The sequence below is a fragment of the Bradyrhizobium uaiense genome, from assembly GCF_010811875.1.
In the GTDB taxonomy this organism is placed as follows: domain Bacteria; phylum Pseudomonadota; class Alphaproteobacteria; order Rhizobiales; family Xanthobacteraceae; genus Bradyrhizobium; species Bradyrhizobium uaiense.
In genome coordinates this window covers 1-54,481 of sequence record NZ_VKHP01000003.1, presented here as the reverse complement: position 1 = coordinate 54,481, position 54,481 = coordinate 1, and the positions used below count along the sequence as shown (strand labels likewise).

Here is a 54,481-nt window from a genome sequence, read left to right as displayed (position 1 = left end):
CGAGTGTGGCGATGGTCCCCTTGAGATTGGCGTACCGCTCAATGAGCGACCTTGCCAAGATCGGATACCTTGCGTCCGACCGGTCGTGAACTCCCGTGCGCTCTTCCTCGGTCGCGATGTCGGCTTCGATCTGCTGGCAGGCCAGGACAAGATCAGACAGCATCTTGCTGATCGTCGACTCTCGTCCAGTGCCTCCGCGGGCTGTCTCAAAACGATGATGCATGTTCATTTGCGTGCTCCGAATGTCTGAGTTCGGCACACCGGGAACAGCTGGCGCCGAACTATTCGCGGATGCGTCGCAAGTTGCCTGCCAATAGCGGGTCCGTAAGAGTACGGTCGGGGCGGTGTGGCGCGGGTATGTCGCCGGGGGCGACAGTCTGATGGCCCCGCGGACTAGTCTCGCCGCCACGCCGGGATGCAGGGGCTTAGCGTGACGCGCTTGTAGTCGCGAGCGGCGTCCTGATCTCCAGCCTGTTCGGCAAACCTGACCGCGGCCTCTATGTCCAGAGCGGCGGACGCGCTCTCGCAGAACAGGCTGCGAATTTCAGCCCGGTATCGATATGCCCTGTAGTTCATCGGGTTGTATGAAAGCGCCAGATTGTAGTTGTTTCGCTCCTCGGTGGCGCCGCGGCGTGCTTCATCCGACTGATTGGCGAAGTTGGTGAGGCGGTTGAGCGACTGGAGTGTCCCGAGCTGCATGTAACGCAGGGACATCGCGCCAAGACTTGCAGGAAGTGCTTCGCTCGAACGAGAAGGTTGCTCCACCGCGGTGTTCGCGCGCTCGATTTCGATCTTCTTGTATTTTATGGCGTTGTCGTAGTCCCGCAAGCTTTGGAACGTGCTCGATATTTCGCCGTTGATCGGAGCAAGATAGGCGGTCGAGAGCCGTCGATCGCTCAGCAGGCTGAGGCACGCCCGTATCTTTGCCTGCACAGGCAAGACATCGCGACATTCCTTGTCGATCACACGCCGTTCGTCCCGCGAATGCGCCGTCGGCGGGGTCTGCGCAGCAGGCAGAACAATAGCCAGTGCGAGGCAGATCGCTATCTTGAGACCGCGGCTTGGGCCATTCATCTTATGTCGTCGCCTTTAGCCCGATCCCGACCAGCCGACGGATGGCCTCGGGGCGGCCTCTCGATCTCTTGGTGATGCCAAATAATCAAGCCGGGGGGAAGCTGACAACGCAGCTCATGGATAGGGCTCAAGAGTGAGGCCGTTCGTGACTGGGAAAGACCGAACGGCCCCAGCCGGCCCGTAGCACCAAAATGGAAGAAATAGGCCGGCGCTCCAGTTACGGTTCGGCGGGCAAACGGTTTCGCCAGCCAAATGACCCCGCTAGGAGCGCGCAGGTTCGGCTTGACGACAGGTCGTCAACACAAACGCCGCCTTGCTGCATTGCCACTCGCTGCCAAGGGCAGCGCTCGAGACCGGCCGTGGGGCAGCAACCATCGCCAGCACAACGACCATGCAAGCAAGTGAAGTTGCGATGACGAGCCTGCCTGCCTTGGATGCGAAGCGCTGCCCTAGCCAAGGTCTCAGGTCGGCGAAGCGACGAAGCTGGGCGTTACGCAAAACCTGGTCGAGATCCTGGAATTGAATGCCATTGTCGTGCTGCATGGCCTTGCTCCGGAAATGTTCAGGTGAAGAAGACAATGCAGCGAGGTTGGGCGCGGTTTGTTGCGCGCTCGCTTCGAGGCGCTGAAAATGATGTTTCATTCACGCGGAGGTGAATGCCGGTCCAGGCCGAGCTTGCTGCCAGCGATCGCCCTTATTAGACACGTCCACTGTGCCCCGAGCGGGCCCCAGGAGCGCTGGGGGCTTTTCTTTGGGGCCTCGCCGTGTCGGAAATTCGGGGCGCCCTTGGAAGTATTCCGTCTTTGGTGAGCGCTCACCCCGCGGTATGTTGCCGGGGCACCCATAGGGGAGCTTCGGGGAGTGTATACGTGCAAGTCATACGAAATGGGCTTCTGTCACTTATTGCCTTGGCCGCGTTCCCTCTGGAGGGGAGCGCGCAAACTCAGGTCCCAGCACTGGAGTGCGATTTTCCAACGGCTTCAACTGATGGTTGGAACATGGCCGCCTCGATCGTTCAATACTACATTGATACGGCGAGAGGCTGGAGATTGGACCAAGATTCGTTCTCCTTCGATGGCCCGGCAAACATTACGATCGATGGAAAAGAGCAGGCAGCTTCGCTTTCGATCATGATTTCCCGACAGTCGGGCAAAGCTACCAAGACCCTGTCGTCGGGAGGAAAATCCCTTACGGTCAGCGGGGAATGCAAGAAAATGGAATCTGACGGACGAAAGTTCTAAGCGCGCCAACGAGTGGTCAGCTCCCGTCTGGCGGCGCCTGACCTTCTCTATATTTTGAACGCTCTGTTCGGTTTGAGCACGATTGGCCTCCATTTTCAGAGGCCTCCCATTGATCGCGCGGCTCAAGGAGGGCGAAGCGCGAAATATGTCAGCTATATCAAGGCGATATGGCGGAGAGGGAGGGATTCGAACCCTCGATACAGCTTGAGACCGTATGACGCTTTAGCAAAGCGTTGCCTTCAGCCACTCGGCCACCTCTCCAATGGCGCCGATATGCCCGAGAGGACGCTGAGCCGCAAGCGGCAGATTCAGATTGCGACAAGGTGATTTGGTGGCAACTCGGCCGCCGGCCGCCCCGGAGCGGGCGCCGAGGCTCTATCTAGAGTGCCGATTTGGGTGTGGGGGATCGGGCGAATTCTGGAAATATAAGTTATAACAACGGGTTATGTTGAGTTCTCGTCAGGTCCGTCGCAAGGCTGTTGAAAACCGCCTTGCGCCGACTCATTCCGCGCTGGTGCCGCGGTGGAGGTCGGCCTCGATCTGCAAACGGGTGCCGCCGCCGAAGCGGGCGCGATAGACCTGCAGGTTCTCCATGATCCGCTGGACGTAATTCCGGGTCTCGGAGAACGGAATCAGTTCGACCCAGTCGACCGCATCGACCTTGGGATCGCGCGGATCGCCATAGCGCTCGATCCACTTCTTCACGCTGCCGCGACCGGCATTGTAGGCGGCGAAGGTCAGGATGTAGGAGCCGCGATAGTCCTCGAGCAGGCCGCCGAGCTCGGCCGCGCCGAGCGTCGCATTGTAGACCGGGTCGGTCTTCATCCGGTTGAGGTCGAAGCCGATGCCGGCACGCTTGCAGACATAGCGTCCGGCGTCCGGCGTCACCTGCATCAGGCCATAGGCCTGGGCCGGCGACACCACGGCCGGGTTGAACGCGCTCTCTTGGCGCGCAATCGCGTAGACGACGCTTTGCTCGACCTCGGGGCCGACCTGGCGGAAGGAGGGGATGCCGTTGACCGGATAGGCGTAGTGATCGAACGGCAGCCCGCGATTGAGCGCGGCCTTGCCCATCAGCAGCATGCCGCGGGCGTCGCCATGGCGCGCTGTAAGCTCGCCGAGGCCGGCCAGCGCTTCCGGATCGCCATTGTCGCCGAGGTCGCCGAAGATCGGAATCGCGAGCTCGCGCGCGTCGATTTCGTAGAGCAGGGCGACCGCACGGACGATCTCCAGCCGATCGGTGCCACGGCCGCGCGGAGCGCTGTTCAGCTCGATCTGCGGCAGGCCGAGTTTTGCGCGCGCGAGCTGGCCGTAATAACTGGTGGATTGTTCGGCTGCGCGTGCGTAGGCCGCGCGCGCCTCCTGGCTTCGGCCGGCGGCCTCCGCGGCGCGGCCCTGCCAATAGCCGGCACGCGCGAGCGCGGTCGGGTTGGCGCTGCCCACGCCGATCCGCGCGAAATGCTGGGAGGCGAGCGCGGGGTCATTGAGAAAGCGCAGCGCGATCCAGCCCGAGGTGAATTCCTGCTCGGTCTTGTAGATGTCGCGAGCGGGCAGCGCCGCGTCGCGCGCGATCAGATAGGCGGTGCGGAACTCGTTGACGTCGATCATCTTGCGCGCCAGCAGCCGGCGCTCGACCCACCATTCGTCGACGTTGAAGAGACGCGAAGCGTCCTTCGGCGCGCTCAGCATCAGCCGCGCGGCTTCGGCGAATTTCTCCTCGCGGCGGAGCAGCTGGATCTTGGCGAACAGATAGCCGGTGTCGCCGGAGAGTTCGCTCGGCACCGCCTCGATGAGTGCGCGCAGGTTCGAGCCCTTGCGGTTGGCCGCGATGCGCGCCTTGGCGAGCGCCAGATAGCCGGAGCCGAGACGCCTGGCCGCGCGGATGCCGGCGGCTTCGTTGTCGGTGCCGTAGAGCATAGTGTCCATGCGCGCCTTGTGGTCGCCGGCGGTCAGGAACGAGCCGAACAGATCGAGCGCGGTGGTTTCGGTGTCCTCGCTCATCGGATCGTTGCGCCAGGCCTCGCGCACCAGCCGCTCGGCATTGCCGCGGTCGCCGCGTCCGATCATCACCTTGGCGAGCGCGAGCCGGCCCTTGGCCGACACCGGCGATTCATTCTGGAACCAGGCCCAGACCGCGGAGTCGTCGCGATGGTCGTCCCACAGCGAGGCCTCGATGCGGCGACGCAGGAAGGTCTGTGAGGGCCAGCTCGGATTGGCGTCGAGGAAGGCGCGGTAGCGCTCGACCGAAGCACCATTGTCCTCGCTGCGCAGGATCAGCCATTCGGCAAGCTTGCGGGCGACCGGATCGGAGATCGAGGCCTCGGCCTCGGTGGCATCCGACGGCTTGCGCTTGCGCAGCAGCTCGACGACGCTTGCGAGCGCTTCCTTGTCCGACTGCGACGTCGACGATGTCGCGGCCACGGCTGCAGGCAGCACCGGCTTGCGCACGGCGGGTGCGGCGTGCTGGCGGGTCGCCGGAACCAGCGCGGGGGCGGGCACCGACCTGCTCGAGACCGTTCCCGTTGCAGCCGGAGAGGCAGGCCTGGACGCGGTGGTCTTGGACGCACTGGTCTTTGACGGGCTGGTCTTGGATGTGGTGCTCTTGGATTCGGTGGCTTTCGGAGCCGCGGCCTTGTGAGCTTCGGTCTTGGCAGTGCTGTGCTTGGTTTCGCCGCTCTTGGCTTCGCTGTTCTTGGTTGCGGCTGGCTTGGTAGCTGCCGGCTTCGAAGCTGAGGTCTTGGAAGCTGCAGTCTTGGAAGCCGCAGTCTTTGGCGCGGCAGGCTTCGCAGCACCGGATTTGGAAGCCGTGTCCTGGGTCGCCGGCTTGGCGGCCGGAGCATCCTCGGCGGCCCATGCATCGGCCGTGATGGCGGCAAGGCCGACAACGAGCGCGAGGCTCGTCGCCAGCGCCGTCGATCGCAATGTGCCTGCGCGGGAGGAACGGATCACAGAAGTCCTCTGCGGCCCCGAATCATCTGGTCGTTTGGGCCATGGGTTCTTATTTGATTGAAAACGTAGACAAAATACTAAGAAGTCGGCCGGTGCGGCTGTTTGCGCCAGCACAACGGCAAAATCGCGGCTGCAAGCGGTTTCGCGCGCCGCAGATTACCGTTGGGAATAGGTACGGTACGGCCCTTTCGCCTGTCGGTCAGACCCGATATGAATTGCCTCTCATGGCGTTTCGCATCAACCGGGTGCCGGTTGCACGGACGTGAAGCACGACAACAACAAGGGTCCGTCGACCTAGCCTTTAGCCTGAAGCGTTTGGAGGAAGTCCATGGCAGCCAAGACAAAATTCCGGGGATCATTCACTGCCTTGGTGACGCCCTTCAAAGACGGCTCGGTGGATGAGGCGGCGTTCCGCGGCCTCGTGAACTGGCAGATCGCCGAGGGCACGCACGGCCTGGTGCCGGTCGGCACGACGGGCGAGAGCCCGACGCTCAGCCACGACGAGCACAAGCGGGTGGTCGAGTGGTGCATCGAGGAGGCCAAGGGCCGGGTGCCGGTGATCGCCGGCGCCGGCTCGAATTCGACCAAGGAGGCGATCGAGCTCGCCGAGCACGCGGAGAAGGCAGGGGCCAATGCCGTGCTGGTGGTGACGCCGTACTACAACAAGCCGACCCAGGAAGGCATGTATCAGCACTTCAAGGCGATCAACGATGCGATCGGCATTCCGATCATCATCTACAACATCCCGCCGCGCTCGGTGATCGACATGTCGGTCGATACCATGAAGCGGCTGTTCGAGCTGAGGAACATCGCCGGCGTCAAGGACGCGACCGCGAGCATGGTGCGGGTCTCGCAGCAGCGCGCCGCGATGGGCGAGGACTTCAACCAGCTCTCCGGCGAGGACGCGACCATCATCGGCTACATGGCGCATGGCGGCCATGGCTGCATCTCGGTGACCTCGAACGTGGCGCCGCGGCTGTGCTCGGAATTCCAGACTGCCTGGCAGAAGGGTGATGTCACCACTGCGCTGAAGATCCACGACAAGCTGATGCCGCTGCACACCAACCTGTTCATCGAGAGCAATCCGGCGCCGGTGAAGTACGCGATGTCGCTGCTCGGCAAGCTGGACGAGAAGCTGCGTCTGCCGATGGTGCCGGTCGCTGAATCCACGCGCCAGGCCGTTCGCAGTGCCATGGTGCATGCCGGCCTGATCAACTGAGCCGGACCGGTCTCGCCGTGAACAATGCCGTGCGCAATGTCGAACAGAAGGGGATGGGCATGCTGAAGGAATTCCGCGAATTTGCCATGAAGGGCAATGTCGTCGACCTCGCCGTCGGCGTCATCATCGGTGCGGCCTTCGGCGCGATCGTCACCTCGCTGGTCGGCGACATCATCATGCCGATCATCGGCGCGATCACGGGCGGTCTCGACTTTTCCAATTATTTCAGCCCGCTATCTGCGAAGGTGACGGCGAGCAACCTGGCCGACGCCAAGAAGCAGGGCGCGGTGCTGGCCTGGGGCAACTTCCTGACGCTGACACTCAACTTCCTGATCATCGCCTTCGTTCTGTTCCTGGTCATTCGTGCCATGAACCAGTTCAAGCGCAAGGATGAGGCCAAGCCCGCCGAGCCGCCGAAGCCGTCTGACGAAGTCGTGCTGCTGACGGAAATCCGCGACCTTCTCAAGAAGAGCTAAAGTGGCCGAAAAGAACGAACGCCCGATCAAGGTTGTCGCCGAAAACCGAAAGGCCCGCTTCAACTACGCAATCGAGGACACGATCGAGGCCGGCATTTCGTTGACCGGCACCGAGGTGAAATCAATCCGCAGCGGCAAGAGCACGATCGCGGAATCCTATGCGGATTCCAAGGACGGCGAGATATGGCTGATCAACGCCAATATCCCCGAATATCTGCAGGCCAACCGCTTCAACCATGAGCCGAAGCGGCCGCGGAAGCTGCTGCTGCATCGCAAGCAGATCAACAAGCTGCTCGGCGCCGTCGACCGCGAGGGCATGACGCTCATTCCGCTGAAGCTGTACTTCAACGAGCGCGGCCGTGCCAAACTGCTGCTCGCAGTCGCCAAGGGCAAGAAGCTGCACGACAAGCGCGAGACCGAGAAGAAGCGCGACTGGAGTCGGGAGAAGGGCCGCCTGATGCGGTCGCGGGGATAGCCTGTTCGAGCCGCCGTCACCGCGCTGACGGTCGATGGAGATGGTCCGATGACCCAAAGCAGCCTCACCGAAGTCGACTGGAGCAAGATCCCGGCGCCCAAGGACGATGGCGGCGCGGCGCATCTGACCGGCATGACCATCCCGCCGGTCAGGCTGCGCGCCACCGACGACACCTCGGTGGCGCTGTCGGCGCTCGAGGGGCGCACCGTGGTGTTCGCCTATCCGCGAACCGGCGAGCCCGGCAAGATCGGGCTGGTCGACGATTGGGACATGATCCCGGGCGCCCGTGGCTGTACGCCGCAGACCTGCGCATTCCGCGATCTGTTCGCCGAGCTGAAGGCCGCCGGTGCTGCCCAGGTGTTCGGGCTGTCGACGCAAAGCAATGACTACCAAACCGAGATGGCGTCGCGGCTGCATCTGCCGTTCCCGGTGCTGTCCGATGAAGCGCTGGAACTGACCCACACGCTGAGATTGCCGACGATGTCGGTGGCGGGTCTGACGCTGATCAAGCGGCTTGCGCTCATCATCGACGATGCGCGCATCACGCACGTTTTTTATCCGGTGTTTCCGCCCGACCGGAACGCCGGCGATGTGCTGGAATGGCTGAAGCACAATCCGCGGAGGGACTAGCTGGAGCAATATGAAATTATGGCGCCGTCGCAGGGGGCGCTGCCAAATATCGAAAACAACCCCATGCAAAGTAGCCGGCGGCCGCCGGCGTACGACCGGGCAACTTGACACGTCGGGCAACTCAGGGATATTTTTCTACTATTCAGAATTTTTGCATTTGCGGGTTTCGGATAGCGATTCGCAAAGCGGATACCGGAAAGGGCGCTAGCCCAGCTCCTTGCGGACAGTCGCGAACACCTTGCGGAACATATCGGTCGTCAACACGCCCGTGTTCGTGTTGTAGCGCGAGCAGTGGTAGCTGTCGTAGAGCTTGAATTTACCCCCGCTATGCACTGCACCATGCACAAAAGGTGCTGCGGCCAATCGAATTTCCAACGCCCTCAAGGTCGATTCGTGGGCGATTCGCCCGAGCAGCACGATCGCGCGCAGCTTTGGCATCATGGCGATGGTGGCGCGGAGGAATTGCCGGCAGGTGTTGATTTCGGCCGGCAGCGGCTTGTTCTGCGGCGGCACGCAGCGCACCGCATTGCTGATCCGGGCGTCCACCAGCTTCAGGCCATCGTCCGGCCGCGCCTGATAGACACCGCTGGCGAAGCCATATTCGAGCAAGGTCGCGTAGAGCAGGTCACCGGCGTAGTCGCCGGTGAAGGGACGGCCGGTGCGGTTGGCGCCCTGCATGCCCGGCGCGAGCCCGACGATCAGCAGTCGCGCATTCGGATCGCCGAACGATTCCACGGGGGAGTTGAACCAGTCCGGGTTTTTCGCGCGGGCTTCCGAGCGGAAGTCGGCCAACCTTGGACAGAGCTGACAGTTGCTGTCGGGACGCGTGGGTGCGGCGACGAGATTACTCGTCGAAATCGTCATCGGCTCCCCGGGGGGCCATGGTGGTCGCGCGCTGCAGGAATTGCGGGGAATGGTGACGCGGTTCGCGGGGTTCGCGCGGGGCCGGACGTTCGGACGGATCGCGGCCGAGCTTGGATTGCAGCTCGACGAGGTCGGTGAATACGTCGGCCTGGCGGCGCAGCTCGTCGGCGATCATCGGCGGCTGGCTGGCAATGGTGGAGATCACCGTGACGCGAACGCCGCGGCGCTGCACGGCCTCGACCAGCGAGCGGAAGTCGCCGTCGCCGGAAAACAGAATCATCTGGTCGATGTGCTCGGCGAGTTCCATGGCATCGACCGCGAGCTCGATGTCCATGTTGCCCTTCACCTTGCGGCGGCCGCTGGCGTCGATGAATTCCTTGGTTGCCTTGGTGACCACGGTGTAGCCGTTGTAGTCGAGCCAGTCGATCAGCGGGCGGATCGACGAATACTCCTGATCCTCGATGATCGCCGTGTAGTAGAACGCACGAAGCAGTGTGCCGCGACTCTGGAATTCCTTGAGGAGGCGCTTGTAGTCGATGTCGAAGCCCAGCGTCTTTGCGGTTGCGTAAAGATTGGCTCCGTCGATGAAGAGCGCGATCTTGTTGGAAACAGGTGACGACATCAAAGTGTTCTCGCGTGGTTGTTAGTGTTCTTAGCGTCGCGGCAAACGACCGCGCGCAATTTCCTGCGTTGCTGCCTAAAGTTCAGTGAATCTTTCCCCACGACAGTCACCACCGCAATTATGGTGAGGCGAGGGCAAAAAGCCTAGACCTTTGACATTGCAATGAAGAGATTTACTTGTCTGGGACAGCAACCTAGCCATGTCGTCAGACGCTCCGGCCCTTCTGGCCCCGGCAGACCGGGTTATCAGAGCCTGTTCGGAAGGCAAATCACAAATTTTACCTTGCGAAACGGGGGCTAGCCCTATAACTAACCCTCATAACCTACATGTTCGGTCCCTTTTACCACGGAGCGCCTCGAGATGGCTCGCGTCACCGTCGAAGATTGCATTGATAAGGTCGACAATCGCTTCGACCTCGTCCTGTTGGCCGCGCACCGCGCCCGGATGATCTCGTCGGGATCGCAACTCACGGTTGATCGCGACAATGACAAGAATCCGGTCGTCTCGCTGCGCGAGATTGCCGATTCGACGATCTCGCCGGAAGACCTGAAAGAGGAACTCGTGCACTCCCTGCAGAAGTTCGTCGAGGTCGACGAGCCCGAGCCCGACACCGTGCCGCTGATCGGTTCCGCTGGTGCCAGCGTTGACGCCGACGACACCGAGGTCGCGGTCGAGCGGATGACCGAGGAAGAGCTGCTCAAGGGCCTCGAAGGTCTGGCGCCCCCGGAAGAGCAGCCCGAGGAAGACGAGTAAGCTCGTCGTTCGGCTCTTCATTTTCGAATAGATTTGCCAAAGGCCCGGACATTGCTCCGGGCCTTTGCTTTTGTTGACAATTTTGCTGTTACGGTGCGTCCTATGCTGGCGCGGGAAATTGAATGGTTCCAGGGCCTGCGCGGGGTGCAGCTTCGTTCGAAAGCACACTAGATTGAGGAAGGTGGGACGTTCCGGTCCCGCGCGAGAGGCAGCGAGTACATGGCGTATCGACGCCGCAGTTCCATCCAGATGCAGGCTGCGACCGAAACGGTCGCGGTGGCGCCGGCGTCGTCCGTGGCGGAGAGGCCGGCCAAGCCGCGGACGCGCATGATGCGACAATATGACCTGGTCGAGCGCGTCCGTTCTTATAACCCGGACACCAACGAGGACCTGCTCAACCGCGCCTACGTCTACGCCATGAAGGCGCACGGCACGCAGACGCGTGCCTCCGGCGATCCCTATTTCTCGCATCCGCTCGAAGTCGCCGCGATCCTCACCAACCTCAAGCTCGACGATGCCACGATCGTGGCGGCGTTGCTGCACGACACGATCGAGGACACCGAAGCGACGCGGGCCGAGATCGACCATGTGTTCGGCCACGAGATCGGCGCGCTGGTCGAGGGCCTGACCAAGCTGAAGCGGCTGGAGCTGGTGTCGCGCGAGGCCAAGCAGGCCGAGAATTTGCGCAAGCTGCTGCTTGCGATCGCCGACGACGTCCGCGTGCTGCTGATCAAGCTCGCCGATCGCCTCCACAACATGCGGACCATGGAGTTCATGCCGCCGGCCTCGCGGCGCCGCATCGCCGATGAGACGCTGGATATCTATGCGCCGCTGGCCGGCCGCATGGGTATGCAGGAGATGCGCGAGGAGCTGGAGGACCTGTCGTTCTTCGTGCTTGATCCAGAGGCCTACGCCGTGGTCAAGCAGCGGCTCGATTCACTGGCCGAGCGCAACCGCAACCTGATCGGCGAGATCGAAACTCAGCTCTCCAAGAACCTGCAGAAGAACGGCATCACCGCGCGGGTGTTCGGCCGCCGCAAGCAGCCGTTTTCGATCTGGACCAAGATGGAGCGCAAGTCGGTCGGCTTCGAGCAGCTGTCCGACATCTACGGCTTCCGCGTCATCCTCGACGATGTCGGGGCCTGCTACCGCGCGCTCGGCATCGTCCACACCACCTGGCCGGTCGTGCCGGGCCGCTTCAAGGACTATATCTCGACGCCGAAGCAGAACGACTACCGCTCGATCCACACCACCGTGATCGGGCCTGGCAAGCAGCGCGTCGAGCTGCAGATCCGTACCGAGGAGATGAACGAGATCGCCGAGTTCGGCATCGCCGCGCATGCCTTCTACAAGGAAGGGGCGGGCTCGCCGCACGAGCGGCTGAAGCACGAGTCCAACGCCTTCGCGTGGCTGCGCCATACCATCGGCATTCTCTCGGAGAGCTCCAATCCGGAAGAGTTCCTCGAGCACACCAAGCTCGAGCTGTTCCACGACCAGGTGTTCTGCTTCACGCCGAAGGGCAAGCTGATCGCGCTGCCGCGCAACGCCAACGTGATCGATTTCGCCTATGCCGTGCACACCGGAGTCGGCAACAGCGCTGTCGGCTGCAAGATCAACGGCAAGTTCGCGCCGCTGTCCTCAGAGTTGCAGAACGGCGACGAGGTCGAGGTGCTGACCTCGAAGGCGCAGTCGGCGCCGCCGTCGGCCTGGGAAGCGCTCGCCCGTACCGGCAAGGCGCGGGCCGCGATTCGCCGTGCCACCCGGGATGCCGTGCGCGACCAGTATGCCGGCCTCGGCCGCCGCATCGTCGACCGCCTGTTTGCCCGCGCCAAGATCGAATATGCCGACGACAAGCTGAAGGGCGCATTGCCGCGGCTCGCGCGGACCTCGATCGAGGACGTGATGGCCTCGGTCGGACGCGGCGAAATCAAGGCGTCCGACGTCGCGCGCGCGATGTATCCCGACTACAAGGAAGAGCGGCTGGTGCGCTATGGCGCCAAGAAGGGGCTCGCCGCCAAGCTGAAGACGCAGAACCCGCCGCATCCGGCGCGCGCCACCTCGGTGATCCCGGTGCGCGGCATCAACTCCGACCTGCCGGTGAAGTTCGCGCCGAATGGCGGCGCGGTGCCGGGCGACCGGATCGTCGGCATCGTCACGCCGGGCGAGGGGATCACGATCTATCCGATCCAGTCGCCGGCGCTGAAGGATTTCGAGGAGGAGCCGGAACGCTGGCTCGACGTGCGCTGGGATATCGACGAGACCATGCCGCAACGCTTCCCGGCGCGCATCCTGGTGCACAATGTCAACGAGCCCGGCAGCCTCGCCCAGATCGCGACCGTGATCGCCGAGCACGACGGCAACATCGACAACATCCACATGTCGCGCCAATCGCCTGATTTCACGGAGCTGACCATCGATCTTGAGGTCTATGACCTCAAGCATCTCAGCGCTATCATCGCGCAGTTGCGCGCCAAGGCCGTCGTTGCACGGGTCGAGCGCGTCAATGGCTGAAGGTGGATGCACGGCTCATAGGCGAGCGGAAGCGACGCCGTCCTCCGGACGGCTATGGCGAGCGGAAGCGACGCCGTCCTTCGGACGGCTACGCCCGTGCATGACGGGTTAGAATTACAGGTCAGAGAAATGTCAAAGGCTGCTCCGCTGCGTCTCGGTATCAACGTCGATCATGTCGCGACCCTGCGCAATGCGCGGGGCGGAGCACGGCCCGACCCGGTGCGGCTGGCACTTGCCGCGATCGCGGCCGGCGCCGACGGCATCACCGCGCATCTGCGCGAGGATCGCCGTCACATCCGCGACGAGGACATGGCACGGCTCAAGGCCGAGATATCCAAGCCGCTGAATTTCGAGATGGCGGCGACCGACGACATGCTGCGGATTTCGCTTGCCACCAAGCCGCACGCCGTATGCCTGGTGCCTGAGCGGCGCCAGGAACTCACCACCGAAGGCGGCCTCGACGTGGTCGGCCAGCACAATGCGCTGGCGCCGTTCATCGCCCGGCTCAACGACGCCGGCATCCGGGTCTCGCTGTTCATTGCAGCGGACCCGCGACAGATCGAGATGGCCGCGAAGCTGAAGGCGCCGGTGATCGAGATCCATACCGGCGGCTGGTGCGACGCCGTGGTCGACGGCCACAAGGACAAGGCGGACGCCGAATGGCAGCGCATTATCGCCGGCGCCAAGCTCGCCCTGGCAGCCGGGCTCGAGGTCCATGCCGGCCACGGGCTCGACTATGAGACCGCGGAGACGATTTCGGCGCTGCCCGAGATCCGCGAGCTGAACATCGGCTATTTCATGATGGGCGAGGCGCTGTTCGTCGGCATCGCCGAGACGGTGCGCGAGATGCGTGCGGCCATGGATCGCGGCCGCGCCAGGGCACAAGGTGCCGTCAGCGCATGATCATCGGCATCGGCTCCGACCTGATCGACATCACCCGGATTGCGAAGGTGATCGAGCGCCACGGCGAGCGATTCCTCGATCGCATCTTCACCGACGCCGAGCGCGCCAAGGCGATGCGCCGTGCCAACAACGAGAAGATGGTGGTCGCAACCTACGCCAAGCGCTTCGCCGCCAAGGAAGCCTGCTCCAAGGCGCTCGGCACCGGTATCCGGCGCGGGGTGTGGTGGAAGGACATGGGCGTGGTGAACCTGCCGGGGGGGCGGCCGTCGATGCGGCTGACCGGTGGGGCGCTGGCCCGGCTCCAGGAACTGACGCCCGAGGGCATGCAGGCGCAGATCGACCTCTCGATCACGGACGATTGGCCGCTGGCGCAGGCCTTCGTCATAATTTCGGCGGTTGCCCCCGCCAGATGAGCGGCCGGCGCCGGAATTTGCCAGAAAACTTCAGCAAACTAAAAAATCACTGAGATTTCAATGAATTGCGAAGTTTTGAGGAGGCGATTGATTGCGCCCCTGCGAACAACCGTCTAAAACGCCGCAGGGTATATCGAGCGAGACGTGGATTCCGGGTTTAGACTGGAATTTGCCCTCAAGATCAGAATCAAGGCCATTTTCCTCACGCGAGGGTCGAACGCTTCGCGCGAAGAGAACGTTCTGCCACCGCGTGGACTTCAAGGGCCCACGGGAATTGGGAAAGCAATGAGCGTGACCACCGGGACCAAATCTGAGAGCGGCTTGGGCGAGACCATCCGCGTCGTCATCCATGCCCTTCTGATCGCGCTCGTTATCCGCACCTTCCTGTTCCAGCCGTTCAACATCCCCTCGGGGTCGATGAAGGCGACACTGCTGGTCGGCGACTATTTGTTCGTCTCGAAATATTCCTACGGCTACAGCCACTATTCGATCCCGTTCTCGCCGAACATCTTCTCGGGCCGCATCTTCGGCTCGGAGCCGAACCGCGGCGACATCGTGGTGTTTCGCCTGCCGCGGGACGACTCTACCGACTACATCAAGCGTGTCATCGGGCTGCCGGGCGACCGCATCGAGGTCAGGAACGGGCTGCTCTACATCAACGATGAGCCGATCAAGCGGGAGCGGCTGAGCGATTTCGTCGGCGAGGATCCCTGCGGCTCGGCGGATGCCACCGCCCGCGTCAAGCGCTGGAAGGAGACGCTGCCGAACGGCGTCAGCTATGAGTCGCTGGACTGCACCGACAACAGCTATATGGACAACACCATCGTCTACACCGTTCCGCCCGGCAACTATTTCATGATGGGCGACAACCGCGACAACTCCACCGACAGCCGCTTCCTGTCGCAGGTCGGCTACGTGCCGTTCGAGAACATCATCGGGCGAGCCCAGATGATCTTCTTCTCGATCGCCGAGGGCGAGCAGGCCTGGATGATCTGGCGCTGGCCGTTCGCCGTGCGGTGGAACCGCCTATTCTCCATCGTGCGATGAACGACGACACCGCAGCCATCAACGATCAAGCGCCCACCGGCGAGCCGAGCCAGACGCCAGCCGCCGATAGCGCAGCCGCGCCGAAGAAACGTCGCAGCAAGGCGGCCAAGGCCGCCGAAGAGAAGGCCGCGATCGCGGGTACCGAGGCGCGCATCGGGTACACGTTCTCCGATGCCGCACTGCTGACCACCGCGTTCACCCACGTGTCCGCGCTGAAGCCCGCCACCCGCAACCGCGCCGACAGCTACCAGCGGCTGGAATTCCTCGGCGACCACGTGCTCGGGCTGATCGTGTCCGACATGCTGTTCCGGGCGTTCCCGAAGGCCGACGAGGGCGAATTGTCGAAGCGGCTCGCCGACCTCGTGCGCAAGGAGAGCTGCGCCGACGTCGCCAAGGCGCTCGGATTGCTCGAGGACATCAAGCTCGGCATGGTCAAGGCGGTCGAGGGCGCGCGGCTGCGCAAGTCCGTGCTCGGCGATATCTGCGAAGCGGTGATCGGGGCGATCTTCCTCGACGGCGGCTACGAGGCCGCGCGCCAGTTCGTCGAGCGCAACTGGACCGAGCGGATGCACAAGCTGCGCCGGCCGCTGCGCGATCCCAAGACCGTGTTGCAGGAATGGGCGCAGGGCAAGGGATTGCCGACGCCCGTCTATCGCGAGGTCGAACGCACTGGCCCGCACCACGATCCGCAATTCCGCGTTGCGGTCGACCTGCCGGGCCTCGTCTCCGCCGAGGGCGTCGGTGGCAACAAGCGTGCGGCAGAGAAGGCAGCAGCATCCGCGATGATCGAGCGCGAAGGCGTCGGTACCCATGACTGACGAAACCAAAGAGCAGGGAGACGCGACGCGCTGTGGCTTCGTCGCGCTGATCGGTGCGCCCAATGTCGGCAAGTCGACGCTGGTCAACGCGCTGGTAGGCTCCAAGGTCACCATCGTTTCGCGCAAGGTGCAGACCACGCGCGCGCTGATCCGCGGCATCGTGATCGAGGGCAACGCGCAGATCATCCTGGTCGACACGCCCGGCATCTTCGCGCCACGGCGCCGGCTCGACCGCGCCATGGTGTCGACCGCCTGGAGCGGCGCCCATGATGCCGATCTCGTCTGCGTGCTGCTCGATGCGAAATCGGGTATCGACGAGGAGGCCAACGCGATCCTGGCCAAGCTGGAAACCGTCGCGCATCCCAAGATTCTGGTGCTGAACAAGGTCGACCTCGTGCAGCGCGAGAAGCTGCTGGCGCTGGCGCAGGCCGCCAACGAGCGGATGCGCTTCGAGCACACGTTCATGATTTCGGCGCTGTCCGGCAACGGCGTCGACGATCTGCGCAAGGCGCTGGCGAAAATGGTGCCCGCGGGCCCGTTCCTCTATCCCGAGGACCAGATGTCGGATGCGCCGATGCGGCATCTGGCGGCCGAGATCACCCGCGAGAAGATCTACAGCCATCTGCATCAGGAATTGCCGTACCAGTCGACGGTCGAGACCGACAGCTGGACCGACCGCAAGGACAAGTCGATCCGCATCGAGCAGACGATCTTTGTCGAACGCGAGAGCCAGCGCAAGATCGTGCTCGGCAAGGGCGGCGCCACCATCAAGTCGATCGGTGCGCAGGCGCGCGCCGAGATCGCCGAGATCATGGGCGTGCCGGTGCATCTGTTCCTGTTCGTCAAGGTGCGCGAGAACTGGGGCGACGATCCCGACCGCTACAAGGAAATGGGACTGGATTTCCCGAAGGAATAGAGCCGGCGTTTGTGATGAGCGTGCCCAGAGCGATGAACGTGCCCAGAAACGTGCTGTGGTTTGAAGTGCTGCTCTATCTGTCGCTGACGCTCGACGCGCTGTCGGTGGCGTTCCAGGACCGCACGCCGACCTTCGAGAGGACCGAGCAGATCATCACCGGCGAGACCCTGACCGCCGGCTGCATGATCCTGCTGCTGGTGTATTTCGTCCGGCTCGCCGCGCAGCACCGCAAGAACTGGCCGCGCTGGGCGCTGGCCGCGATGCTGGTGCTGTCGGTGATCTCGCTGGTGCAGGTGATCGGCGACAAGGGCCTGGAGATCGACAGCGCCATCGAGATCGTGTCCTGCATCCTGACCGCGGCCGGGCTGTATTATTCCTTCACCGGCGACGCGCAGGGCTGGTTCAACGCGTAAGAGCTAGACCTCACGATTGGTAGGCGTGGAAGATGATGGCCGCGCTCACGACGATAACCCAGAAGACGAAGCCGATGATGACGCCGAGCGAAGCCGACAGGACCATCCGGCCCTGAGGCGAACGAGTGATTCTGGGGACTCCTGTCCAGCCGATCCTGCCGCCTCGGCGTTCGATCGTCACCTTGCCGAGCGTTGCGGCAAACACCACTGCAAGTGCGGTGAAGAAGCAGAGCGCCGGAAGTATTTCCCAGGCTGCCCAGAACGCAAATTCGAGCACGGCGGCGATCAAGTCGCCAATGAGGCTAGCCATTACGATCATCTCGCATATGTAGGCAACTTCAGTATCGGACCGGTTGGCGGTATAGTTAGCACATGGAATGGACCGACGAAGGCATCGTGCTGGGCGTGCGGCGGCATGGCGAATCCTCCGCCATCGTCGAGCTCCTGACGCGCGAGCACGGCCGCCATCTCGGTTTGGTGCGTGGCGGCGCCGGCTCGCGGATGCGGCCGCTGCTGCAGCCCGGCAACAGCGTCACCGCGGTGTGGCGGGCGCGGCTCGACGAGCATCTCGGGATGTATGCGCTGGAAGGCACGCGGCTGCGCGCGGCGACGCTGCTGGCCTCGTCGCACGCGGTCTATGGCGTCACGCATCTGGCGGCGCTGGCCCGGCTGTTGCCGGAGCGCGATCCCCACGAAGACATCTACGAGATGCTGCAGGGAACGCTCGACGATTTCGATGACGCCGGCATTGCCGCCGTGCACCTGATCCGGTTCGAGCTGGCGATGCTGACCGAGCTCGGCTTCGGGCTCGACCTGGAAAATTGCGCGGCCACCGGTGAGACCGCCGACCTGATCTATGTGTCGCCGAAATCCGGCGGCGCCGTGTCCCGCGCGGCCGGCGAGCCGTGGCGCGACCGGCTGTTGCCGTTGCCGGCGTTCCTGCGCGAAGGCGAGGGCGGCGCCAACAGCTGGTCGGAGCAGGATCTGCGCGACGGTTTCCAGATCACCGGCCTGTTCCTGCTCCGCCATGTGCTGGAGCCCCGCGGCCAGGGCCATTCCGACGCCCGTGACGGCTTCATCAACGCCGTAACGAAGCGCCGGAGCCGGTTGGCGGAAACGTGAAGCGCTGACCTTCTTGCGCCCCTGTCATGCGCGCAGTGACCGGAACGAAATCGCCCTGCAGGCGACCAACCGGACCGCGCAATAATTGCGCGAATCAGGTGAATCGGCGTGCGTTTGACGCGATTCGCGGCTTGCCCGATTCAGCGCCAAGGTTTAACGCCTCCCCATGGGAAAGCGACAGACCCCGCCGGAAAAGCCGGCCGAAATTCACGAGGTGCCGCTGCGTGATGCGCTCGAGGAGCGCTATCTCGCCTATGCGCTCTCGACCATCATGCATCGTGCGCTGCCGGACGCCCGCGACGGGCTGAAGCCGGTGCACCGGCGCATCCTTTACGGCATGGACCTGCTCGGGCTCGACCCGCGCGCCGCATTCAAGAAGTCCGCCAAGATCGTCGGCGACGTGATGGGCTCGTTCCATCCGCATGGCGACCAGGCGATCTACGACGCCATGGTGCGCCTCGCGCAGGATTTCTCCTCGCGCTACCCGCTGGTCGACGGCCAGGGCAATTTCGGCAATATCGACGGCGATAATCCGGCCGCCTACCGCTACACCGAAGCCCGCATGACCGAGGTCGCGCGGCTGTTGCTCGACGGCATCGACGAGGACGGCGTCGAGTTCCGCCTCAATTACGACGGCCAGTCGAAAGAGCCGGTGGTGCTGCCCGGCGGCTTCCCGAACCTGCTCGCCAACGGCGCGCAGGGCATCGCGGTCGGCATGGCGACATCGATCCCGCCGCACAACGCCGCCGAGCTCTGCGACGCCGCGCTGCATCTGATCGAGAAGCCCGACGCCAAGTCGAAGGCGCTGCTGAAGTGGGTCAAGGGCCCGGACTTTCCGACCGGCGGTATCGTGGTCGATTCCAAGGAATCGATCATCGAGGCCTACACCACGGGGCGCGGCTCGTTCCGCACCCGCTCGCGCTGGAGCGTGGAAGAGGGCGCGCGCGGCAGCTGGGTGGTGGTCGTCACCGAGATCCCGTGGCTGGTGCAGAAGTCGCGGATCGTCGAGAAGGTCGCCGAACTCATCAACGAGAAGAAGCTGCCGCTGGTGGCCGACATCCGTGACGAGTCGGCCGAAGACGTCCGGGTCGTGCTCGAGCCGAAATCGCGCACCGTCGATCCGGCGCTGATGATGGAGTCGCTGTTCCGGCTGACCGAGCTGGAAAGCAAGATCTCGCTGAACCTGAACGTGCTGATCAAGGGCCGTATCCCGAAGGTGGTCGGCCTTGCCGAGTGCCTGCGCGAATGGCTCGACCATCTCCGCGACGTGCTGATCCGCCGCTCCAACTTCCGCAAGACGCAGATCGAGCACCGGCTGGAAGTGCTGGGCGGCCACCTCGTCGCCTATCTGAACCTCGACAAGGTGATCAAGATCATCCGCACCGAGGACGAGCCGAAGCCCGTCCTGATCAAGACCTTCAATCTCACCGAGATCCAGGCCGAGGCCATCCTCAACATGCGCCTGCGCAATCTGCGGCGCCTGGAGGAGATGGAGATCCGCACCGAGGACAAGGAGCTTCGCAAGGAGCTGAAGGGCATCGAGGGGCTGCTCGGCTCCGAGACCGAGCAATGGGCCAAGGTCGGCGATCAGGTCCGCAAGGTCCGCGACATCTTCGGACCGAAGACGCCGCTCGGCAAGCGCCGCACCACCTTCGCCGATGCGCCCGAGCACGACCTCGCCGCGATCGAGGAGGCGCTGGTCGAGCGCGAGCCGTGCACCGTCGTGATCTCGGAGAAGGGCTGGGTGCGGACGCTGAAGGGCCATGTCGAGGATCTCTCCGGGCTTGCCTTCAAGACCGACGACAAGCTCGAGCACTCGTTCTTTGCCGAGACCACATCGAAGCTGCTGCTGTTCGCCACCAACGGCAAGTTCTACTCGCTCGACGTCGCAAAACTGCCGGGCGGCCGCGGCCATGGCGAGCCGATCCGCATGTTCATCGACCTCGAGCAGGACGCGGCGATCATCTCGCTGTTCGTCAACAAGGGCGAGCGCAAATTCCTGATCGCGAGCAGCGAGGGGCAGGGCTTCGTCGTCAAGGAAGAGGACTGCGTCGGCAACACCCGCAAGGGCAAGCAGGTGCTCAATGTCGACATGCCGAACGAGGCCCGCGCGATCACGACCGTGATGGGCGACACCGTCGCCGTGATCGGCACCAACCACAAGATGGTGCTGTTCGGTCTCGACCAGGTGCCGGAGATGGCGCGCGGCCGCGGCGTGCGGCTGCAGAAATACACCAGCTCGGAGCTGTCCGACGTCGCGGTGTTCGATGCCAAGACCGGCCTGACCTGGAAGGACTCCGCCGGCCGCGAGCACAGCATGACCATCAAGGAACTGGCCGACTGGCGCGGCAACCGCGCCGATGCCGGCCGGCTCGCCCATGGCCTGCCGAAGTCGAACAAGTTCAATCGCGGCGTGGAGTAGTTGATGCGTAGGGCGGGTTAGGCGAAAGCCGTAACCCGCCGTACTTGCCGTGGCGTGGCGGATTACGCCTTCGGCTAATCTGCCCTACCGCTTTCGTCACCAGCGGTGTGATAGTATCCACATTTCTCCGCGCTATAACCGTCGCCGACGATCTCGGGCGACGGTTGCCATGGCGCATAATCACAGTCACGACCATGACCACAGCGGTCATTCTCACGGCCATTCCCACAGTGGTCATTCGCACAGCGGCCATTCCCATGCCGGCCATTCGCATGCCGGGCATAGCCACGCGCCCGCCAGCTTCGGCACGGCGTTTGCGGTCGGCGCCTCGCTCAACACCGCCTTCGTCATCGCGGAGCTGATCTTCGGTTACTCCGCCAACTCGCTGGCGCTGATCTCCGACGCCGTTCACAATCTCTCCGACGTCATCGCGCTGCTGTTGGCCTGGGGCGGCGCGTGGCTCGCCGGCCGGCGCCCGACCGATACCCACACCTATGGCTACCGCCGCGCCTCGATCCTGGCGGCGTTGTTCAATGCCGGGCTGCTGCTGATCGCGGTCGGCGGCATTGCCGTCGAGGCGATCAACCGCTTCCGCGAGCCGGCGGAGGTCGCAAGCTGGACCGTGGTCTGGGTCGCGGCGCTCGGCATCCTGATCAATGGCGGCACTGCGCTGCTGTTCATGCGCGGCCGCGACAGCGACCTCAACGTCCGCGGCGCCTATCTGCACATGGCGGCCGATGCCGGCGTCTCGTTCGGCGTCGTGATCGCCGCGCTGCTGATCATGGCGACCGGCTGGCAGTGGCTCGATCCGGCGATCAGCCTGGCCATCGCCGTGGTCGTGCTGCTGAGCGGCTGGGAGCTTGCCCGCGACAGCGTCAACCTCGCGCTCGACGCGGTGCCGAGGGGGATCGATCTCAAGCAGGTGAGGGACTATCTCGCCGCGCTCGAGGGTGTCACCGAGGTGCACGATCTGCACATCTGGGCGATGAGCACCAGCGAGACCGCCTTGACCGCGCATCTGGTTCGGCCTGGCGGGCATGATGATATTTTCCTGCATCGGGTCTGCGCAGAGCTGTCGGAGCGATTCAGCATTCATCACGCGACCTTGCAGGTCGAGATCAGCAGCGAGACCTGCCGGCTGGCGCCGGCGGAAATGGTCTAGCAGCCGCCGCCATTCCCTCGCATTCAATTGATCGATCGACACGTGCCTGCGTCTTCCACGGCCGGCGATGAGACGGCACATTGCGCCCGCGTGCGTTGAAGTAACCGGCGCGATCAGCGGAGGGCGACGTGAGGAAGGCAATCGGTCTTGCGATGTTGATCTGGGCTGTGGCGGCGACGCCCCATGCCGAGGCCCAACCGGCGAAATCAGGCGTCGAGCGGCTTTACATCCTCAATTGCGGCGAAGGCGTTGCCGGCGACATTTCGCGCTGGTCGCCCGGCGTCAACGAAGGCAAGTCGATGGACTTCGTCGACAATTGCTACCTGATCAAGCACGCCCGGGGCTGGTTCCTATGGGACACCGGCATTCCCGACGCGGTGGCGGCGATGCCGAACGGCCTCGCGCCCGCCGATCCCAAGGCCGTGACCTGGCGGCGGCCGAAGACGCTCGCCGCGCAGCTCGACCAGCTCGGGGTGAAGCCGTCGGACATCAAGGCGATCGCCGTTTCGCATACCCATCCCGATCACGTCGGCAATGTCGAAATGTTCCCGTCCGCGATGCTGTATGTGCAGAAGGCGGAGTATGAATGGCCCGGCGCCAACAACGCGCCGCGCTTCAAGCCCGAGCATCCCGTCACCAAGCTCGAGGGTGATCGCGACGTGTTCGGCGACGGCAGCGTCACCATCCTGTCGACACCGGGCCACACGCCCGGCCACCAGTCGCTGCTGGTGAAGCTGCCGCACACCGGCGCGCTCGTGCTGACCGGCGACGCCGTTCACTTCAGGGACAATTGGGACAATCGCCGCGTGCCGAGCCTAAATGCCAGCAAGGAGCAGACGGTCGCCTCGATGCAGAAGATCGCCGACATGCTGACCAAGGAAAAGGCGCAGCTCTGGATCAACCACGACAAGGCCCAGCGCGACGGGCTGAAGCTGTCGCCCGACTTCTACGATTGAGCTGATTCGGGATCGCGCGCCTTCGACCAGCTTCGAAAGATCTGCGCGGTCTCATTGTCCATCGGAAAGAAACTTTCGATGCGCAGCTCCTGCAACGTGACGTCCTGCGGCGTGCCCAGTGTCGCGATCGTCGTGAACAGCTTGAGGCGGACGTCGCCCTTGCGGAACAGCATCGGCAGCACGGGCCCGGAGGGAGGCCCCGCAGGCGGCGCGGTTAGCGCAGCCCCGACACCGTCATAGGCCAGCAGGCGCTTGAGCAGGTCCGCCGTTGCGGTCGTGCCGTCGGCGGCGGCATCGGCCTCGACGCTGCGGACGAAGTAGCTGGCGACCTCGGTCCAATTGGTGAGATAGGGCCGCAGCACATCTGGAGCGACCAGTGCGTCGGCGAGATTGACCGCCGTGCCGGGCGACAGTGGCCCGACCAGGAATTCCACCAGCCGTACGGCGCCTGAATTGGCGAGCAGCAGATTCCAGTGCCGGTCGACAACGACGGCAGGGAAAGGCTCCTGTTGCGCCAATATGAAATCCAGTGCGTAACGGATCTGGGCGAGCTCCGGCGCGGCAAGGTCGGTTTGCCGCCACACCGGTGCAAAGCCGGCCGCGACCAAGAGCGCGTTCTGCTGGCGCAATGGCACGTCGAGCGCCGCGGCGAGCCGGATCACCATGTCACGGCTCGGTGCCGCGCGGCCGAGTTCGAGGAAGCTCAGATGGCGCTGCGAGATATCCGCGCGCCCGGCGAGCTCGAGTTGCGAATGACCCTTGCGCTGTCGCCACCAGCGCAGGCTGGCTGCAAAATCGCGCTGCTGCGACATGAATACCTGCCAGGTAGTTGCCGGAATGATCTCACCGGGCAAGATGCCACAAGCGAACCCAAAGCGCATGGGGACCGGGATGGGCGAGTGGATCGGCGTTGCGATTGCCTTGGTCTCGAGCTGCCTTGGCGGCACGGCGGCCGCGATCACGCGCTACCTGGCCGGCAATGCCGACCCGATCACGCTTGCGATCCTGCGCTGGGCGATCGGCTTTCTCTGCGTGCTTCCGGCCGCGATCCTGCTAGGTGCGAAATGGCCGCGGCGCGAGGATTTGCCGGCGGTCGCGGTGCTCGGCGTCGCCTTCTTCGGCGTGTTCTTCGTGCTCTATAATCTCGCGATGTCCTACACGACGGCAGCGCGCGCCAGCCTGGCGCTGGCGACGCTGCCGCTCTCCACCATGGTGGTCGGCGCCTTGCTCGGCATCGAGCCGTTGTCGATGCGCAAATCGGCGGGGGTCGCGATTGCGGTGCTCGGCGTGGCGGCCGCACTGGCATCCGGGCTGTCGGCCGCGCCACCGGGGGCGTGGCGGGGCGAACTGATCATGGCTGCCGCGGTGCTCTGCATGGCGTTCTACAACGTGCTGTCGCGACCGTTCATCCGCCGCTCCAGCGCGCTCGGCTTCCTCGCGGTCGGCATGGGCGCGGGCGCGGCTGCGCTGGTGACGGTGGGGACGTTCACCGGCAGCCTGGCGCCGCTGCGCGAGTTAGGACCATCGCAGTGGATCGCGGGGCTCTATCTCGGGATAGCCGGCGGCGCGTTGGCCTTCATCCTGTGGGTGCTGGCGCTGGAGCGGGCCTCACCGACTCGTGTCGCGAACACCATGACGGTCAATCCGATCGCTGCCGGGCTGCTGGCCAAGCAACTGGTCGGCGAGCCGATTACGGCCAACCTGGTGGTCGGCCTGATCGCGGTGTTCGCCGGAATCTGGATCGCCACGGCTGAGACCAAATCGGCGTGATCAGCTGTGCGGGGCGGACGGCGCGGTCACAGGCGGGGCGGGCGTGTGGTTCGGTTTCATCGTGCCGGCGTAGAACGACAGGACGTAGACCAGGATGATGCCGGCCAGATAGACCCCGTATGACTGTGGCGGGGTGATCGCCCATCGCACGAGGCGTCGGATCGAGTTCGGCTGGCCGGTGTCGTTGTCCATGCGCCCTTGTGCGCGAAGGCTGGGGCAAAGGAAAGCGGAATCGCTGGCTCGGGCGGCGCTGTTCCGCGCGAAAAGGTGAGGCAAGGCGGCCTTGCAATGCCGGATTGGCGTCGGCATCTGTCACGCGACGACCAGCCCTTCCTCCCGCACCAATTGCCCGGCATAATCCGTTGATGGAACTGACGCCCCGTTTGCGCCTGATGAATTGGCTGGTCCGCCAGGGTCTGACCGGCCTGCCGGAAAACGACCTGCTGCGCGGCTTCTGCGAGCGCTGCCGGGCTGCGGGCATGCCGCTGTCGCGGGCGATCGTCTTCATCGATACCCTGCATCCGATCTTCGAGGGACGCGGTTTCCGCTGGAACGACGGCGAGAGCAACGAGGCCGATATCTTCGAATACGGCTCGACCAGCACCGGCGAGGCCAGTCAGAATTGGCGGCGCTCGGCGTTCCACCACATGCTCGAAAACGGTCATGACGAGATGGTGATCGACCTCGCCGAGACGCACGATTTCTCGATGATCGGCGACCTTGCCGAGAAGGGCCACAAGCATTTCGCAGCGTTCGTGCATCGCTTCGGCGAGGCCGGCACTATCGGCGAGATGGACTGCTTCTATTCCTACTACACCACCCGCCGATCGGACGGCTTCGACGAGAACCATATGGCGGCGCTGCGCGACCTGGTGCCGGTGCTCGGGCTCGCGATCAAATCGGCCGCCCAGGTCGAGATCGCCCGCACGCTGGGCCGGGTCTATCTCGGCCGCGAGACGGCCGAGCAGGTGCTGCGCGGGCGCATGCAGCGCGGCATCACCGAGAAGATCAAGGCCGTGCTGTGGTACTCCGACGTGCGCGGCTCGACCGCGATCAGCGAGCGCATCGGCCCGGACGAGATCATTCCGTTCCTGAACGACTACGCGCAGGCCTCGATCGATGCGATCCACGATGCCGGCGGCGAGGTGCTGAAGCTGATCGGCGACGGCGTGCTGGCGATGTTCACCAGCGAGAACATGGCCGTGGCCAAGCGGGGCGCATTGCGCGCCGAGCACAGATTCCGGCATAACATCCGCGTGCTGAACGATCGCCGCGAGAACGAGGGCCGGCCGACCACGACGGCCTATGTCGGTCTCCATGTCGGCGAGGTCTTCTATGGCAATATCGGCAGCGAAGACCGGCTCGATTTCACCGTGGTCGGACCCGCCGTCAACGAGGTCAGCCGGATCGCCTCGATGTGCGCCTCGGTCGACCGGGAATTGCTGACCTCGACCGACTTCCGCACCGGGCTCGACGCCGCCGGCCGCAACTATCTGGTCTCCACCGGCCGCTTCGTGTTGCGCGGTATCAGCCACGCGCAGGATCTCTACACGCTGGATCCGGCGGTTGCCGCCGACGAGGTCGTCGCTGGCAAGTACGAGCGGTACCTGGCGAGCTAGGACGCGTACTCATTCAGCGGCTGGCCGCCTGATGTCCGCTCAACTCCTAACGGCGGCGGGAAAGCGGACGTCTCCCGAGGTCGCTGAAGGGCCAAGAAGAGACGCCCTTGCGAAGTGGCCAAGACAAGCGTCTCACTGCAGTCCGGCCTTGCGTAAGCCTTCCAGGAATTTTGCCATCGGCCCAGCCGTGTACGGTACGTTTCGCTCGATCCACGCAATCGAGTTGTCCGGATGCAATTCTTGTAGTCGAGCCAAGGCTGCGCGCGCCTCGTCCATGCGCCCTGCCTGAGCGAGACTCGCGACGTAAATGCGATGACCATTGGTCAACTCGAATCGCTGCTGGATGGCTTTGTGGGCGATGCCGACGGCCTCGTCGTATCGGCTGGCCTGGTAATGCGCCGCCGCAAGGGCTGCGTTGAGCAGCGCGTTCTGCGGATCGTGCGGACTCATACGGATGGCCTGCTCGAGGTGGTCGATAGCTTGGTCGGATCGGGCATCAAACGCGAGTGTGCAGCCGAGAAAGCCGTGCGCGGCGGCGAAGTTTGGGTGGAGATCGAGGGCACGCTGAAATTCCTCGACCGCCTCATCGGTGCTGCGCTTGGTGAAGGCGACAAATCCCAACGCGAGGTGCGCCCAAGGATCACTGTCGTCGAGTTCCACCGCCCGTGCGGCGAGATATGCGGCTTGGGCGACCTGAGGCTCCATCATGTGCCACCCACCCTGCCGTGACACCAAAAGGAAGAAGGCCAACATGCTGTGCGCCGGCGCATAGAGAGGATATCGTTCGACCAGTTGCTTGAGGAGCGTGATGGCGGCCTGACTCTCGTCCTTGGTCAGTCGCCAGAACTGGGAGTTGGCCCGGATGAGCATGTTCCACGCACCAAGGTCCTCGGGCGAGCGATATTGCGAGCGGATACCCTCGGCCTCCAGCAGCTTCGGCTCGATCACTGCCACGACCTTTTTGGTGATCTCGTCCTGCAGTGCAAAAATGTCGATGAGGTCGCGATCGTAGCGGTCGGCCCAAATGTGCTTGCCGGTCTCGGCATCGATCAGCTGGGCAGTGATACGCACGCGGCCGCCGCTCTTGCGGACGCTCCCCTCCAGGACATAGCGCACACCGAGTTCGAGACCGACGTGGCGCAGATCGACTGCTTTGCCCTTGTAGATAAACGAGGAATTCCTCGCGATGACAAAAAACCAGCGTAGCTTGGACAAGCCGGTGATGATGTCTTCGCAAATCCCGTCGGCGAAATAATCCTGCTCTGGATCGCCGCTCATATTGGAGAATGGAAGAACGGCGATCGACGGCTTATCGGGCAAAGGCAGCGCGGGCCGTTCTGCGGGAGTTTTCGTCGGCGCTGCTGCATACCCTCCCTCTTCGCGGACCATCCCTACAAAGCGGATGCCCTTACGCAAAACGGTACGGATTAGCCGCTGATCGTCCCCATTGTCGCCGATGGCGACGCGGGCGGCACTTATGCGGCTTGCCAGCGTCGATTCTGAAACAATCCGCCCATTCCAAACGGCCGCCAGAACATCGTCCCGGGTCACCATGCGGTCGCGATTGCGAACCAGAAACTCCAATAAATCGAAGACTTGGGGCTCGATGGAACGTAGTTCGCCGTCCCGGCGCAACTCTCGCCGGTCTATGTCGAGAGAAACATTGTCGAACAAGAACAGCAGCTTAAGGGCCCCGTTGATTGCAGGCTCCATCCTTACTGTGACAGCAATTATGATAGCAAAATCAAGCCAATCTCAATGCAAATCAAAGTCCCCTCAAGACGGTCTCAAAGCGCTGGGTGGAGCGCGTTGGCATCGTTGGGATGGCCGCCACAGGGCAGGGTGCAGGCGGTGTTGGAGGGCTAATCATGAGCATCGCGGAAAAGCTTTCAATTGCCAACCGTCCGGCGAGCGACACGACCGAGATGAACCGCATCGTGGTGTCGAGCATGATCGGCACGGCGGTCGAGTGGTACGATTTTCTGATCTACGGCATGGCCACCGCACTCGTCTTCAACAAACTGTTCTTCCCGCTGTCCGACCCTACGCTGAGCACCATAGCAGCGTTCGGCACCTATGCCGTCGGTTTCCTGGCGCGCCCCTTGGGCGCGGCGATTTTTGGACATTTTGGCGATCGGGTTGGTCGCAAGGCAATGTTGGCGATGACCATCGTCATCATGGGGTTGGGGACTTTCCTGATTGGCCTCCTCCCCACTTATGACCAGATTGGCATCGCCGCGCCGCTTCTGCTGGTGTTGCTGCGTCTGCTCCAGGGGATCGGTCTTGGCGGCGAGTGGGGCGGGGCCGTGCTTATGGTCGTCGAGAATTCGCCGACCAGGAACCGTGGGCTTCTGGGGTCGGTGGTCCAGATTGGCTGGCCCATCGGGAATCTTGCTGCAATCGGGGTGTTCGCGGTGCTGGGGCATCTGCCCGAGTCAGATTTCCTCGCCTGGGCGTGGCGCATTCCGTTCCTGATCAGCATCGTTCTCGTTGCCGTCGGCCTGTATATCCGCCTGAAGCTCGCGGAGACGCCGGTCTTCCGTGAGACCGAGGCCAGGAAAGAGCTGGCCAAGGTCCCGCTTGTGGACATCCTGGCGCGGCATCGCCGCCCGCTTTTCACGGCGATCGGACTAAAGCTTTCCGAAGTAACCTACGCGATCGTGGCAGGCGTCTTTGCCATCAGCTATGTCACCGGCGCGCTCGCCATGCCGCGGAACGTTATCATTAACGCGATCTTCATCGCGGCCGTGGTGGCGCTCGCGATGATCCCGGTATTCGGTTGGCTTTCGGACCGGATCGGTCGCAAGAGTATGTTTTATGCGACCTGCGTGTTCGCGATGGCCTTTGCGTTTCCGATGTTCTGGCTGCTTGATACCAGGGATCCGTCGACCATCACGTTGACGATCGTCGCGGCCATCACATTCGGCCAGATGGTCGGGTTTGCGGTCGGACCTTCCTGGTACTCGGAGCTGTTTACGGCGCCGGTGCGGTACAGCGGTGCATCGCTTGGCTTCCAGATCGGCGCTGCGATAGCGGGCCTCACTCCGTTTGCAGCGGCGTCTCTTATGGCCTGGACCGGCGGTGCAACCTGGCCCATTTCGACTTATCTGATGGTGATCGGCGCCATAACCCTCCTGTCTGCGCGGCTCGCGCCCGAGACAGCCAGCGGGGAATTGACCAATTAGAAGTCACCCCAAAACAGCGGAGCGCCGCCACGCGGCCCTCCTGCACCGAAGCCAACCGATGGACCCTCAGGAGGGCACGTGTTCGACTCGCCTTCGATGGTGCAAGCTGACCCCAATGAGCTTGCGAGAGCCGCGGCAGAGGAATTTGCGCGCCGTCTTGTTTCCCAGTGGAGCAAGACATTCGGGACCGACTTGATAGGTGCATATCTTATTGGCAGCATGGCGCATGCGGGATTTAGCTGGTGCTACAGCGATCTCGACATGGCGCTCGTCACAGCGACCGGATTGTCGCCGCAAGCGCATGAGCGCATCCACCGCGAGGCCGTGATGCTATCGGCCGAATGGGGTCCCAAATTGTCCCTGTTCTGGACCGATCGCGACTTTTCCATCGGCCGCTTTCCGCCGCTCGATCGCATTGACTATCTCGATCACGCGATCGTCCTGATGGAGCGCGAACGCACCAGACCCGCGCGGCCTCCACTCACTGAGATACGGCAATATCTGTGCGCCGACCCGTTTGCGAGCTGGTCAAGCCGCGCTCGAAGCTTTGCCGCCGCCTCCGTGCTCGATCCCATGCACCGCAAGGCCTATCTTCGAACTCTGCTCTATCCTGCACGCTTCTGCTACAGTTGGACGACTGGCCTCATGGGTTCAAACGATGACGCTGTGGCGTTCGTGAACAAGAAGCCCGTGCCGCGACTAGACGCGGACCTGATCACGCGCGCGCTTCAATGCCGTAAATCCGGTGGCAATCCCGATGGCTTGTTCTCTGCACGAGCCGCGCTGCTGGTGCAGATTGATGCGTGCGCCTCACTCCTCGCAGCAGCTTGATGATCGACCCTTCAAAACCTCGGGATACGGCGGGGGAGCAGTTATGATTGCATCGCTTATTTGCGGTGTAATCTTCGCGTGGTGCAGTCTTTACCCGGACAGGCTCTCGCGCGGGGCGAGCTAGCTCACACCGGCCCCAGGTCCGCTTGCGGAGGAATGGATTGCTTCGTCGCTTCAGTGCAAAATTGCACTGCAATTTTGTCGCGAGCTCCTCGCAATGACGCTGGCGTGGAGGCTGATCAACACCGCGCCGCTTCACCGACCATATCGGGCTGCCGCGTCAGCGACACTGCGGGCGACATCAGGATCACCAGCGCCTGGGCGGCGAAGATCGCGGCCGCAAGGTAGAGGCAGGCTTCGGCGCCGTAGAGGCCGCCGACGACGGCGCCGAGTGCGGAGCCGAGCGGGCGGGCGCCGTAGCTCATGATGTTGATCGCCGAGACGCGGCCGAGCAGGGAGGGCGGCGTCACCGATTGCCTGAGCGTGGTGGTCGAGATCACCCACAGGATCGGGCCGACGCCGAGCAGGAAGAAGCCGAGGCCGGCGAGCAGCGGCGTCGCGATCCAGGTGGTCAGCGCCATCACCAGCGAGGCGACGAGGCCGGTGACCGGGCCGAGCCCGATCACGGTGCCGAACGCCAGCCGTTTCATCACCCGGGTGGCGAACAGCGCGCCGACCACCATGCCGACGCCGTACATCGCAAGCGTGGTGCCGACGCCGGTGGCGGTGAGCCCGAGATGGCGCACCGCATAGGGCACGAACACGGCGAGCAGCAGGAACGACGCGGTGTTGAAGATGAACTGGGTGATGAACACCGGCCGCAGCAAGGCGTGGTGCATCACGAAGGCTGCGCCTTCCTTGATGTCCTGCATCGGATGACGCCGCGGGGCGGGCTGGCGCGCCGGCTCGTAGAGGCCGGCGAGCAGCACGACCGCGATCGCCGATAGCGCCGCAGCAAAGCCGAATGCCGGCGCCGCACCGACCCAGCCGACCAGCACGCCGCCGAGCGCGGGACCGCTGGCGAACGCGACGGTGCGGGCGAGCTCGATGCGGGCGTTGGCCGCCGGCAATTGCTGTGACGTCACCAGCGACGGGACCAGCGCAGGGGCGGCGACGCTGTAGGCAACCGTGCCGCAGACCGCGATGAAGCCGAGCAAGGCCAGCAGCGGCAGGGTCATCGCGCCGAGCCATAGCAACAGCAGGATCGCGGCCAATGCCGCGGCGCGCAGGGCCTCGGAGCCTGCCATCACCCAGCGCCGCGACACGCGGTCGGCCAGCAGGCCGGCGGGAATCGCAAACAGGATGAACGGCAGCGTCAGCGCGGTCTGCAACAGGCCGGTCTGGCCTTCGCCGACGCCGAGCACCAGCACCGCGACGATGGGTGCGGCCGCAAGCGCGATCTGTTCGGCCGATTGCGCGGCGAGGTTGGACCAGGCCAGGCGATTGAAAGTGGCCGGCAGGCTAGGCGTATCGGCGGACATGGCAAAATCCCTTAAATGTGATCTGGCCATAGTGTGTGGTTGGACGACGTCCGATCCCACCCGTTTCCCGATAACGCCAAGAAAAGGCCCGCCGGACGGCGGGCCTTGTCGATGCGATGTTCAGTGCCTGACTAGGCCATCGAGGTTTGGGATCACAAGCTGGCTGAGATCGTGCGTGCGTGTGCTACGATCTCGGACCAAGCGTCGCGTGGCCGGTTCCCGATATGGTGGCCGGCGGCGTTGCCGTGCTGTCGATGGACGGGGCCGGTACTTCCGCTTGAGTGGCACGCAGCGCACTCAGCAGGTTGGTCATGGCGTCGGGGCCTGCGGGGAATCCGGCCTCCGATAGGATCTTGTCGATCATCGGCTTGAATGCCGAGACCGACAGCAATTGCGCGGCGAGGCCGTCGCCGAGCCCGAGACCGCCATTGCCGTTGGCATGGCCGTTGCCGCCACCACGGCCCAGCATGCTGCCGGTGTCGAAGATCCGGATATCGGAGATCTTCTCGATCGGCTTCACCGCCTCGGCGAGCGCGCTCGGGATCACATTGATCCGCGCCAGATTGAGATCGTAGTCGATCATGTCAGGGCTGAGTTTGTTGCGCGCCTCTGCCTTCATCGTCGCGACTTCGGCTTCTGCCTGGCCGAGCGCCTTGACGCCGGCGGCACGGGTGGTGGCGGCCGCCGCATCGGCCTTGGCGAGCACGTTGGTGGCTTCCGCCTTGTTGGCGGCGGCCTGGCGTTCGGCCTCGGCCATCACCGTGATCGGCATCGCGTCGGTCTCGGCCGCCTTGCGCGCCGCGATCACGTTGATGATCTTGTCACGCTCGGCGATTTCCGTGGCGCGGGCGGTGGTGACCTTTTCCTCGGCGGAGATCGCGACGGCACGCGCGGTCTCGGCAATGGTCTGGGCCTCCGACTGCTCCTTGCTCTTGGCTGCGACCGCGATCGCGCTTTCCTGTGCGACGATCTGAAGGTCGCGCTCCATCTCGGTGTTGCGGCGCTTGACCGCGAGATCAGCCTCGATCTTGCGGGTGTCGCGGGCCTGGTTGGCCTCGGTCTGCTTGTTGGCGACCGCGAGCTCCTGCTGGATGCGGTATTCGGCTTCGTTCTGCAGCGCGGTCTGCTCGACCTGCGCCGTCTGCGCGCGCATCGCCGCGGTCTTGTTGGCGATGTCGCGCTGCTGGGCGAGCTCGGCCTCGCGCTTGGTGCTTTCGATAGTCAGCGTGGTCTGCCGCGCCGCCAGGTCCTGCTGCGCGATATTGACCTCGGTGGTGCGGACGATCTGGTTGCGCTCCTGTTCGCGTTCCTTGGTGATCTTGGTCAGCGTGGTGAGGCCATGCGCGTCGAAGAAATTGCTCGGATTGAAATGCTTGATGTCGCTCTGGTCGAGCTTCGTCAGCGACACCGATTCAAGCTCGAGACCGTTGTTCTGGATGTCCGCGCCGACCGCGTCCTGCACCGCCTTGACGAAGGTCGCGCGCTGCTCCTGCAATTCTTCCAGGTTCATGGTCGCGGCGACCGAGCGCAGGCCGTCGACGAATTTGGCTTCGACCAGCTCGCGCAGCTCGGCCGCGTCGTTGGTGCGGTTGCCGAGCGTCTGCGCGGCGAGCGCAATCGACGACGAGTCGGGTTTGACGCGGAGATAGAATTCGGCGCCGATGTCGACGCGCATGCGGTCCTTGGTGATCAGCGAGTCCGGCCCACCGCGCGCGACCTCGAGCCGCAGCGTCTTCAGGTTCACCGCGGCGGTGGAGTGGAAGATCGGCAGCACCAGCGAGCCGCCGTCGAGCACCACCTTCTGGCCGCCGAGGCCGGTGCGGACATAGGCCTCATCGCGCGTCGAGCGCTTGTAGAGTTTTGCAAACAGCAAACCGATGACGAGAATGGCAATGACGCCGATAGCGACGGGTATAGCAAGTTCCCACATGTGTTATGCCCTGTTGGAAGATTGTTGTTCGACGAGATCGGAGGGAGCGGCAATCGCGATGAAGCCTTTGGCATCGCGATCGACCAGCAGCACGCTGGCGCCGACCGGCAATGCCTCGGACTCTGCGCTGGCACGCGCCGATACGGTGTGCCAGTTGCCGAAGACATCCTTGAGACGGACCCTGCCGGGCAGGCCCTGATCGAGCGGGCCGACCGACACGGTTGCGACCTTGCCGACAAAGTCGCTGTCGTTGACCGCGTAGCTCTCGTCGCGCGGAATGATGCGGGCGAGGCCGCGGCTGGTGTTTCTGATCACGGGGACGCTGCCGGCAGCAGCTACCACCGCGGCAATCGAGACCGGGATGGCGGTGCCTACGGCATGCGCCATTCCCTGAAGCAGGAAGCCTCCGATCGAGAATATGCCGAGTATCAGAATGATCAGGATCAGGAGGGGAAGCCGCCCGGCGTTGATCCAGAGAAACAGGCCACTGAGAGCATTATGGCTCTCGGCCTCGACCGCGAAATCCTTGCCGATGAGTTCGCTGATCGAAAGTCCGACCATGGTGGTGAGCAGTTCGATACCGCCAAGTGCCACCATGATCGCAGCCGCGACCGCGAAGGGCCGCACGTCGGGGGCGAGCAGAATGTCGCCAACTACACTCATTTTTCTGACTTGATCCTTTCAAGCCGCGCCGCGATTTCCTTTTCGCGGTGCAGGCGATCGAGTTCGTCAAGCTCCTTGTCGCCGAGCACGCTTGCAGCGGGAACGCCGGTGACCCGGGCGATCGCCGCCATGGCGCGTTCAGCACTCAATGTATTGGTCGTCGATGGGCCCCGGCTGGTTTCGTCCTTGGCCTCGCGGATCAGGCTTTGTTCGAGATCGGTTAATCGTGTCTCAGCCTCGCGCCGCGCGCCGAGCATGGCCTGCAGCGCCTTGGTCTGCTCATCGATTTCGAGCTCGATGAAATCCATCGCGCGTTCCAGCGCGATCACCTGCGACTCCAGGTCAATTTGTCGCGCGACGCCGGCACGCGCGAGATCCTCGCGATTTTCCGCAAGTGCGAGACGAATCTTCTCGTTCAGACCAGTCGTTTCGGTATCCAGTTCCTCGCGCCGCTTCTTCAGACGGAATTCTTCGGCACGCGACTTGCCGAGCGCATAGCGCGCTTCGTCGGCGCCGGCGTCGATCTCGCGGATTGCCTGTTTGACCAGCGCCACCTTGTTGTTGCTCTCGACGTTGTCGATGGTCTGGCTCGCGATGGCGGCAAGAAGCCGGCCCATGCGCGCAAGGATGCCTTCGTGAAGCATGGTCTTCTCCTCCGGTTGGACTGATTTGGATTTGACGGCGATGTGGATTTCGTAGCCGCGACCATCCGAGATCAAATGCGCCGGGAAGGGGCTTTCCCAGCCCGAGACATATCCCGGCACGTCGAACGGCACCAAGACGCGTCCGCTGACAGTGCTAATGGTCAGTGAAGTTGGGCCCTTGATCGCGAACAACTTGTCGTCGAGCGGTATCCGGCGGATGGCGGAGGCTGCGACGTAGTTGGCGCGGTCGCGCAGGCCGAGCGTGACCAGTCGCGCGGGCAGGCCGGTCTCCTTGCGGATCCGTTCATAGGCCTGGGCGTGCAGCGAGACGAGGTTGGCGCCGACGGGAGCCACCTCGGCGAGGATCGCGATCATCCGGTCATAGGCCGCAAAGGTCGCCTCGATCGCCTCGATGCCCGACGGGTCGGGGGCGAGGGCGTAACGCAGCGTTGCGGTTGGCGTCTCGACGGGCAGCTTGATCATGTATCTAACGTAAAGCACTTCTTCAGTGCTTTGCAAGGCGCGCGGTCGGTATCATTTTCGTGAGCCCAGATGCAGTTGCAAATGAGTTGCAATAACGGGCGAGATCGGCCATCCTGATTTCATGGATGCGAGGACCCCTGAAATCTCTTCCGTTTCCGTTTCCGTTTCCGCTTCCAGCGCCGTGCCGGGCGGCTGGCGGGACGATGCCGGGCATGCGCGCAGCCTGCCGGAGGTGAACGCCACCGTTGCGGTGCCGACCGGCGGCTTGTGGTGGCGGCGGCTGCTGGCCTTCGCCGGGCCGGGCTATCTGGTCTCTGTCGGCTACATGGACCCCGGCAACTGGGCCACCGATCTCGCGGGCGGATCGAAGTTCGGCTACACGCTGCTGTCGGTCATCCTGCTCTCCAACCTGATGGCGATCCTGTTGCAGGCGCTCGCCGCGCGGCTCGGCATCGCCACCGATCGCGATCTGGCGCAGGCGTGCCGCGCCACCTATTCGCGGCCGGTGAACCTGCTGCTCTGGCTCGCCTGCGAGGCCGCAATCATCGCCTGCGACCTCGCCGAGGTGATCGGCACCGCGATCGCGCTGAAGCTGTTGTTCGGCATTCCCCTGATCGGCGGTGCACTGCTCGCCGCGCTCGACGCGTTCCTGTTGCTGCTCCTGATGAACCGTGGCTTCCGCTTCCTCGAAGCCTTCGTGATCGCGATGTTGATCGTGATCGCGGTCTGCTTCGCCGTCCAGATCGCGGCCGCGGCGCCGCCGATCGCCGGCGTGCTCGGCGGCTTCATGCCTTCGCGCGAGATCTTCACCAATCCGGAGATGCTCTACATCGCGATCGGCATCATCGGCGCCACCGTGATGCCGCACAATCTTTATCTGCACTCGTCGATCGTGCAGACCCGCGCCTATCCGCGCACCGAGGAGGGCCGGCGCGACGCGATCAAATGGGCGACCACCGACTCCACCATCGCGCTGATGCTGGCGCTGTTCGTCAACGCCGCGATCCTGGTGCTGGCGGCGGCGACCTTCCACAAGAGCGGCCATTCCGACGTCGCCGAGATCGACCAGGCGTTCGAGCTGCTGTCGCCGCTGCTCGGGCTCGGCATCGCCTCGACGCTGTTTGCCGTCGCCTTATTGGCATCAGGCCTCAATTCGACGGTGACCGCGACGCTGGCGGGCCAGATCGTGATGCAGGGCTTTCTCGACCTCAAGCTGCCCGACTGGCTGCAGCGACTGGTGACCCGCGGCATCGCGATCGCCCCGGTCATCGTGGTCGCCGCGCTCTATGGCGAAAGCGGCACCGCGCAGCTCTTGGTGTTCAGCCAGGTCGTGCTGTCGATGCAGCTGCCGTTCGCGGTGATTCCGCTGGTGCGCTTCGTGTCCGACAAGCGCAAGATGGGTGCGTTCGCGATTTCGGTCCCGGTTGCGGTGGCGGCGTGGATCGTCGCCGGTCTGATCGTGATCTTGAACGTGAAGCTGTTGATCGACACGATCTTCGGCACCTAGAGCGCCTTATCGAAAGCGCTAGTCCTGCGGCTCGGCCAGCACCTCGCCCGTCGCATCGACGCGCAGCCAGCCCGACGGCGCGAGCCGCTGCTGCGGCAGGAAGCGGCCCTTGTAGTCCATCTTCTTGGAGCCCTCGATCCAGTAGCCGAGATAGACGTAGGGCAGCCCCTGCCGGCGGGCGCGGGCGATGTGGTCGAGGATCATGAAGGTGCCGAGCGAGCGGGCCTCAAGCCCCGGCTCGAAGAACGAATAGACCATCGACAGCCCGTCGCTGAGCACGTCGGTCAGCGCCACCGCCATCAGCTCGTCGCCGCGGCCGGTGATGGCGCTGTCGGCATTGCGCTTGCGGTATTCGATGATCCGGGTCTCGACATGGCTGTCCTCGACCATCATCGCGTAGTCCAGCACGGTCATGTCGGCCATGCCGCCGTTGCGGTGACGGCGGTCGAGATAGGCGCGGAAGACCGAATATTGCTCAGATGTCGGCACCGCCGTGCGCTGCTCACCGATGATGTCGGCGTTGCGGGCCAGTACCTTGCGGAAGTTGCGGGAGGGGCGGAATTCGTTGGCGACCACCCGGACCGAGACGCAGGCCCGGCACTGGTCGCAGGCCGGCCGGTAGGCGATCGACTGGCTGCGGCGGAAGCCGCCATGGGTCAGCAAGTCGTTGAGATCGCCCGCTTTATCGCCGACCAGGTGCGTGAAAACCTTGCGCTCGTGCCGGCCCGGCAGATAGGGGCAGGGAGAGGGCGCCGTCAGATAGAACTGAGGAGTATCACGCGAGTGCTGGGTCACGTCTGATCGTCGGGCTCCACAAACAATACAGGCAGCCGAGTTAGCATCGCCCCCCGGAGGCTAACGGTCAATTGGTTTAGGCGGGCCTAATAAGTGGCCCGCGCCGCCGGGGTGACCTGGGTCCGGACCGAGCTGTTGATAATCACGGTTCCGAGGATGACGTCGTGCAGCAGCCGGCGGCGGCCGTTGAGGAGCGCGACCAGCAGCACCAGCGGCGACAGGAACGAGATCGTCACCCAGAACAGCACCGCGTGGACGGCGCCGAGCACGAAATAGCCGCGTGCGCCGTACCAGGTGCGCAGTTCCAGATCCATCATGCGCATGCCTGGCGTGGCCGAGTGCTGGCCGCCGATCGAGGCGCCGTAATAGACGATCGCCCAGACGATCGAGGCCGGCGATACCAGCCAGAACAGCGCCCAGCCGAGGCCGAGCGTGACGAGGCCGAACACGGCAATGAAAATCACGGCCAGGATGACCGGCACCGACAGCACGAAGAGGTCGATCAGGAACGCAAACACACGCCGCGTGAGCACGCCGCGGAACAGTTCCGGCTGCATCGACGGATCGAACGCATGCGGGGGAACGCCGCCGTCGTTGCGCCAGGCTTCACTGCGCCAGGTGCCGCCGTCATTGCCGTAGGACATGACCAACCTCCGATGAAAGTCCCGCGCAGGACATGGGAACAGGAGGTTCGCCTGCCAAGGCCGCGCGAACATGAACTAGCCGAAATATTCCGGCGATTCGGCGGCCATCGGCGGTCGCGGAACGTGTATGTTGCGTCAGGCAAGCCGAGAGGAACCCATGAGCACACGGATCGGGCTGCGCTGCAGGTGCGGAGAGGTCTTCGGTGTCGTCTCGAACCCGTCGCCCAAATCGGCCAATCGTGTGACCTGTTATTGCGATGATTGCCAAGCGTTTCTTCATCAACTCGGCCGCGCCGATCTGCTCGATGCACACGGCGGCACCGATATCGTCCAGGTCGCGCCGTCGTCGCTCAGCTTCTTGCAGGGGCAAGACAAGATCGCAGGCGTCCGGCTGACGCCGAAGGGGCTGTTCCGCTGGTATGCGACGTGCTGCAACACCCCGGTCGGCAACACGCTGACGCCACGGGTCCCGTTCGTCGGAATTGTCGCGCCCGTATTCGACGGCGGCGCGGACCGTGCCGATGAAGTATTCGGCAAACCGGTCGGCGCGATCCTCGGGAAATATGCGGTCGGCGAGGCGCCGAAGGGCTCGACCGGATTGAACCTGTCGCTGATCGTGCGCGCCATCGGCAAGGTGCTGGGCTGGCGCCTGCGCGGAAAGGCGTGGCCGCATCCGTTCTTCAGGCGCGAGACCGGCGCGCCGATCTATCCGCTGACCGTGCTGACGCAACAGCAACGCGACGCACTGCGTCCGTTGTGTGGCCCGCATCCGACGGCGCCGGCCGCGGGCCAGACGGAGCTCAGCTCTCCGCCTTGATCTTCTCGGCGGCCTTCGGCGCGAAATAGGTGAGGATGCCGTCGGCGCCGGCGCGCTTGAAGCCGACCAGGCTCTCCATCATCGCGCGCTCGCCGTCGATCCAGCCGTTGGCGGCAGCGCCCGCGATCATCGCGTATTCGCCGGACACCTGGTAGACGAAGGTCGGCATCGCGAAATGGTCCTTCACGCGGCGGACGATGTCGAGATAGGGCATGCCGGGCTTCACCATCACCATGTCGGCGCCCTCGGCGATGTCGAGCTCGACCTCGCGCAAGGCCTCGTCGGAATTGGCGCTGTCCATCTGATAGGTGCGCTTGTCGCCGGTCAGCGTCTTGGCCGAGCCGATCGCGTCGCGGAACGGGCCGTAGAAGGCGGAGGCGTATTTCGCCGCATAGGACATGATCTGCACGTCGCCGAAGCCGTTGTCGTCGAGCGCCTCGCGGATCGCGCCGATGCGGCCGTCCATCATGTCCGACGGCGCGATCACGTCGCAGCCGGCCTCGGCCTGGGTCAGCGCCTGCTTCACCAGCACCGCGACGGTCTCGTCGTTGAGGATCTTGCCGCCCTCGATCAGCCCGTCATGGCCGTGGCTGGTGAAGGGGTCGAGCGCGACGTCGCAGAGCACGCCGATGTCGGGAAATTCCTTCTTGATCGCGCGCACCGCCTGGCAGACCAGATTGTCGGGGTTGAGCGCCTCCGAACCTTGCTCGTCGCGCAGCGACGGCTCGGTGAAGGGAAAGAGCGCGATGCAGGGGATGTTGAGCTTGGCGGCGCGCTCGGCATCGCGGACGATCTGGTCGACGGTGAGCCGCTCGACGCCGGGCATCGAGGCCACCGGGGTGCGGGCGTTGTGGCCGTCGACCACGAACATCGGCCAGATCAGGTCGTCGGTGGTCAGCACGTTCTCGCGCACCAGGCGGCGGGCCCATTCGGTCTTGCGATTGCGGCGCATCCGGATGGTGAGGTCGAGCGAGGGGGAGGCGAGGGCATCGGTCTGGCGCCGCGGCGTGTCGCGCAGTTCGATCGGGCGCCCGAATTTGATCGCCATGTTGTCTTCTCCTCGAGGGACGGCTGGTCTGGACCTGATATAAGTCCAGTTCTAGCACCTCGCAGGGGCGCCGTCATTGCACGGCCACTGCGTCCTGGGCGCCCTTGATTTGCCGCAACGGCGATTGATTTTGCATCCCCGGCGGGCCAAGACTGCGCCATGAACCCCATTTTGCAGCCGTTGTGCGGCGATTCGGATGTCTGACACCTCTGCACGCGATCAGGCGCGCGACAACGCCATCTCGGTGAGCGCGATCTCGTCCGACCGGATCCAGCCGGACGACAATGCGTGGACGCGGCGCCTCGTCATCTTCCTGCGTATCATGGCCGTCGTCTCGGTCGCCAAGGGCCTCTATCACTGGGCCCAGGTGACGGGCTTCGTCGGGGGCGAGGAGGAGGCCTTCGAGAACCAGTCGATGGCCTGGCAGACCGCCACGATCTATTTCGCCGTCATCGAGCTCGTCGCCGCCGTCGGGCTCTGGCTGGCGACGCCCTGGGGCGCCGTGGTCTGGCTGACCACCGTGGTGTCGATGGCGGTCATCGAGCTGATGTTTCCGGGCATCTATGGCGGCAGCCTCACCGTGGTCGGGTTCGAAGCCCTGATGCTCGCGGCCTATCTCGCGCTCGCCTGGATGTCGGCGCGCGAACGCCCGCCATAGCCAGCGTCGCGTGTAGGGACGGCCTGATGCACTGTTGCCTGCCAGCGACAGCGCGACGAATAGCCGACGGCGGCGGCCATTATATTGCAGCCGTGCGCCCAACGAGAAGACAGCGCCGCTGGTTCTGCTAGGTGAGTACCGACAGATCGCACCCCATTCGAGGCGCCCCATTCCCAAGGCGTCTCTGCGGGACCTGCCGTCGGGACCCATTTCACCGGATCTCGGCGCGTGTGCCGGCCGGCTTTGCGCGGGCTGACGGCGGAACCGGTCTGGCCGCGGCAATGAATGAAGTCCGCCTGCGCGCATCGCGTGCAGATCCCGCCGACGCACTCTCATAAAATTTTCAAAGAATTTTCCGGTAACCGATCGGTCACCGTAAAGGGTTCCCTCACACACGTTACGCCGCCGTTTCGAATTCAGACGAGGCTGTTTCCGAATGTGACAGGGGAGGCAGACGAAGCGTGAACAGGGGCCTGCCACCGTCAATGAAAAGTTGCGAAAAGCCCTTGATCCATGGGCTTAATCCACGATTCACTGTCTTAAATTCATGATCTCTTTATTCTCTTATTTAAGCGGATATTCAAACGGCCCCCTTACGTTGGACCTATCAGGCGGGACACAAGTTTCGTCGAATAAAGTCGATAAAAACGACAAACAGGGGAAGTGTCATGATGAAAGCCGTTGCGACAACGGCGGCGGATGCCGCTGATCGCGCTGCCGGCCAAGCTCCGGTGCAGCCGCTCTATCTCGAAGCCCTGACTTTGGTGGAGCGGCTGCATCGCCGGCTCCTCGACGTCATCAAGGACGAATTCGATCGTCGCGGCCGCGCCGACATCAACTCGGTGCAGGCGCTGCTCCTGTACAATATCGGCGACAAGGAACTGACCGCCGGCGAGCTGCGTACCCGCGGCTACTATCTCGGCTCCAACGTCTCCTACAATCTGAAGAAGCTCGTCGAGCTCGGCTTCCTCGATCATCAGCGCTCGCGCGTCGATCGCCGCTCGGTCCGCATTCGTCTGACCCCGCAGGGCCAGGAAGTCCGCAAGATCGTCGACGCGCTTTATCAGAAGCACGTCAAGACGGTAGAGCAGGTCGGCGGCATCTCGAACGAGGAGTTCGCGAGCCTCAACAAGTCGCTGCATCGCCTCGAGCGCTTCTGGACCGACCAGATCCTGTATCGCCTCTGAGCCTTCCTCTCTTCGCCTGATGGCCAAGCCGGCCGCTTGAGAAGACCGGCAGCCTTCCTCCAGTAACGCATCGGTCATGCCCGGCCGATGCGTTTTTCGTGCCGCATTTGGTTCATGCTGCACCTGCGAAAATAAATGGGTCCCGGCGAGGAACCAAGGCATGCCCCGAGCTTTATCTCGTTTCCCAACGGAGAAGCAGGACATGCTGGTCGAGCGCGGGATCGAGGTGCTGAATGTCGAGGTCGTCGGTGACGCCTACGCGATCGCCTCGAATTATCTGCGCAAATCCGGCGCTATTCCCGACACTTTCGCCACCAATGAGCGCCTGCTCGGCATCATCGTGAAGCTGTTCCAGCGCGGTGAGCTGAACCGACTCCGCCTTGCCAACAAGGCGATCGCGAAGTTCGAGGCCGAGACGCTGGTGGTCGCCTGAGCGTCAACCCGGAGACTTCAATGGAAGCCGCTATCGATCGCATCATGCAGACGTACGATCTGCTGCTCAACCGCACGTCCGCTGCAAGCGACGAAGCGCGGGCGAAGGTGACAGACTACGTGCAGACGCTGTTCGATGCGGGCGAGCGCGATACGCATCGGTTAACCGTGTGCGGGCTGACCTATCTGCGCCAGCTCGACGGCAGCACCGACCATGTGAAGGCCGGGTATACCGGGCTGTAGGGGGCACGCTCCCTGTTTCTGGTTCAACTGTCAAACAGCCACTCGGTGTCATCACCCGCGAAAGCGCACGTGTGTGATTCAGTATTCCAGAGACGTCTCCGCTTGAACCGATAAGCCGCGGCGTACTGGATCTCCCGGTCGAGCCGGGCGATGACAGTTGAGGATGCAGACGCAGCTTCGCACTCTAGCGGAGGGACGGCCGTCCTATTGTTTGGAGCGATGAAGGACGAAGGCGGCATGAAACACCAGTCCGTCGTCAGTGCGGACTTCAATCGCGACGTCATTCTCCCCGCTGGAATGTCCCGCGTCTCTGGCGATGCCGGCCAGCGTGTTGGCGGCTTCGATCTTGGCGGCTCTCAGATCAGCGAGATCCAATCCCTCTTCGTAGGGGTAGACATCGCCGTCGTCTCTGATGTCGAAGAAGTAGCGGGGCATTTCCATTGCTCCTCGAGCAATGGGAGGGAATAGCCGTCCGGTGGACTGTGTTCCTATTCGGGTGGCAGCAGTCCCGGCGACGACAGCCATTGGCTCAAGTGAGCGGCCGTGTCGGCCTGCCGGGCTTTCTGCAGCAGCCGTTCCTTGGCGATTCCGATAGGAAGAGCCTTGGCTTCCTCGCGCAGGCTTTTTGCCTCCGCGAGAAGGCGCTCTATGAGCCAGTGCATTTGCCTGAAACGACGACGCTTGAACACGCGCTGTCCTTTCCTGCGGGAGAAGGCGGGAGCGCAATGGGCGTTCTCATCACCGATAGATACCGGGGACTGCGCGGTGACGTTCGATAACATTTGCGCAGAGGGAAGCGTTCCTGCGGTTCCGCTGGAACGAACTGGAACCGCAGGAGTCGACCTTCAGCTCCCGGCCTTTGCCCCCAAGCTCCCCGGGAGTAACGATCCCCGGTGCTGTGAACCTCCGGTGCCGGGGATCGTTGGTGGGGCTGATCCTCGGAGGCTTGGCCGCTTTGAGCTACCTCTTCTGAGGTATGAGACCTCGGCACATCTCGCGCGACCTATACTCATCAGGATTTTGCATATCCCTCCTGGGGCTAGAACCAGCGCCGTCCGCACGTGTTTCAAGCGGGCGGCGTTGTGTTGCGCGGTATCTCGATTCCCCGCGCGCCGCTTTCCGATAATCGCCAGCCAGGCACTCATCGCCGCCTCACTGCGCCTCGACTTCTGAACGATCTCGCGCTGTGGCTCGAGAGTAGGCGGATCGCATCGACCCGCGGCGTGCGAGGAACCAAAACTGTAAGCGCTGGGTTGTCATTGCAGTGCGCGAGCGTGGCGGCAAATTCCGTCCCCGCCGCTTTCAATTCGGAATGGCCAGGCCTTTTCATTCATTCGCGCCCGCATCGCGAAGGGAACGATCATGCATGCGGACGAAGCAGCTTCATGGGATCATTGATTCATGGGATCATTGACATGAGCGTTTCGAGGTCAAGGGAATCAACGATCAGAAGGCACACGGCCTCGATGGCGCGTGCACTGACATGGCTGAGGAACACGTTTCCGGCCTGCGACCTGCCGAGATCGGAATTCAACAACACGCAGGCTGTGCGCGTTTCCTCTGCTCCGCGCAGGAGCGCCCATGACGCGAGGGCAAGCGCCGCGTCTCGACCTGGGATCAGGTGAACAGAATTGCCACGCTGGCCTCAAGGCGGAAAATGAGGAAGGCCGACGTGATCCAACGCTGACTTGGTCAAGCGGATCAACGAACGGCCTCAGGATGGTGGGATTTGTTTCGTTGCGGTGCGCGCGGTGTGCCTTCAGCGCAGCCGCCGTTGCAGCCATAGATCAAATGAATTGTCACTGCGTCCCGTCTGCGCATCAGCGAGCAGACGGGACTTCAGTGCTTACTTGCTTTCCGGCTTCCAGGTCGTGCTGGCCCGATCATACTTGAAGCCCGGCGCAGCCTTCAGGCTGTCCTTGGTTTCGTCGAGGGTGAGCCACCACTTGTCGTCTTTCTTCTGAGTTTTGACCGCCGTGTATGGCACGATCACGTCCTTCTCGCCGGCGCCGAGAAAGCCGCCGACGCCAACGACGAGGCCGGTCACCTTGCCGGCCTTGTCGACAAGCACGTCGTCGATGGTCCCGATCTTGGATTCCTTCGGGTCGTAGACGTTCTGCTTGTAATAGTTGGTGATGGTCCAACTCTCGGTCGGGGCCGCGGACATGATGGTCGCCGCATGCGCGGCAGTCGCGAATGCTGCGGCCGTGATGCAGCCGATGGCAAATTTCTTCATCAGAGAACTCCTTGGCTGAGCGCCTGTTAGTTGGAGCTGCAGACCTTGACGGTCTTCATGCCGGTCTCGGCCTCGGAGCGGGTCTTGTAAATGGTGCCTGATGGGCTGACGACGGTGGTGGTCGTCGTGTCGACCGGCTTCTGGTCGACGATCGTGCACTTCTTCGTCTTCACGTCCTGCACAACGTAGAATTCATCCGCTGCAAAAGCCGGCGTGACGAAAGCGGCAAGCAACGATGCCGCGACAATTGCTTTAACGTTCATGTCTGTCTCCTCCAATAGCCGAACCAATCGGCGGAGGTGGAACGGGAAAAAATCGCAAAGGTTCCTAGGACTGGACAGGCGCACCGTCGTCATTTTGAAGGTCATATCAGGCGATCTCCGCGGCGCGGCGGCGAGCCGCTCAAGTCAAGGCAAGCAGAAAACGATCAGCCAGGTGCGGCGATTTGCAGCACGGAAGAGTCGCGCGCGCCGGCTTGCCGAAGGCCGTGGCGAATGGTCGCTAGGGATACGCAGACACGAGCTCGGCGAGCGATTCCTTCAGGCCCGATGGACCGCTTTCCGATTGGCGATGCGACCAAATGACCGAATGCAGCCAGCGTTCGCCGAGCTGCGTCTGAAAATCCAGGAGGAAGCCTCATGATCTCGTCCCGCATGCGCCTGTTCGGCGCGGTCGTCGCGCTGTTGCTTGGGGCGAGTGGTGCGGCGCCTGCACAGCAGCTCGAGCTCAAGCTGATGGCGCCGGCAGCGCCCGGCGGCGGTTGGGATCAGACGGCGCGTTCGATGCAGCAGGCGCTCGTCGCCGCCGGTGTCGCGCGCAGCGTCCAGGTCACCAACGTGCCCGGCGCCGGCGGCAGCGTCGGCATCGCGCAGTTCGTCAACGGCGCCAAGGGCGACGGCAACCAGATGATGGTGAACGGCTTCGTCATGGTCGGCGCGCTGGCCATGAACAAGTCGCCGGTGACACTCGATCAGGTGACGCCGATCGCACGCCTGACCGAGGAGATCCAGGTCATCGTCGTGCCGGCGAATTCGCCGCTGAAGACGGCGCAGGATCTCGCTGCCGCGCTCAAGGCCGACATTGCCAAGGTGACCTTTGCCGGCGGCTCGGCCGGCGGCGTCGACCATGTGATGGCGGCGCTGTTTGCGGGCACGGTCGGCGCCGATGCGAAGAAGATCAACTACATTCCGTTCTCGGGCGGCGGCGAGTCGCTCGCCGCCATTCTCGGCGGCAAGGTCACGGCCGGGATTTCCGGCCTCAGCGAATATGACGGCCAGATCAAGGCCGGCAAGCTGCGCGCGCTCGGCGTGACGTCGGCGCAGCGTCTGCCGGGTGTCGACATCCCGACCTTCAAGGAGCAGGGGATCGAGCTGGTGCTCGCCAACTGGCGCTCGGTGGTCGCACCGCCCGGCATCACGCCGGAGCAGCGCAAGGCGCTCGGCGATGCCGTCGAGAAGATGGTGAAGTCCGACGCCTGGAAGGACATCCTGAAGCAGAAGGGCTGGGATGACGCTTATCTCGGCGGCGATGCATTCGCGGATTTCCTCAAGAAGGAGATCACGCGCGTGACCGAGGTGCTGAAGTCCGTCGGTCTCGTGAAGTCATGACGCCGGACGCCGCTTCCGGGAAGCTGCCGGCGCGGGGTGTCGACCGCGCGGGGGTCGTCATCGCCGCCGCGCTCGCCGTGCTCGCAGCGGTGCTGGTGTGGGAGGCGAGCCAGCTGCCGTCCACCACGATGTACGGGATGGGGCCGGAGGCGATGCCGATCGTCATCGCGATCGGCCTCGTCATCCTCGCCGTCGGCAATCTGATCGACGCGCTGCGCGGCAACCTGCCGCCGCGCGAGAGCATGGATCCGAAACCGGTGTGGCTGATCATCGCCGGCCTTGCACTCCTGATCGGCATCATCGGCCTCGGCGGCGGCTTCATCCTCGCCACCTCGGCACTGTTCGTTACTACGTCGGCCGCCTTCGGTCGCCGCGCCGTGCTGGCCGACACCGTCATCGCTCTGCTGATCACGACCCTCATCTACCTCGCGTTCGACAAGTTGTTGACGCTGAGCCTTCCCGCCGGCCCGCTGGAGCGACTGCTGTGATGGATACGTTCGCCGCGCTGGCGCATGGCATGGCAGTCGCCATGCAGCCGATGAACTTGCTCTACGCCCTGATCGGCGTGTTCCTCGGCACCGCGGTCGGCGTGTTGCCGGGCATCGGTCCGGCGCTGACGGTCGCGCTGTTGTTGCCGGTAACCTACAAGCTCGATCCCGGCGGTTCGCTGATCATGTTCGCCGGGATCTATTATGGCGGCATGTATGGCGGATCGACCACCGCGATCCTGATCAACACGCCGGGCGAGAGCGCGTCGATGGCGACCGCGCTGGAGGGCAACAAAATGGCCAAGGCCGGCCGCGGCGGCCCGGCGCTGGCGACCTCGGCGATCGGCTCGTTCGTGGCCGGCACCATCGCCACCATCGGCCTCGCGTTCCTCGCGCCCTGGCTGGTGGACTTCGCCGTGCGCTTCGGACCGGAAGATTACTTCGCGCTGATGTGCGTTGCCTTCGTCACGGTGTCGGCGACCTTCGGTGACTCGCCGGTCCGCGGCCTGACCAGCCTGTTCATCGGCCTGACGCTCGGGCTGGTCGGCATCGACAAGCTCACGGGGCAAGCGCGTCTTGCGTTCGGCATCCCCGAGCTGCTCGACGGCGTCGAGGTGACGACGCTCGCGGTCGGTCTGTTCGCGGTGGGCGAGGCGCTCTTTGTCGCCTCGCGCCGTCATCAGGCCGAGGAAAAGCTCGAGCCGGTGCGCGGCTCGCTGTGGATGACGCGGGAGGATTGGCGGCGCTCGTGGAAGCCGTGGCTGCGCGGCACGCTGTTCGGCTTTCCGATCGGCGCGCTGCCGGCCGGCGGCGCGGAGATCCCGACCTTCCTGTCCTATTCGACCGAGCGGCGGCTGACCAAGCATCCGGAGGAGTTCGGCAAGGGCGCGATCGAGGGCGTCGCCGGACCCGAAGCCGCCAACAACGCCTCCGCCGCCGGGACGCTGGTGCCGCTGTTGACGCTTGGGCTTCCGACCTCGGCCACCGCGGCGATGATGCTGGCGGGGTTTCAGCAATACGGTCTCAACCCGGGTCCGCTGTTGTTCGCGGAGCGGCCGGACCTGGTGTGGGGCCTGATCGCGAGCCTCTTCATCGCCAACGGCATGCTGCTGGTGCTCAATTTGCCGCTGGTCGGGCTGTGGGTGCGGCTGCTCGCGATCCCGCAGCCGTGGCTCTATGCCGGCATCCTGGTGTTCGCCACCATGGGCACGATCGCGGCAAAGCCGTCGGTCGTCGAGCTCTCGATGCTGGCGGCATTCGGCGTGATGGGCTTTCTGATGCGACGGTTCGATTTCCCGATCGCGCCGGTCGTGATCGGATTGATCCTCGGCCCGATCGCTGAAAGTCAGCTGCGCCGCGCGCTGGCGATCAGCCTCGGCGATCCCATGGTGCTGCTGCAAAGCCCGATGTCGGCGACCTTGCTCGGCATTGCGCTGATCGCGCTGGCCGCGCCGTTCGTGCTGAGGGGATTGGGGCGGTTCAAGGCGAATGAGGATTAGGTCGTGAACCGATCGATCTGCCGGCGGGAGGCTAGCCGGAGTCCGTCATGCACCGATGGCAGAGCAAATTGGCCAGCACAGGGATGGCGACGTCGCCAAACATTTGTGTGATCGGGAAATAACCAGACTCCAGTTTCGGTCTTCCCTTCAGAAAGGAAGCTGAACAATGAAGATCATTTACCTTCTGGCGGCACTGCTGCTTGCGCCATCTCTCGCGACCGAGGCCAGTGCTCATCTGCGAACCGACAAGAGCAGCAATCGCGAGCACGTCGCCGCTCGGACGGCGATTGCCGGTCCATTGCAGGGATACGGGATCGTCGGTCGTCAGGTCGCAGCTCCGCCATGGAGCGCCGCCTGCACGAACGATTTGGGCTCGCGACAATGTGACGAGCCGATGTGGGTCTATGGAAGCCCCGACTATGTCGCGCAGTTCAGGGATGCATTCTGATCCGTGCGCTCAGGATAGCGCCTGCGGCCGCCGACTACGCCCTGAGCTGCCTTGGAAAACCCTCGGCATGTAAAAGGCCCGCTCCGGGGCTCGCATTTCGGAGCGGGCCAGTCTGGGCGCGGCAAATTTCGCCGCGCGCGAAACCTAGCGCGACATGCTGACACCACGCTGACGAGGATCGAAAAAGAGAGGCGGCTGAACGCCGCCTCTCTCGATGATGGCTTTATGAACAGAATGCTTCGCTGCATTCTCACCACTTGTAGCCGATGCTGGCCGTGAAGCGGCGGCGATCGCCGTAGTAGCAGGACGTGACCAGCGCACAGCTCGCGACGTAGATCTTGTCGGTCACGTTCACGATGTTGAGCGCCGCGCGCCAGTTGTTGCCCCACTCGTAGTGCAGGGCAAGGTCGCCGAGCACGACGGCGGGAACGCGCGCGGTGTTCGCGGTGTCGGCAAAGGACGAGCCGACATAGCGCACGCCGCCGCCGAGGCCGAAGCCGGCGAGCGGGCCGTCGCGGAAAGTGTAGTCGGTCCAGACCGAGGCGAAGTCGCGGGGCGTGTTGGTCGGCACGGTCCCGATCAGTGCCGGATTGAGGTCCTTGCTGACGAACAGGTCGTAGTTGGTGTAGCTCGCCACCAGCTTGAAGTCGCGCGTGATGTTCGCCACCGCCTCGAGCTCGACGCCGCGCGAGGTGACCTCGCCATTCTGGGTCTGGAACATCGGGTTGTTCGGATCGGTGGTCAGCGCATTCTTCCGCTTCAGGTCGAAGTAGGCGACGCTGAAGCGTGCATTGAGCCCGACCGGCTCGTATTTGACGCCGACCTCGCTCTGCTCCGAGGTCTCCGGCAACAGCAACTGGCTGGCCGCATTGAGACCGATGATCGGGTTGTAGCCGGTCATGTAGGAGACGTAGGGCGCGACGCCGTTGTCGAAATTGTAGATCGCGCCGACGCGGCCGGAGAACTTGCTGTCCTGACGGCTCTGATCGGCTCCGATCCGGTTTTGATTGACGAGATCGACCCAGTCCTGTCGCCCCGACAGCACCACGGTCAGCCGGTCGAGCTTGACCTGGTCCTGCAGATAGAGCCCGGCCATGCCCTGGTTGAGATAGGCGTTCTGGTACAACGGACCGCTATAGGTCGTGTTGGTGCCGTGGACCGGATTGAGCAGATTGAGATTGGTGCCGACGCCAAAGCCTTGGCGGTCGTCGATGCCGTAGTGCTTGAGGTCGAGGCCGAGCAGCGCGGTGTGCTGCAGGATGCCGGTGTTGAAGCGGTACTCGAGCTGGTTGTCGAGGTTGAACTGAAGCGCGTTGCCGCGGGCGTAGAAATTGCCGCGCGCAAGATCGGCCGCCGCCGGCGTCGTCGCGTAGCCGAGGCCGTAGAGGCCGGTGTAGTACACGTCGACATGCGCCGCGCGCGCGTTCTGGCGGAAGTCGAGACTATCGGTCAGGCTCTTCTCGAACTTGTAGCCGACGGTCTCCTGCTCGCGGCGGAATTGGTCGGCGCTGGGATCGCCCGTGAAAAGGCTGGTCGGCATCCTGCCGAACGGCGCGTTGGTGACGGTGCCGACATAGGGCAGGAAGTTCTCCGCCCTGGTGTTGTTGTGCGCGGCCGTGGCGTACACCGTGACGCTGGCGTCGGCATCACGCCAGGTCACCGACGGGGCGAAGAAGAAATTGTTGTCGTAGGTGTAATCGGTCTGGGTGCCGCCGCCCTGCGCCTGGCCGACGAAGCGGTACAGCACCTGCCCATTGCCGGATTGCTGCGGGACCACGCCGCCGATGTCGAATGCGGCATAGCCGTTGCCGAAATTGTTGACGCCGGCTTCGATGTAGCGAATGGGCTCGGCCGACGGCATTTTGCTGACGGCGTTGACGAGGCCGCCCGGCGCCGAGCCGCCATAGAGGATGCCGGAGGGACCGCGCAGCACCTCGACGCGCTCGAGGTTGAAGGGCTGCAGCTTCCAGCTTCCATAGGAGGTGTAGAACAGTTGCAGGCCGTCGAGGAACAGCGACTCGTTCTGCGCCGGGAAGCCGCGGATCAGGAACCAGTCGTTGCGGAAATCGGAACCGTAGGTACCGCCGATCACGCCCGGCGAGTAGCGCAGCACTTCGTCGAACTTGCTGACGATCTTCTGGTCGCGGATCTGTTCGGCGCCGATCACGGTCACCGATTGCGGCGTCTGGATGATCGGCGTGCTGGTCTTGGTGCCGCTCGAGCTCTGCCGCGCCAGATAGCCGGTGACCGGACCGTTGGCGCGCTCGTGGCCGCCGCCGGCGCCAGCGGCCTGCTGCGCAGGCTGCGACTGCGCTGCCCCCGGCGCAGTGGGTGTGCGGCGCGCGGCGCTTCGTGCGCGCGCGGTCCGTTGCGAGGGCTGCTGCTGCGATCGCGCCGATTGCCGGTGCGGCGCATCGACCGTCACCGACGGCAATTGCGTCTGCGCCAAGGCCTCGTCCGCACCAGCAACCGAAAGCATCACCAAGGCCGAAGCAGCAAGCCGCTGCGGCCGAATCCATCCGTCCGTCATTCAACGCCCCCAAAGAGAAGTTTCTTCAGCGTCGTTATCACGGTGATTTTCGGGAACAGCGCGCGCGCCGTTAGAAGCTATCGAAGCCGTGCGCAATGCTGGTGTGTGTGACTGAGAGACAACGGAGTACGACACGCAATTGCACGCATCACGTGAGAGCCTTGAATCGATCCAGTGTCGAACGATTCAAGAATTGAACGATTCAAATTCTTGTCGTGCGTGGTGCGCTCGCCGACTCCGTAAGTCACTCGCTCGTCGGCTCGATCCATCGTGATCGATCGCGTCATGATCGAGCGAGATGCAGGTCGAGTGATCGAGTGATCAAGCGACCGGGTCTCGCGCGGCTCGCGAGCGATGGGCACCTCAGTCGTAGTCTCGGACGTCGGCGCGGCCGGGAAGGGGCGTCCCGTCCGCCACGGGGCCTCGGCGGCCATGCCCGGGAGGCGGCCGGAACCGCGCTCCCCTGGACCGGCCCGGCCGGCTGGCATTTCCCGCCGTCCCCACCATATCTGGCATAATTGACCGCCGGGGACCGCAACCGCTTGGCCATTTTGGGGTGATGTGATAACGCTCTGAGACCAGCTTCGACCGCCACTCGTGACCGTCCGCATCCCTAAGTAAAGGCTTGCGGCGGTGGAGATATTTCGCCGATGACCTCATCCTCCAAGACCGCTTCCGCGCCCGATTCCTTCTTCACGGCGACCCTTGCCGAAGCCGATCCCGAGATCGCTGCCGCGATCAAGGGCGAGCTCGGCCGGCAGCGCCATGAGATCGAGCTGATCGCCTCCGAGAATATCGTCAGCCGTGCGGTGCTGGAGGCGCAGGGCTCGGTGATGACCAACAAATACGCAGAGGGTTATCCGGGCGCGCGCTACTACGGCGGTTGCGAGTGGGTCGACGTCGCCGAGAACCTCGCGATCGAGCGCGCCAAGAAGCTGTTCGGCGCCGGCTTCGCCAACGTCCAGCCGAACTCCGGCAGCCAGATGAACCAGGCGGTGTTCCTGGCGCTGCTGCAGCCCGGCGACACCTTCATGGGTCTCGACCTCGCGGCCGGCGGCCATCTCACCCACGGCTCGCCGGTCAACATGTCCGGCAAGTGGTTCAAGGCCGCGCACTACACCGTGCGCCGCGAGGACCAGATCATCGACATGGATGAAGTCCAGAAGCTGGCCGAGCAGGTCAAGCCGAAGCTGATCGTCGCCGGCGGCTCGGCCTATTCGCGCGCGTGGGACTTCAAGCGCTTCCGCGAGATCGCCGATTCCGTTGGTGCGTATCTGCTGGTCGACATGGCGCATTTCGCTGGCCTCGTCGCCGGCGGCGTGCATGCCTCGCCGGTGCCGCATGCCCACGTCACGACAACCACGACGCACAAGTCGCTGCGTGGTCCGCGCGGCGGCCTGATCCTCAGCAATGACGAGACGCTGGCCAAGAAGCTGAACTCGGCGATCTTCCCCGGTCTGCAGGGCGGCCCGCTGATGCACGTGATCGCGGCCAAGGCGGTCGCGTTCGCCGAAGCGCTGCGTCCGGACTTCAAGGTCTACGCCAAGAACGTGGTCGAGAACGCCAAGGCGCTGGCCGAGACGCTGCGCAGCCACGGCCTCGACATCGTGTCCGGCGGCACCGACAACCATCTGATGCTGGTCGACCTCAGGCCGAAGGGCCTGAAGGGCAACATCTCCGAGAAGGCGCTGGTGCGCGCTGCGATCACCTGCAACAAGAACGGCATCCCGTTCGATCCCGAAAAGCCGTTCGTCACCTCCGGTCTTCGTTTGGGCACGCCGGCGGCGACCACGCGCGGTTTCGGCGTAGCCGAGTTCAAGCAGGTCGGCGGCATGATCGCGGAAGTGCTGAACGCGCTGGCGCAGTCGCCGGACGGCAAGGCGCCGCTGGTCGAGGCCGCGATCAAGGAGCGCGTCAAGGCGCTGACCGATCGCTTCCCGATCTACTAAGAGGTAGAGGTCCCGTCGGATGCGTTGTCCGAGCTGCAATTCTCTCGATACGCAGGTCAAGGACTCGCGTCCGACCGAGGACTCCGCGGTGATCCGCAGGCGTCGCGTCTGCATGGCCTGCAATTTCCGCTTCACGACCTTCGAGCGGGTGCAGCTGCGCGAGCTGACGGTGATCAAGCGCAACGGCCGCCGCGTGCCGTTCGATCGCGACAAGCTGGTGCGCTCGCTGCAGATCTCGTTGCGCAAGCGCCCGGTGGAGTCCGAGCGGGTCGAGAAGATGGTGTCCACCATCGTCCGCGAGCTCGAAAGCGGCGGCGAGGCGGAGGTCTCCTCGGAGGCGATCGGCGAGATCGTGATGGAGCATCTGCGCCAGCTCGACGACGTCGCCTATGTGCGCTTCGCCTCGGTCTATCGCAATTTCCGCGAGGCCAAGGACTTTGAGGCGGTGCTCGACGAGCTGACCGGCGAAGAGGACCCGCGGATCGCGACGTTGCGCAAATGATCTTCCGGATACTGGAAGAGCAGCTCGGGCAGAAAGCCAAAGAGGCCAAGGAAACAGCGAAGGCCGCCGATCTGCGCTTCATGCAGCTCGCGCTTGCGCTCGGCCGCCGAGGCCTCGGGCGCACCTGGCCCAATCCGGCGGTCGGCGCCGTCATCGTCAAGGACGGCGTGGTCGTCGGTCGCGGCTGGACTCAGCCCGGGGGACGCCCGCATGCCGAGGTCGAGGCGCTCAGGCGCGCAGGCGACGCCGCGCGCCTGAGCGCCTCGACCTCGGCATGCGGGCGTCCCCCGGGCTGAGTC

General features: G+C 63.9%; 55 protein-coding genes, 1 tRNA gene and 1 pseudogene (1 of these 57 cut by a window edge). 34 read left to right on the top strand and 23 right to left on the bottom strand.

Annotated features, from left to right (window positions below; translation table 11 throughout):
• The 3 genes from FNJ47_RS01530 to FNJ47_RS01520 all read right to left on the bottom strand — a co-directional run.
• Positions 1-229 carry the 5' portion of a hypothetical protein gene (locus tag FNJ47_RS01530; RefSeq protein ID WP_163149772.1) on the bottom strand. 53 nt of this gene lie to the left of the window's left edge, so only the first 229 of its 282 coding nucleotides appear in the window; it begins with the start codon at positions 227-229; the stop codon falls past the left edge of the window.
• 164 nt (positions 230-393) lie between these two features.
• Positions 394-966, bottom strand: a complete 573-nt coding sequence (locus tag FNJ47_RS01525; protein WP_347341597.1) for a hypothetical protein — start codon at positions 964-966, stop codon at positions 394-396.
• Between the two features lie 369 nt (positions 967-1,335).
• Positions 1,336-1,716: a hypothetical protein gene (locus tag FNJ47_RS01520; protein WP_163149658.1), complete on the bottom strand. Its 381-nt coding sequence runs from the start codon at positions 1,714-1,716 to the stop codon at positions 1,336-1,338.
• 227 nt (positions 1,717-1,943) lie between these two features.
• Here FNJ47_RS01520 and FNJ47_RS01515 point away from each other — a divergent pair, with 227 nt between their 5' ends.
• Positions 1,944-2,315 (top strand): hypothetical protein, encoded by a 372-nt coding sequence (locus FNJ47_RS01515; protein ID WP_163149768.1) that lies wholly within the window; start codon positions 1,944-1,946, stop codon positions 2,313-2,315.
• A gap of 168 nt (positions 2,316-2,483) precedes the next feature.
• On the opposite strand, the gene FNJ47_RS01510 is transcribed toward FNJ47_RS01515, so the two are convergent.
• Together FNJ47_RS01510 and FNJ47_RS01505 are read right to left on the bottom strand one after the other, a co-directional pair.
• A tRNA-Ser gene (locus FNJ47_RS01510) sits at positions 2,484-2,576 on the bottom strand.
• 240 nt (positions 2,577-2,816) lie between these two features.
• Positions 2,817-5,261, bottom strand: coding sequence for a lytic transglycosylase domain-containing protein (locus FNJ47_RS01505; RefSeq protein ID WP_430649342.1), 2,445 nt, complete (start codon positions 5,259-5,261; stop codon positions 2,817-2,819).
• 331 nt (positions 5,262-5,592) lie between these two features.
• On the opposite strand from FNJ47_RS01505, the gene dapA reads away from it, so the two are divergent.
• Genes dapA through FNJ47_RS01485 form a run of 4 tightly spaced genes read left to right on the top strand, consistent with a single transcriptional unit; the run spans position 5,593 to position 8,064 of the window.
• Positions 5,593-6,483, top strand: coding sequence for a 4-hydroxy-tetrahydrodipicolinate synthase (dapA, locus tag FNJ47_RS01500; protein WP_163149766.1), 891 nt, complete (start codon positions 5,593-5,595; stop codon positions 6,481-6,483).
• Positions 6,484-6,542: 59 nt separating this feature from the next.
• On the top strand, positions 6,543-6,959 hold the full coding sequence (gene mscL, locus FNJ47_RS01495) for a large conductance mechanosensitive channel protein MscL (RefSeq protein ID WP_163149892.1): 417 nt from the start codon (positions 6,543-6,545) through the stop codon (positions 6,957-6,959).
• A gap of 1 nt (position 6,960) precedes the next feature.
• Positions 6,961-7,434 (top strand): SsrA-binding protein SmpB, encoded by a 474-nt coding sequence (smpB, locus tag FNJ47_RS01490; protein WP_163149763.1) that lies wholly within the window; start codon positions 6,961-6,963, stop codon positions 7,432-7,434.
• Positions 7,435-7,482: 48 nt separating this feature from the next.
• Positions 7,483-8,064 (top strand): peroxiredoxin, encoded by a 582-nt coding sequence (locus FNJ47_RS01485; protein ID WP_163149760.1) that lies wholly within the window; start codon positions 7,483-7,485, stop codon positions 8,062-8,064.
• A 204-nt stretch (positions 8,065-8,268) separates the two neighbouring features.
• Here FNJ47_RS01485 and FNJ47_RS01480 read toward each other — a convergent pair whose 3' ends face one another.
• Positions 8,269-8,928 carry a uracil-DNA glycosylase gene (locus FNJ47_RS01480; RefSeq protein ID WP_163149757.1) on the bottom strand — a complete coding sequence of 220 codons (660 nt, stop codon included), beginning with the start codon at positions 8,926-8,928 and terminating at the stop codon, positions 8,269-8,271.
• On the bottom strand, positions 8,909-9,550 hold the full coding sequence (locus tag FNJ47_RS01475) for a LabA-like NYN domain-containing protein (RefSeq protein WP_050422617.1): 642 nt from the start codon (positions 9,548-9,550) through the stop codon (positions 8,909-8,911). The genes FNJ47_RS01480 and FNJ47_RS01475 overlap by 20 nt, the downstream gene beginning before the upstream one ends.
• 360 nt (positions 9,551-9,910) lie before the next feature.
• Here FNJ47_RS01475 and rpoZ point away from each other — a divergent pair, with 360 nt between their 5' ends.
• The 8 genes from rpoZ (at position 9,911) to FNJ47_RS01435 (ending at position 17,324) form a co-directional block, all read left to right on the top strand.
• Positions 9,911-10,303 carry a DNA-directed RNA polymerase subunit omega gene (gene rpoZ, locus FNJ47_RS01470; protein ID WP_016844003.1) on the top strand — a complete coding sequence of 131 codons (393 nt, stop codon included), beginning with the start codon at positions 9,911-9,913 and terminating at the stop codon, positions 10,301-10,303.
• 219 nt (positions 10,304-10,522) lie between these two features.
• Positions 10,523-12,814 carry a RelA/SpoT family protein gene (locus FNJ47_RS01465; protein ID WP_163149754.1) on the top strand — a complete coding sequence of 764 codons (2,292 nt, stop codon included), beginning with the start codon at positions 10,523-10,525 and terminating at the stop codon, positions 12,812-12,814.
• A gap of 129 nt (positions 12,815-12,943) precedes the next feature.
• Complete coding sequence (locus tag FNJ47_RS01460; protein ID WP_163149751.1) at positions 12,944-13,717, top strand: pyridoxine 5'-phosphate synthase; 774 nt, start codon at positions 12,944-12,946, stop codon at positions 13,715-13,717.
• A complete protein-coding gene (gene acpS, locus FNJ47_RS01455) occupies positions 13,714-14,130 on the top strand; it encodes a holo-ACP synthase (RefSeq protein WP_076857949.1) in 417 nt (138 codons plus the stop codon). The genes FNJ47_RS01460 and acpS overlap by 4 nt, the downstream gene beginning before the upstream one ends.
• A 285-nt stretch (positions 14,131-14,415) precedes the next feature.
• Positions 14,416-15,177 carry a signal peptidase I gene (gene lepB / locus FNJ47_RS01450; RefSeq protein WP_163149748.1) on the top strand — a complete coding sequence of 254 codons (762 nt, stop codon included), beginning with the start codon at positions 14,416-14,418 and terminating at the stop codon, positions 15,175-15,177.
• Positions 15,174-15,995: a ribonuclease III gene (gene rnc / locus FNJ47_RS01445; protein WP_163149745.1), complete on the top strand. Its 822-nt coding sequence runs from the start codon at positions 15,174-15,176 to the stop codon at positions 15,993-15,995. Before lepB ends, rnc begins: the two co-directional genes overlap by 4 nt.
• Positions 15,988-16,911, top strand: coding sequence for a GTPase Era (gene era / locus FNJ47_RS01440; protein ID WP_163149742.1), 924 nt, complete (start codon positions 15,988-15,990; stop codon positions 16,909-16,911). The genes rnc and era overlap by 8 nt, the downstream gene beginning before the upstream one ends.
• A gap of 32 nt (positions 16,912-16,943) precedes the next feature.
• Positions 16,944-17,324 carry a hypothetical protein gene (locus FNJ47_RS01435; protein ID WP_163149890.1) on the top strand — a complete coding sequence of 127 codons (381 nt, stop codon included), beginning with the start codon at positions 16,944-16,946 and terminating at the stop codon, positions 17,322-17,324.
• Between the two features lie 10 nt (positions 17,325-17,334).
• Here the strand turns inward: FNJ47_RS01435 and FNJ47_RS01430 are convergent, their stop codons facing one another.
• Positions 17,335-17,634, bottom strand: coding sequence for a hypothetical protein (locus tag FNJ47_RS01430; protein WP_163149739.1), 300 nt, complete (start codon positions 17,632-17,634; stop codon positions 17,335-17,337).
• A 62-nt stretch (positions 17,635-17,696) separates the two neighbouring features.
• Here FNJ47_RS01430 and recO point away from each other — a divergent pair, with 62 nt between their 5' ends.
• From recO to FNJ47_RS01410, 4 genes are all read left to right on the top strand, one after another.
• Positions 17,697-18,446 (top strand): DNA repair protein RecO, encoded by a 750-nt coding sequence (gene recO, locus FNJ47_RS01425; protein WP_163149737.1) that lies wholly within the window; start codon positions 17,697-17,699, stop codon positions 18,444-18,446.
• Between the two features lie 166 nt (positions 18,447-18,612).
• Positions 18,613-20,868: a DNA topoisomerase IV subunit A gene (parC, locus tag FNJ47_RS01420; RefSeq protein ID WP_163149734.1), complete on the top strand. Its 2,256-nt coding sequence runs from the start codon at positions 18,613-18,615 to the stop codon at positions 20,866-20,868.
• A 169-nt stretch (positions 20,869-21,037) separates the two neighbouring features.
• Positions 21,038-22,030 carry a cation diffusion facilitator family transporter gene (locus FNJ47_RS01415; RefSeq protein WP_163149729.1) on the top strand — a complete coding sequence of 331 codons (993 nt, stop codon included), beginning with the start codon at positions 21,038-21,040 and terminating at the stop codon, positions 22,028-22,030.
• Positions 22,031-22,182: 152 nt separating this feature from the next.
• Positions 22,183-22,986 (top strand): N-acyl homoserine lactonase family protein, encoded by an 804-nt coding sequence (locus FNJ47_RS01410; RefSeq protein ID WP_165445484.1) that lies wholly within the window; start codon positions 22,183-22,185, stop codon positions 22,984-22,986.
• Here the strand turns inward: FNJ47_RS01410 and FNJ47_RS01405 are convergent.
• On the bottom strand, positions 22,977-23,798 hold the full coding sequence (locus FNJ47_RS01405; protein WP_163149724.1) for a helix-turn-helix domain-containing protein: 822 nt from the start codon (positions 23,796-23,798) through the stop codon (positions 22,977-22,979). The two genes, FNJ47_RS01410 and FNJ47_RS01405, sit on opposite strands and share 10 nt — an antisense overlap.
• Positions 23,799-23,877: 79 nt before the next feature.
• Between FNJ47_RS01405 and FNJ47_RS01400 the strand changes: the two genes are divergently transcribed.
• Positions 23,878-24,756, top strand: a complete 879-nt coding sequence (locus FNJ47_RS01400) for a DMT family transporter (RefSeq protein WP_163149721.1) — start codon at positions 23,878-23,880, stop codon at positions 24,754-24,756.
• Here FNJ47_RS01400 and FNJ47_RS01395 read toward each other — a convergent pair whose 3' ends face one another.
• Positions 24,757-24,948, bottom strand: a complete 192-nt coding sequence (locus FNJ47_RS01395; protein WP_163149718.1) for a hypothetical protein — start codon at positions 24,946-24,948, stop codon at positions 24,757-24,759.
• Positions 24,949-25,121: 173 nt separating this feature from the next.
• Between FNJ47_RS01395 and FNJ47_RS01390 the strand changes: the two genes are divergently transcribed.
• Positions 25,122-26,375: an adenylate/guanylate cyclase domain-containing protein gene (locus tag FNJ47_RS01390; protein ID WP_163149715.1), complete on the top strand. Its 1,254-nt coding sequence runs from the start codon at positions 25,122-25,124 to the stop codon at positions 26,373-26,375.
• A gap of 132 nt (positions 26,376-26,507) precedes the next feature.
• Here FNJ47_RS01390 and FNJ47_RS01385 read toward each other — a convergent pair whose 3' ends face one another.
• Complete coding sequence (locus tag FNJ47_RS01385) at positions 26,508-28,088, bottom strand: winged helix-turn-helix domain-containing protein (RefSeq protein ID WP_163149712.1); 1,581 nt, start codon at positions 28,086-28,088, stop codon at positions 26,508-26,510.
• A 155-nt stretch (positions 28,089-28,243) separates the two neighbouring features.
• On the opposite strand from FNJ47_RS01385, the gene FNJ47_RS01380 reads away from it, so the two are divergent.
• Together FNJ47_RS01380 and FNJ47_RS01375 are read left to right on the top strand one after the other, a co-directional pair.
• A complete protein-coding gene (locus tag FNJ47_RS01380) occupies positions 28,244-29,560 on the top strand; it encodes an MFS transporter (protein WP_163149709.1) in 1,317 nt (438 codons plus the stop codon).
• A 285-nt stretch (positions 29,561-29,845) separates the two neighbouring features.
• A complete protein-coding gene (locus tag FNJ47_RS01375; protein ID WP_163149706.1) occupies positions 29,846-30,391 on the top strand; it encodes a hypothetical protein in 546 nt (181 codons plus the stop codon).
• A 239-nt stretch (positions 30,392-30,630) separates the two neighbouring features.
• Here FNJ47_RS01375 and FNJ47_RS01370 read toward each other — a convergent pair whose 3' ends face one another.
• From FNJ47_RS01370 to FNJ47_RS01355, 4 genes are all read right to left on the bottom strand, one after another.
• The gene (locus tag FNJ47_RS01370; RefSeq protein WP_163149703.1) at positions 30,631-31,872 is read right to left on the bottom strand and encodes an MFS transporter; all 1,242 of its coding nucleotides are present in this window, start codon (positions 31,870-31,872) and stop codon (positions 30,631-30,633) included.
• Positions 31,873-32,056: 184 nt separating this feature from the next.
• Entirely contained in the window at positions 32,057-33,802 is a 1,746-nt protein-coding gene (locus tag FNJ47_RS01365) for a flotillin family protein (RefSeq protein ID WP_235999287.1), read from the bottom strand.
• A 3-nt stretch (positions 33,803-33,805) separates the two neighbouring features.
• A complete protein-coding gene (locus tag FNJ47_RS01360; RefSeq protein WP_163149700.1) occupies positions 33,806-34,465 on the bottom strand; it encodes an OB-fold-containig protein in 660 nt (219 codons plus the stop codon).
• Entirely contained in the window at positions 34,462-35,592 is a 1,131-nt protein-coding gene (locus FNJ47_RS01355; RefSeq protein ID WP_163149697.1) for a PspA/IM30 family protein, read from the bottom strand. The genes FNJ47_RS01360 and FNJ47_RS01355 overlap by 4 nt, the downstream gene beginning before the upstream one ends.
• A gap of 121 nt (positions 35,593-35,713) precedes the next feature.
• Between FNJ47_RS01355 and FNJ47_RS01350 the strand changes: the two genes are divergently transcribed.
• Positions 35,714-37,099: an Nramp family divalent metal transporter gene (locus FNJ47_RS01350; protein WP_163149694.1), complete on the top strand. Its 1,386-nt coding sequence runs from the start codon at positions 35,714-35,716 to the stop codon at positions 37,097-37,099.
• 18 nt (positions 37,100-37,117) lie between these two features.
• Here FNJ47_RS01350 and FNJ47_RS01345 read toward each other — a convergent pair whose 3' ends face one another.
• Both FNJ47_RS01345 and FNJ47_RS01340 read right to left on the bottom strand, forming a co-directional pair.
• Positions 37,118-37,894: an arginyltransferase gene (locus tag FNJ47_RS01345; RefSeq protein ID WP_163149692.1), complete on the bottom strand. Its 777-nt coding sequence runs from the start codon at positions 37,892-37,894 to the stop codon at positions 37,118-37,120.
• 86 nt (positions 37,895-37,980) lie between these two features.
• Positions 37,981-38,538, bottom strand: coding sequence for an RDD family protein (locus FNJ47_RS01340; RefSeq protein ID WP_163149690.1), 558 nt, complete (start codon positions 38,536-38,538; stop codon positions 37,981-37,983).
• 157 nt (positions 38,539-38,695) lie between these two features.
• Here FNJ47_RS01340 and FNJ47_RS01335 point away from each other — a divergent pair, with 157 nt between their 5' ends.
• Complete coding sequence (locus tag FNJ47_RS01335) at positions 38,696-39,355, top strand: DUF6151 family protein (RefSeq protein ID WP_163149688.1); 660 nt, start codon at positions 38,696-38,698, stop codon at positions 39,353-39,355.
• Here FNJ47_RS01335 and hemB read toward each other — a convergent pair.
• Positions 39,339-40,403 carry a porphobilinogen synthase gene (gene hemB / locus FNJ47_RS01330; RefSeq protein WP_163149686.1) on the bottom strand — a complete coding sequence of 355 codons (1,065 nt, stop codon included), beginning with the start codon at positions 40,401-40,403 and terminating at the stop codon, positions 39,339-39,341. The genes FNJ47_RS01335 and hemB overlap by 17 nt on opposite strands.
• A gap of 196 nt (positions 40,404-40,599) precedes the next feature.
• Between hemB and FNJ47_RS01325 the strand changes: the two genes are divergently transcribed.
• The 4 genes from FNJ47_RS01325 to FNJ47_RS01310 all read left to right on the top strand — a co-directional run bounded on the left by FNJ47_RS01325 (position 40,600) and on the right by FNJ47_RS01310 (position 42,923).
• Positions 40,600-41,061, top strand: a complete 462-nt coding sequence (locus FNJ47_RS01325) for a DUF6163 family protein (RefSeq protein WP_163149684.1) — start codon at positions 40,600-40,602, stop codon at positions 41,059-41,061.
• A gap of 668 nt (positions 41,062-41,729) precedes the next feature.
• A complete protein-coding gene (ldtR, locus tag FNJ47_RS01320) occupies positions 41,730-42,248 on the top strand; it encodes a transcriptional regulator LdtR (RefSeq protein ID WP_024583358.1) in 519 nt (172 codons plus the stop codon).
• A 202-nt stretch (positions 42,249-42,450) separates the two neighbouring features.
• Entirely contained in the window at positions 42,451-42,681 is a 231-nt protein-coding gene (locus tag FNJ47_RS01315) for a hypothetical protein (protein ID WP_050627401.1), read from the top strand.
• Positions 42,682-42,701: 20 nt separating this feature from the next.
• Complete coding sequence (locus tag FNJ47_RS01310) at positions 42,702-42,923, top strand: hypothetical protein (RefSeq protein ID WP_163149682.1); 222 nt, start codon at positions 42,702-42,704, stop codon at positions 42,921-42,923.
• Between the two features lie 204 nt (positions 42,924-43,127).
• Here FNJ47_RS01310 and FNJ47_RS01305 read toward each other — a convergent pair whose 3' ends face one another.
• The 4 genes from FNJ47_RS01305 to FNJ47_RS01290 form a co-directional block, all read right to left on the bottom strand.
• Positions 43,128-43,358, bottom strand: a complete 231-nt coding sequence (locus FNJ47_RS01305; protein WP_163149680.1) for a DUF6894 family protein — start codon at positions 43,356-43,358, stop codon at positions 43,128-43,130.
• Positions 43,359-43,411: 53 nt separating this feature from the next.
• On the bottom strand, positions 43,412-43,612 hold the full coding sequence (locus FNJ47_RS01300; protein ID WP_163149678.1) for a hypothetical protein: 201 nt from the start codon (positions 43,610-43,612) through the stop codon (positions 43,412-43,414).
• Between the two features lie 1,157 nt (positions 43,613-44,769).
• Complete coding sequence (locus FNJ47_RS01295) at positions 44,770-45,159, bottom strand: PRC-barrel domain-containing protein (protein ID WP_163149676.1); 390 nt, start codon at positions 45,157-45,159, stop codon at positions 44,770-44,772.
• Between the two features lie 26 nt (positions 45,160-45,185).
• Positions 45,186-45,422, bottom strand: a complete 237-nt coding sequence (locus FNJ47_RS01290) for a hypothetical protein (protein WP_163149674.1) — start codon at positions 45,420-45,422, stop codon at positions 45,186-45,188.
• Positions 45,423-45,797: 375 nt separating this feature from the next.
• On the opposite strand from FNJ47_RS01290, the gene FNJ47_RS01285 reads away from it, so the two are divergent.
• The 4 genes from FNJ47_RS01285 (at position 45,798) to FNJ47_RS01270 (ending at position 49,201) form a co-directional block, all read left to right on the top strand.
• Complete coding sequence (locus FNJ47_RS01285; protein ID WP_163149672.1) at positions 45,798-46,766, top strand: Bug family tripartite tricarboxylate transporter substrate binding protein; 969 nt, start codon at positions 45,798-45,800, stop codon at positions 46,764-46,766.
• The gene (locus tag FNJ47_RS01280; protein ID WP_163149670.1) at positions 46,763-47,254 is read left to right on the top strand and encodes a tripartite tricarboxylate transporter TctB family protein; all 492 of its coding nucleotides are present in this window, start codon (positions 46,763-46,765) and stop codon (positions 47,252-47,254) included. Before FNJ47_RS01285 ends, FNJ47_RS01280 begins: the two co-directional genes overlap by 4 nt.
• Positions 47,254-48,753: a tripartite tricarboxylate transporter permease gene (locus tag FNJ47_RS01275; protein WP_163149668.1), complete on the top strand. Its 1,500-nt coding sequence runs from the start codon at positions 47,254-47,256 to the stop codon at positions 48,751-48,753. Before FNJ47_RS01280 ends, FNJ47_RS01275 begins: the two co-directional genes overlap by 1 nt.
• Before the next feature lie 166 nt (positions 48,754-48,919).
• The gene (locus FNJ47_RS01270; RefSeq protein ID WP_163149666.1) at positions 48,920-49,201 is read left to right on the top strand and encodes a hypothetical protein; all 282 of its coding nucleotides are present in this window, start codon (positions 48,920-48,922) and stop codon (positions 49,199-49,201) included.
• Between the two features lie 250 nt (positions 49,202-49,451).
• On the opposite strand, the gene FNJ47_RS01265 is transcribed toward FNJ47_RS01270, so the two are convergent.
• Entirely contained in the window at positions 49,452-51,731 is a 2,280-nt protein-coding gene (locus FNJ47_RS01265) for a TonB-dependent siderophore receptor (protein ID WP_163149664.1), read from the bottom strand.
• Positions 51,732-52,381: 650 nt separating this feature from the next.
• Between FNJ47_RS01265 and glyA the strand changes: the two genes are divergently transcribed.
• The 3 genes and pseudogenes from glyA to FNJ47_RS01250 form a co-directional block, all read left to right on the top strand.
• Positions 52,382-53,680, top strand: a complete 1,299-nt coding sequence (glyA, locus tag FNJ47_RS01260; RefSeq protein ID WP_163149662.1) for a serine hydroxymethyltransferase — start codon at positions 52,382-52,384, stop codon at positions 53,678-53,680.
• Positions 53,681-53,699: 19 nt separating this feature from the next.
• Entirely contained in the window at positions 53,700-54,182 is a 483-nt protein-coding gene (nrdR, locus tag FNJ47_RS01255; RefSeq protein WP_050400938.1) for a transcriptional regulator NrdR, read from the top strand.
• A pseudogene (locus FNJ47_RS01250) lies at positions 54,179-54,436 on the top strand (bifunctional diaminohydroxyphosphoribosylaminopyrimidine deaminase/5-amino-6-(5-phosphoribosylamino)uracil reductase RibD); the annotation flags it as partial. The gene nrdR and the pseudogene FNJ47_RS01250, both read left to right, overlap by 4 nt.
• Between the last annotated feature and the right edge of the window lie 45 nt (positions 54,437-54,481).

Excerpts from the sequence above, each read along its gene's own strand:
- FNJ47_RS01435 (WP_163149890.1), top strand. The coding sequence starts at position 16,944 with ATGAACGTGCCCAGAAACGTGCTGTGGTTTGAAGTGCTGCTCTATCTG.
- recO (WP_163149737.1), top strand. The coding sequence starts at position 17,697 with ATGGAATGGACCGACGAAGGCATCGTGCTGGGCGTGCGGCGGCATGGC.
- FNJ47_RS01355 (WP_163149697.1), bottom strand. The coding sequence starts at position 35,592 with ATGATCAAGCTGCCCGTCGAGACGCCAACCGCAACGCTGCGTTACGCC.
- FNJ47_RS01350 (WP_163149694.1), top strand. The coding sequence starts at position 35,714 with ATGGATGCGAGGACCCCTGAAATCTCTTCCGTTTCCGTTTCCGTTTCC.
- FNJ47_RS01480 (WP_163149757.1), bottom strand. The coding sequence starts at position 8,928 with ATGACGATTTCGACGAGTAATCTCGTCGCCGCACCCACGCGTCCCGAC.
- FNJ47_RS01405 (WP_163149724.1), bottom strand. The coding sequence starts at position 23,798 with ATGTCGCAGCAGCGCGATTTTGCAGCCAGCCTGCGCTGGTGGCGACAG.
- FNJ47_RS01315 (WP_050627401.1), top strand. The coding sequence starts at position 42,451 with ATGCTGGTCGAGCGCGGGATCGAGGTGCTGAATGTCGAGGTCGTCGGT.
- ldtR (WP_024583358.1), top strand. The coding sequence starts at position 41,730 with ATGATGAAAGCCGTTGCGACAACGGCGGCGGATGCCGCTGATCGCGCT.
- FNJ47_RS01380 (WP_163149709.1), top strand. The coding sequence starts at position 28,244 with ATGAGCATCGCGGAAAAGCTTTCAATTGCCAACCGTCCGGCGAGCGAC.
- FNJ47_RS01475 (WP_050422617.1), bottom strand. The coding sequence starts at position 9,550 with ATGTCGTCACCTGTTTCCAACAAGATCGCGCTCTTCATCGACGGAGCC.
- FNJ47_RS01305 (WP_163149680.1), bottom strand. The coding sequence starts at position 43,358 with ATGCCCCGCTACTTCTTCGACATCAGAGACGACGGCGATGTCTACCCC.
- FNJ47_RS01390 (WP_163149715.1), top strand. The coding sequence starts at position 25,122 with ATGGAACTGACGCCCCGTTTGCGCCTGATGAATTGGCTGGTCCGCCAG.
- hemB (WP_163149686.1), bottom strand. The coding sequence starts at position 40,403 with ATGGCGATCAAATTCGGGCGCCCGATCGAACTGCGCGACACGCCGCGG.
- rpoZ (WP_016844003.1), top strand. The coding sequence starts at position 9,911 with ATGGCTCGCGTCACCGTCGAAGATTGCATTGATAAGGTCGACAATCGC.
- FNJ47_RS01365 (WP_235999287.1), bottom strand. The coding sequence starts at position 33,802 with ATGTGGGAACTTGCTATACCCGTCGCTATCGGCGTCATTGCCATTCTC.
- FNJ47_RS01370 (WP_163149703.1), bottom strand. The coding sequence starts at position 31,872 with ATGTCCGCCGATACGCCTAGCCTGCCGGCCACTTTCAATCGCCTGGCC.
- FNJ47_RS01325 (WP_163149684.1), top strand. The coding sequence starts at position 40,600 with ATGTCTGACACCTCTGCACGCGATCAGGCGCGCGACAACGCCATCTCG.
- FNJ47_RS01460 (WP_163149751.1), top strand. The coding sequence starts at position 12,944 with ATGTCAAAGGCTGCTCCGCTGCGTCTCGGTATCAACGTCGATCATGTC.
- acpS (WP_076857949.1), top strand. The coding sequence starts at position 13,714 with ATGATCATCGGCATCGGCTCCGACCTGATCGACATCACCCGGATTGCG.
- FNJ47_RS01360 (WP_163149700.1), bottom strand. The coding sequence starts at position 34,465 with ATGAGTGTAGTTGGCGACATTCTGCTCGCCCCCGACGTGCGGCCCTTC.
- dapA (WP_163149766.1), top strand. The coding sequence starts at position 5,593 with ATGGCAGCCAAGACAAAATTCCGGGGATCATTCACTGCCTTGGTGACG.
- lepB (WP_163149748.1), top strand. The coding sequence starts at position 14,416 with ATGAGCGTGACCACCGGGACCAAATCTGAGAGCGGCTTGGGCGAGACC.
- FNJ47_RS01280 (WP_163149670.1), top strand. The coding sequence starts at position 46,763 with ATGACGCCGGACGCCGCTTCCGGGAAGCTGCCGGCGCGGGGTGTCGAC.
- FNJ47_RS01290 (WP_163149674.1), bottom strand. The coding sequence starts at position 45,422 with ATGAACGTTAAAGCAATTGTCGCGGCATCGTTGCTTGCCGCTTTCGTC.
- FNJ47_RS01340 (WP_163149690.1), bottom strand. The coding sequence starts at position 38,538 with ATGTCCTACGGCAATGACGGCGGCACCTGGCGCAGTGAAGCCTGGCGC.
- FNJ47_RS01285 (WP_163149672.1), top strand. The coding sequence starts at position 45,798 with ATGATCTCGTCCCGCATGCGCCTGTTCGGCGCGGTCGTCGCGCTGTTG.
- era (WP_163149742.1), top strand. The coding sequence starts at position 15,988 with ATGACTGACGAAACCAAAGAGCAGGGAGACGCGACGCGCTGTGGCTTC.
- FNJ47_RS01385 (WP_163149712.1), bottom strand. The coding sequence starts at position 28,088 with ATGGAGCCTGCAATCAACGGGGCCCTTAAGCTGCTGTTCTTGTTCGAC.
- FNJ47_RS01310 (WP_163149682.1), top strand. The coding sequence starts at position 42,702 with ATGGAAGCCGCTATCGATCGCATCATGCAGACGTACGATCTGCTGCTC.
- nrdR (WP_050400938.1), top strand. The coding sequence starts at position 53,700 with ATGCGTTGTCCGAGCTGCAATTCTCTCGATACGCAGGTCAAGGACTCG.
- FNJ47_RS01335 (WP_163149688.1), top strand. The coding sequence starts at position 38,696 with ATGAGCACACGGATCGGGCTGCGCTGCAGGTGCGGAGAGGTCTTCGGT.
- FNJ47_RS01410 (WP_165445484.1), top strand. The coding sequence starts at position 22,183 with ATGTTGATCTGGGCTGTGGCGGCGACGCCCCATGCCGAGGCCCAACCG.
- FNJ47_RS01400 (WP_163149721.1), top strand. The coding sequence starts at position 23,878 with ATGGGCGAGTGGATCGGCGTTGCGATTGCCTTGGTCTCGAGCTGCCTT.
- FNJ47_RS01415 (WP_163149729.1), top strand. The coding sequence starts at position 21,038 with ATGGCGCATAATCACAGTCACGACCATGACCACAGCGGTCATTCTCAC.
- parC (WP_163149734.1), top strand. The coding sequence starts at position 18,613 with ATGGGAAAGCGACAGACCCCGCCGGAAAAGCCGGCCGAAATTCACGAG.
- mscL (WP_163149892.1), top strand. The coding sequence starts at position 6,543 with ATGCTGAAGGAATTCCGCGAATTTGCCATGAAGGGCAATGTCGTCGAC.
- rnc (WP_163149745.1), top strand. The coding sequence starts at position 15,174 with ATGAACGACGACACCGCAGCCATCAACGATCAAGCGCCCACCGGCGAG.
- FNJ47_RS01430 (WP_163149739.1), bottom strand. The coding sequence starts at position 17,634 with ATGGCTAGCCTCATTGGCGACTTGATCGCCGCCGTGCTCGAATTTGCG.
- FNJ47_RS01395 (WP_163149718.1), bottom strand. The coding sequence starts at position 24,948 with ATGGACAACGACACCGGCCAGCCGAACTCGATCCGACGCCTCGTGCGA.
- FNJ47_RS01265 (WP_163149664.1), bottom strand. The coding sequence starts at position 51,731 with ATGACGGACGGATGGATTCGGCCGCAGCGGCTTGCTGCTTCGGCCTTG.
- FNJ47_RS01295 (WP_163149676.1), bottom strand. The coding sequence starts at position 45,159 with ATGAAGAAATTTGCCATCGGCTGCATCACGGCCGCAGCATTCGCGACT.
- FNJ47_RS01270 (WP_163149666.1), top strand. The coding sequence starts at position 48,920 with ATGAAGATCATTTACCTTCTGGCGGCACTGCTGCTTGCGCCATCTCTC.
- FNJ47_RS01520 (WP_163149658.1), bottom strand. The coding sequence starts at position 1,716 with ATGAAACATCATTTTCAGCGCCTCGAAGCGAGCGCGCAACAAACCGCG.
- FNJ47_RS01485 (WP_163149760.1), top strand. The coding sequence starts at position 7,483 with ATGACCCAAAGCAGCCTCACCGAAGTCGACTGGAGCAAGATCCCGGCG.
- glyA (WP_163149662.1), top strand. The coding sequence starts at position 52,382 with ATGACCTCATCCTCCAAGACCGCTTCCGCGCCCGATTCCTTCTTCACG.
- FNJ47_RS01465 (WP_163149754.1), top strand. The coding sequence starts at position 10,523 with ATGGCGTATCGACGCCGCAGTTCCATCCAGATGCAGGCTGCGACCGAA.
- FNJ47_RS01275 (WP_163149668.1), top strand. The coding sequence starts at position 47,254 with ATGGATACGTTCGCCGCGCTGGCGCATGGCATGGCAGTCGCCATGCAG.